Here is a 53,919-nt window from a genome sequence, read left to right on the forward strand (position 1 = left end):
TCTTTACGAGTAAAGAAAAGTGACATCTCACACGTTCTAAAACGGCCAACACCGTACAGCCGCGACAGCAGCTAGAAGCGCTAAAACACCGCCCACTCACGCTATTCTGCATCAGCAGCTAGAAGCATCAAAACCCCGCCCAGCAAGCGCCAAAACCCGCGTCAGCGGGCCACAAGCAATACACATCGCACACTTCCCCCAACCTACAATTCCTGCGCCAAGCTCAACAGACTTTGCGAACGAATCAGCGGAACGGGACACCAGCCGCCGCGTTCGCCGCGTTCGCCGCGTTCGCCGCGGGCGGCTGCGCCACGCAAGCCCCGCAAGCCGCGGACATGCCCGCAGCGCTGGCCCAGGGCACGGCGCAGCCGCTGGCGGTAACATCAGGGCGGCGGCTGAACGCAAGCTGGAGATGCTTGCTGCCGCCGCCACTCTCGATTTCTTGCGATCCCCGCCGGGCAACCGGCTTGAAGCGCTAGGAGGAAACCGCAAGGGACAGCACAGCATCCGAATCAACGATCAGTGGCGAGTGTGCTTTGCTTGGACGCCCGATGGCCCGGAGGCCGTCGAGATCGTGGACTATCACTGAAAGGAGATCACCATGGCCCGTTTCCAAAATGGTATGCGACCGGTCCATCCCGGCGAAATCCTCCGCGAGGAGTTTCTCGCCCCTCTGGACATGAGCGCCAATGCGCTTGCTGTGGCGCTGCATGTCACCGCGGCCCGCATCAACGACATCGTGCGCGAGCGACGGGGAATTACGCCAGACACCGCCATGCGGCTAGCACGCTACTTTGGCGGTGACGCAGAATCCTGGCTTAACCTGCAGCTGGCTTATGACCTGAAAATCGCTCAGCGCGAACACGGCAAGGAGATTGCCGCCCAGATCGCGCCACGCGATCTCGAAGCTGCTTGAACACACTCGCGCACCCTCGCTTTCGGTGGCCTTGCGCTGTCTTCAACCGAGATCAAACACCCGCCCCGGGCTAAGAATATTGTGCGGGTCCAGCGAGCGCTTGAGCAGCCGCATCAGCGCCAGTTCCTCGGGCGTGCGCGAGCAGTGCAGGTAGGGCTTCTTGTGAAAGCCGATGCCGTGCTCGGCGGAGACGCTGCCTTTGAATTCCTGCACCACGCCGTACATCAGGTCGGAGATCTCGTGCTCGGGGAAGTCCTGGTCGGTGGCGCCGGGCAGGTACACGCTGACGTGCAGGTTGCTGTCGCCCACATGGCCGAAGTTGACCGGCTCGGCATGCGGCCACACGGACAGCAAGCGGGCGCGCAGCGTTTCGGCGAATTCGCCGATGCGGCCGATCGGCAGGCTGACGTCGTAGGCCGCATTGGGCGACCACATCACCGGGAATTCGGCCACCGCGTCGCGCAGTTGCCAGAAGCTCTGCGCTTCCTTGTTGCTGGATGCGACCGCAGCATCCTGGATCAGGCCGGCTTCCATCGCGGATTCCAGCATGCCTTCGAAGACCGGCCCGTCCTGCGCGTCGTCGTTGCCTTGCAGGTCGAGCAGCACGTAGAAGGGATGGCCGGCGGGCAGCGGCGCGCGCACGCCGGGCACTCTTGTCGTCACTAGCCCGTAGAAGTCCGCCCACATGACCTCGAAGGCGGACAGCCGCCCCGAGAGCTTGCGCTGCGCATGGCGCAGCAGGCGCACCACATCGTCGTAGCTTGCGAGCGCGCACAGCGCTGTCTGCGTGGCGCAGGGCAGCGGCGCGAGCCGCAGCACGGCCCGGGTGATCACGCCCAGCGTGCCTTCGCTGCCGATGAAGAGCTGCCGCACGTCGTAGCCGGCATTGTTCTTCTGCATCTTGTTGAGCGACGACACCACCGTGCCGTCGGCCAGCACCGCTTCCAGCCCCAGCACCTGGTCGCGCATCATGCCGTAGCGGATTACGCGGTTGCCCCCTGCGTTGGTGGCGATATTGCCGCCGATCTGGCAACTGCCGCGTGCGCCCAGGTCCACCGCCAGCAGCCAGCCGGCTGCACGCGCGGCTTCCTGTGCCGCTTGCAGCGTGGTGCCGGCCATGACCGTCATGGTGCCGGCCTGCGCATCGATCTCTTCCACGCCGCGCATGCGTTCCAGCGACAGCACCACCTCGCCGCCCTCGGGCGTGGCCGCGCCGGCCAGGCCGGTCAGCCCGCCTTGCGGCACCACGGGTTGGCGCAGCCGGTGGCACAGCGCCAGCACGGCCGCGACCTCTTCCGTATTGCGCGGGCGCACCACCGCCAGCGGCGGCACGGTGCCGAGCGGCGCATACCAGTCCTTGCGGAAGCGGGTCTCGATGGCGTCGCCCGTTTGCAGGCCGGCCGCGTCCAGCAGCGCGGCAAGTTCCGTAAGCAGGGCGGAGGACGGGGTGGTTTGGGGAGCGGGGCTTGCCATGTGCGGTGCGTGTGAAGGAGAAGGGTGCTTATGCTATGGGAGGATGGGCGCGGGGATAAGGGCCAATCGGGCTGGTGACGATGGCACCATCGCCGCAATCGGGTCGCGCCCTTGCGGGCTCAGGCCGCCATGAACGCTGAGATCGCCTCGATCAGGAAGGCGCGATCGGCCGGGATATTGTGCGGGTTCCCGGCACGGTGCCCATAGTCCGAGGGAATCGGCCGCAGCGTGGCGGAACGGGCGCCGGTCAGCTTGCCGATTTCCGCGGCATTGTCCTGCGCCTGGAAGTAGGCATCGGTGCGACCTGGCATCAGCAGCACCTGCGCCTTGATCGCCGCCAGCGCGTGGTCCAGGTCGCCGCCGAAGGCGTCGCAGCGGCTGATATCGCCGTTCTGCCACGTCCACAGTTGCGCCAGCAGGTCGTTGGCGTCGCGGCGCGCGAAATTGACGTCCCAGGTCTTCGCCAGGAAATCCTCCAGCGAGGCAAAGCCCGATTGCCGCCACAATTCGTCGCGGTAGAACGCATGCGACAGCGCCCAGCCGGCGTACACGCGGCCCATGGCGCGATACCCCGCGCGCGGCGGCTCCGTGAAGCGGCCGTCCTTGAATGCCGGATCGGCAGTGAGCGCGGCCCTGACGCCTTCGAGGAAGACCTGGTTGAACGGGGAGCAACGCGCGCTGCCGCAGACCACGGCGATCCGCTCGACCATGTCCGCATGGCAGGCGCCCCAGTGGTAGGCCTGCATGCCGCCCATCGACCAGCCATACACCAGTGCGATCTTCTCGATGCCGAATACTTCCTGCAGCAGCCTGCGCTGCACCGACACCGCGTCGTGGTAGGTGACGGCGGGGTAGGCGCCCGGCGCGAACCGTGCCGCGGCATTCGACGGCGACGCCGACAGGCCGTTGCCGAACAGGTTGGGGATGATGACGAAGTAGCGTTCCGGGTCCAGCACGCCGCCCGGCGCGACCAGCCATTCGGTGTCGTAGTGTTGCGCGCTGAACGAGGTCGGGTAGACGATCACGTTGTCCTTGCGGGCGTTCAGCGTGCCGAAGGTCTTGTAGGCGAGCTGCATGCCGGGGAAGGCCTGGCCGGATTGCAGCGTCACGGTGCCTGCATCGAACAGCGCGTAGTCTTTGTCGACGGTCATGTCGGCAGCTCCAGGTGGGGATGGTGGCTATTGTGCCCGCTCTAGCATCGACACACTCAAGCGCCGCTCCAGGCCTCCCGGTTGATCCCCGCCACCGGCGCACGGCGCGGCGCCTGCGTGCGCGCCAGATGCTCCAGCGCGGGTTCGATCACTTCCGCCAGCTTGTGGAAGGCCGGCGCGATCTCGTCGTCCGGCACGCAGGCATACCCCAGCAGCAAGCCCTGGTTGGTCGCCCGCGCGGGGTCCGCGAAATAGCGCGACAGCGGCCGTGTCGACAAGCCCTGGGTGCGCGCCGCCATGCTGATGCCGAGGTCGTCGGCGCCCGGCGGCAGGTGGATCACCATGTGTAGTCCCGCCTCATGCGTGGAGGTGGGCCAGTCCGCGCCCAAGCGCGTGGCGATGGCCTCACGCAGCAGCCCCTGGCGCTGCGCGTAGCGTTGCCGCATGCGGCGGATATGCGTGGCGTAATGCCCTTCCTCGATAAAGTCGGCCAGCACCGCTTGCTGCACCAGTTGCCCCTCGCGGAACAGCTCCGACAGCCCTGTTGCGAAATGCGGCGCCAGCGGCTTGGGCAGCACCATGAATCCCATGCGCAGGCCGGGGAACAGCGTCTTGGAAAACGTGCCCATGTAGATCACGCGGTCGTGCTCGTCCAATCCTTGCAGCGAGGCGAGCGGCCGGCCTTCGAAGCGGAATTCGCTGTCGTAATCGTCCTCCACGATCCACGCGCCGCGCTGGCGCGCGTACTCCAGCAGCATGCGCCGGCGCGACAGGCTCATCACCATGCCGAGCGGATATTGGTGGGACGGCGTGGCAAAGATAAAGCGCGGCGGGTTCTGCAGCGTGGCCGCGTCCGGGGCCAGGCCCTCGCTATCCACCGGCACGGGAATGGTCTCGATGCCGGCGCTGTTGAGCAGGCTGCGCGTGCCCCAATAGCCCGGGTCTTCCATCCAGGCCTTGTCGCCGACGTCGCCCAGCAGCCGGGCGATCAGGTCGATGGCCTGGTGGATGCCGGTGGTCAGGATGATCTGCTCGGGCTCGCAGCGCACCGAACGCACCAGCCGCAGGTGTTCGGCCATCACGCGGCGCAGCGGCATATAACCACCGTTGTGCGCATACGTCAGTAGCTCGGGCTTGGGCGCACGCCAGTGCTTGTTCAGCAACCGTGCCCAGACAGCGTGCGGAAACAGCGAAACGTCGGGCACGCCCGAGACGAAGGCACCCCATTGGCGATCGGACGCACCGGAATGCGACACCAGATGCTGCCCGCGCCGCGAAAGCGTGAAGCGGTTTGGATTTTGCTGCGCTGCGAGCACTGGCATGGTGCCACTTTGCGCCCTGATGTTGTGCAATGCACTATGGTCGGGAAAACTCTGCGACACGAAGGTGCCACTTCCGCTTGCCGCAGTGACATAACCCTCTGCCAGCAACTGCTCAAATGCATAGAGCACGGTATTGCGGGAAACCCCTATCTCCTTCGCAAGCAGCCTCGACGCAGGCAGCTTGCTACCGGCAACCAAAGACCCAGCGAGGATTTCCTGGCGAATGATCTCGTAGAGCTGGCGGTTCATATGCGCGCCGTTTTTATCCGCCGCACCATCTGCGGGCCGCTCCAGACGCTGCAACAGCAGCTCCGACAAAATCGTCTCTTTCAAAGTGGCCCCGCGTGAAAAGAAAAATATGGATCTATGTATGGTACCAATGATCGGCTAAGTTTCGACACATCTTGTTTCGACCGTCGTTTTTCTCAACGACGTTTTGCCGATCAGGCCGATTCGATCCCCCCGGGCATGTTCCAACCGCACGCCCCGGACAGCCAGTGGAGCCACTTGATGCAACTAGTGCAACGTCCCACCGCTACCCCCGCACTTTCCACCGATGCCATATCCGCCGCCGTGCGCGCGCTCGAGCCGTACATGGTCCGTACGCTGTCGGCGTTCGTGGCGGCGCCCAGCCCCTCAGGGCAGGAACAGCCGGCCGTGGCCTTCATGGAGGGCGCGCTGCGCGAGCTCGGCCTGGAGCCGGAGCGCATCTACCTGCGCAGCGAGACGCTGAAGGACCTGCCGCTGTTCTCGCCGCCGTGCTGTCCGGATGGCGGCCGCTACAACCTGCTGGCCACGCATCGCCCGGCGAAGAAGGGCGGCCGCTCTGTGCTGTTCAATGGCCACCTGGACGTGGTCCCCGCCGGTCCGGAGTCGATGTGGCGCCAGTCGCCCTACGCACCGTTTGTCGAGGACGGCTGGCTGTTCGGCCGCGGCGCGGGCGACATGAAGGCCGGCATCATCTGCACGCTCGCCGCCTATAAGGCGCTGAAGGATCTCGGCGTGCAGCCCGCCGGCGCGGTCGGCTTCAACGCGGTGCTCGAAGAAGAGAACACCGGCAACGGCGCGCTGGCTACCGTGGCCGCGCTCGCCAGCGCGGTGGGCGCCGGCAAGCTGGCGTCCTTCGATACCGTGGTGATTCCCGAGCCGCTGGGCGAGAGCCTGATGAGCGCGCAGATGGGCGTGTTCTGGATGTTCGTTGAGCTCACCGGCCGCCCGGCGCACGCCGCCTATATGACCACCGGCGTGAACCCGGTGGAGGCCGGCATCGAGGTGATGGCCGACCTGCGCAAGCTCGAGGCCGAGTGGAACCTGCCGGAGAACCGCCCCGCCGTCTATCGCGACCACGCGCACCCGATCAACTTCAACCTCGGCCAGATCCAGGGCGGCGAATGGAATTCGTCGGTGCCCTGCACCTGCACGCTCGGCATTCGCATCGGCTTCTACCCGACCATGAGCGTGACCGATGCCAAGGCGCGGGTGGAAGCCTGCGTGCGCGGCACGCTGGAGCGACTGGCCAGCAACCTCACGCTCAATATCCGCTACGAAGGCTTCCACGCACCGGGCTGCGAGTTCGATCTCGATGTGCCCAGCATGCAGGCGCTTGGCGAGGCCCACCGCAAAGTCAACGGCGAAGAGGTACGGCGCCAGGCCACCACCGCCACCACCGATGCGCGGCACTTCCGCCTGATGCTGGAGACGCCGGTGACCTGCTACGGCCCCGAGGCCCGCAACATCCACGGCATCGACGAGTCGGTTTCCATCGAGAGCATGGTGCGGGTTGCCACCACGCTCGCACAGTTCATGCACGACTGGTGCGGCGTAGAGCCGGCCACCGCCTGAAGCCAACGCAGCAGATCGCCTTCCAATCGCCTTGCGTTCGTCTTCCGACTCCGCAGATCACGATCACCACCACAGGAAACTGACCGATGAAACACCTCACCCAACACCTGAAAAAGAGCTTTGGTAAAAGCCTGGTGTCGATGGCGCTGGCAACCGCCGGCCTGGCCCTGGCACCGGTACTCTTGCCCGCGGGCAGCGCCGTTGCGCAGACCGTTGGCGGCACCTTGTCCGGCATCGTGCAGCCCGAGCCGCCGATCCTGATCAGCGCGATGAACTCGCAGGCCCCCACGCAATACATCGCCGGCAAGATCTACCAGGGCCTGCTGACCTACGGTCCGGACCTCAAGCCGCGCCCGGAGTTGGCCAATTCGTGGAAGATCTCGCCGGACGGCCTGACCTACACGTTCGAGCTGCAGAACGGTGTGAAATGGCATGACGGCAAGCCCTTCACTTCCGCCGACGTGGTGTTCTCGATCGACAAGATGCTGCGCGAAGTGCATGTGCGCACGCGCGCGGTGCTCAACAAGTACATGGAATCGATCCGCGCCGTGAACGACAGCACGGTCGAGATCAAGCTCAAGGAAGCGTTCCCGCCGTTTATCTCGATGTTCGAGACCGGCACCATGCCGATGATGCCCAAGCACATCTATGAAGGCACGGACTTCCGCAACAACCCGGCCAACCAGAAGCCCGTCGGCACCGGCCCCTTCATGTTCAAGGAGTGGAAGAAGGGCGCCTACATCAAGCTCGCCAAGAATCCCAACTACTGGAAGAAGGGCAAGCCCTACCTGGATGAGCTGGTGTTCTACGTGATCCCGGATTCGGCCTCGCGCGCGGTGGCCTTCGAGAAGGGCGACGTGCAGGTGCTGCGTGGCGGCGACGTGGACAACGTGGACGTGAAGCGCCTGCGCGCGCTGCCCAATGTGGACTACACCACCAAGGGCTGGGAGCTGTTCTCGCCGATGTCGAACCTGCTGATGAACATGCGCAAGCCGCCGTTCAACAACGTCAAGGTGCGCGAGGCGGTGATGCATGCGCTCAACCGCAAGATGATCGTGGACAACATCTTCTTCGGCATGGGCAAGCCGGCGGTCAGCCCGTTCGCCTCCGCCACGCTGTTCTTCGACAAGAACACGCCGGTCTACGACTTCAACCTGAAGAAGGCGCGCGAGCTGATCAAGGAATCCGGCGTCAATGTGGGCCAGTACCCGGTCAAGATCCTGTCGTCGTCCTATGGCGCCAACTGGGACCGTCTTGACGAGTACATGAAGCAGATGCTGGAGCAGCTCGGCTTCAAGGTCAGCATCGAATCGGCCGATGCCGGTACGTGGTCGGCCCGCGTCAGCAACTGGGACTTCGACCTGACCGCCACCTACACCTACCAGTACGGCGATCCGGCGTTGGGCGTGGAGCGGCTCTACGTGACCAAGAACATCGTCAAGGGCACGCCGTTCGCCAACGTGCAGGGCTATAGCAATCCGCAGGCGGACGCGCTGTGGGCCAAGGCCAGCGTCACCATGGATCCGGTCGAGCGCCAGAAGCTCTACACCGAGGTGCAGAAGATCCTGATGACGGAAGTGGCCGCGGGCAACCTGTTCGAGCTGGAGTTCCCCACGCTGTACCGCAAGAACGTGAAGAACCTCGTGACCACCGCCATCGGCCTGAACGAGTCGTTCGACAACGTTTCCATCGAGAAGAACTGAGTACGGAAGTACTGAAGCAGCCAGTAAGTTCGCGCGCCAGGCCTTCCGCCCGGCGCGCGCGAGATGGTGCCGGCCACCTCCGTCGCCGCTGCGTTTCCCGTGTTTGCTGCGCGGGATACGCAACGATGGCGCGGCCGGCCCGGGCCCAGCGTTTGCCCGTGTGGAGCATGCCGTGAATTTTCTCTCTTTCCTGCTATCCCGACTGTGGAAGGCCCTCGTGGTCGTCCTCGGCGTGGTCATCATCAATTTTTTCCTGATCCGCATGGCGCCTGGCGACCCTGCCACCGTGCTGGCGGGTGAGGCCGGGGCCGGCGATGCCGCCTTCGTCGGCCAGTTGCGCCAGCAGTTCGGGCTCGATCAGCCGGTGCTCACGCAGCTTGGCATCTACCTCAAGGGCGTGGCCAAGCTCGACCTAGGCTACTCCTATCGCAATCACCTGCCGGTGCTCGACCTGATCCTGGACCGGTTGCCCGCCACCATCGTGCTGATGAGCGGCGCCTTTGTGTTCTCCCTCGTGCTTGGCGTGTTCCTGGGCGTGATCTCGGCGCGCACGCGCTACGAGAACAAGCGGCGCTGGATCGACAGCGCGGTGATGTCCGCGGCGCTGCTGCTGTATGCCACGCCGCTGTTCTGGCTGTCGCTGATGGCCATCATCCTGTTCTCGGTGGTGCTCGGCTGGTTGCCTGCCTTCGGCATGGAAACCATCGGCGCGGGCTATACCGGCATGGCGCGCGTGCAGGACGTGGCGCTGCACATGATCCTGCCCACCATCTCGCTCGGCTGCTTTTTCATGGCGGTGTATGTGCGCCTGACGCGTGCCTCGATGCTGGAGGTGATGGGCATGGACTTCGTCAAGACCGCGCGCGCCAAGGGGGTGCCCGCCGGCCGCGTGATCCGCGTGCACGTGCTGCGCAACGCGCTGCTGCCGGTCATCACCTTTGCCGGCATCCAGCTCGGCCAGATGGCAGGCGGCGCGGTGCTGACCGAAACCGTGTTCTCCTGGCCGGGCATCGGCCGGCTGATGTTCGATGCCCTGCTGCAGCGTGACTACCAGTTGCTGCTCGGCATCTTCTTTGTCACCTCGGCGCTGGTTGTGTTCTTCAACCTGGTGACCGATATCGTCTACCGCTTCATCGACCCCCGCATCTCGGTGGGCGGCAAGGGAGCCACGGCATGAAAGCCTTCGCACAACGTTATTGCCGCAACTACGGCGCCGTGATCGGCCTGGTCGTGCTGCTGCTGGTGGTGGCCGTGGCGCTGCTGGCGCCGGTGCTGTACGAAGAGTCGCCCTGGCTGATGGTGGGCGATCCGCTGGTGCGCCCGTTTGCCGAAGCGGCCTTTCCCTTTGGCACCGACATGCTCGGGCGCGACATCACCGCCGGCATGCTGTACGGCGCGCGCGTCTCGCTGCTGGTGGGCGTGATCTCCACTGGCGTGGCGCTGGTGTTCGGCATCCTGATCGGGTCGGTAGCCGGCTACTGCGGCGGGCGCATCGACGACGCGCTGATGCGCTTCACCGAGTTCTTCCAGACCATCCCGCAGCTGGCGATGGCGGTGGTGATCGTGGCGATCTTCAATCCCACCATCTACTCCATCGTGGCGGCCATCTCGGTGGTGTCCTGGCCGCCGGTGGCACGCCTGGTGCGTGGCGAGTTCCTCACGCTCAAGCAGCGCGAGTTCGTGCAGGCGGCGGTGGTGATCGGGCAAAAGCCGCTGCGCATCATCCTCACCCAGATCCTGCCCAACGCCATGTCGCCCATCATCGTGTCGGCGTCCTTCATGGTGGCCACCGCGATCCTGACGGAATCCGCGCTGTCCTTCCTGGGCCTGGGCGACCGCAACATGATGAGCTGGGGCTTCATGATCGGCGCGGCCCGTACCATGATCCGCGAAGCCTGGTGGATGAGTGTGTGGCCCGGCGTGGCCATCCTGCTGACGGTGCTGTCCATCAACCTGATCGGCGAAGGCCTGAACGACGCCATGAACCCGCAACTGCGCCGCCGTGGCGAGTAAGCACAAGTAAGCACGATCAAGCACAAGGAATACGCCACCATGCAAGCACAAGACAAGCTACCGCTGCTATCCGTGCGCGACCTCACCATTGCGTTGCCCACCGGTGGCGACCGCGCGCACGCGGTGAAGGATGTGAGCTACGACCTGCACGCCGGCGAGATCCTCTGCATCGTCGGCGAATCCGGCTCGGGCAAGTCGATGAGCGCCAACGCCATCATGGGCCTGCTGCCGCCGTACCTGAAGCCGCAGGGCGGCCAGATCCTGTTCCAGGGCAAGGACTTGCTCGCGCAGGATGAGCAGACCCTGCTGTCCATGCGCGGCAAGGCCATGGCCATGGTGTTCCAGGAGCCGTTGTCCGCGCTTAACCCGGTGATGACCGTGGGCGACCAGATCGCCGAGGTCATGCGCGTGCACGATGCCTACCCCGGCGAGGCGCGGACCAAGCGCGTGCTGGAGCTGCTGGAGTTCGTCGGCCTGCCCGATCCGGCCACGCTGATCGACAGCTATCCGTTCCGTCTGTCGGGCGGGCAGCGCCAGCGCGTGGTGATCGCCATGGCGCTGGCCCTGGAGCCGGCGCTGCTGATCGCCGACGAGCCCACCACGGCCCTGGACGTGACCACGCAGGCCCAGATCCTGGCGCTGATCAAGCGCATCCAGGCGGAGAAGGGCATGGGCGTGATGTTCGTCACGCACGATTTCGGCGTGGTGGCGGAAATCGCCGACCGCGTGGCAGTGATGGAGAAGGGCGTGCTGGTGGAGGTGGGCCCGGTGCAGCAAGTGCTCAACCATCCGCAGCATGCCTACACGCGCCGCCTGATCAGTGCCGTGCCGCATGGCCGCGCCAAGGCGCGCGACCTGGACGTGGCCCAGACCGTGCTGGAAGTGCGCGACCTGCGCAAGACATATTCCTCGGGCGGTGGGCTGTTCAGCAAGAAGCGCGTGGTCAATGCCGTGGACGGCGTGAGCTTCAGCGTTCGGCGCGGCCAGACGCTCGGCATCGTCGGTGAATCCGGCTCGGGCAAGTCCACCATCGGCAAATGCTTGCTGAAGCTGACCGGCATCGACGGCGGCGAGCTGCTGTTCGACGGCCAGGACATCGCGCGCCTTACGGAGCGGCAGTTCCGCCCCCTGCGCAGCGATGTGCAGATGATCTTCCAGGATCCGTTCGCCTCGCTGAACCCGCGCCATACGGTTGGCCGCATCATCACCGACGGCCCCGTCGCCAACGGCGTGCCGCTGGCAAAGGCCCAGGCGCGCGGGCGCGAGCTGCTGCAGCTGGTTGGCCTGGAGCCTTCCGCGTTCGATCGCTACCCCAACCAGTTCTCCGGCGGGCAGCGCCAGCGCATCGGCATTGCGCGCGCGCTGGCGCTGGATCCCAAGCTGCTGGTGGCCGACGAGTCCGTCTCCGCGCTGGATGTCTCGGTGCAGGCGCAGGTGTTGCAGCTGCTGGGCGACCTGCAGAAGCGGCTGAACATCGGCCTGATCTTTATCACCCACGACCTGCGCGTGGCCGCCCAGATCTGCCACCACGTGATCGTGATGCACAAGGGCCGCGTAGTGGAGTCCGGCCCGCCCGACCAGATCTTCGACGCGCCACAGCATGCGTACACGCAGCGCCTGATTGCCGCGATTCCCGGAAAAGAGTGGGATCCGACGCTGATTCGCGCCGCGGCTTGAACCCGGTGCGAGTACGCGCCAACCGTACAACCCCGACAGCACTACCGCTATTCAAGATGGAGCAACAGATGAAGAATGCCGAACTGGTTCGCCGCAAGGATGCCGCCACGCCCCGTGGCGTTGGCGTGATGTGCAACTTCTACGCCGAGCGTGCCGAGAACTCGGAGATCTGGGACGTGGAAGGCAAGCGCTATATCGACTTTGCCGCCGGCATCGCCGTGCTCAACACCGGCCACCGTCACCCGCGCCTGGTCGAAGCCATACAACGCCAGCTGGAGCGCTTCACGCACACCGCCTACCAGATCGTGCCGTACGCCAGCTATATCGAGCTGGCCGAGCGGATCAACCAGCGCGCGCCAGGCCGCTGCGCCAAGAAGACCGCTTTCTTCACCACGGGCGCCGAGGCGGTGGAGAACGCCATCAAGATCGCCCGCGCCGCTACCGGCCGCCCCGGTGTCATTGCCTTCTCCGGCGGCTTCCACGGCCGCACCATGATGGGCATGGCGCTGACCGGCAAGGTCGTGCCGTACAAGGTGGGCTTTGGCCCGTTCCCGGGCGAGGTCTTCCATGCGCCGTACCCGTGCGCGCTGCATGGCGTGTCGGTGGAGGATTCGCTCAAGGCGATGGAGCACCTGTTCAAGGCCGACGTGGATCCCAAGCGCGTGGCCGCCATCATCTTCGAGCCGGTGCAGGGCGAGGGTGGCTTCAATGTGGCGCCGCCGGACTTCGTCAAGGCGCTGCGCGCCATTTGCGACGAGCACGGCATCCTGCTGATCGCCGATGAAGTGCAGACCGGCTTCGGCCGCACCGGAAAGCTGTTCGCCATGGAGCACTACGACGTGGCGCCCGACCTCACCACCATGGCCAAGAGCCTGGCCGGCGGCATGCCGCTGTCGGCGGTGTGTGGCCGTGCCGAAGTGATGGACGCCCCCGCGCCCGGCGGCCTGGGCGGCACCTATGCCGGCAACCCGCTGGCGGTGGCCTGCGCGCTGGCGGTGCTGGACGTCCTGGAGGGAGAGCAACTGATCCCGCGCGGTGCGGCGCTCGGCCAGCGCCTGGTCGAGCGGCTGGAAGCCCTGAAGCCGCGCGTGCCGCAGATCGCCGAGATTCGCGGCCTGGGCGCGATGGTGGCGGTGGAGTTCTGCCGTGCCGATGGCGCGCCCGATGCGGAGTTCACGCGCGAGGTGCAGAACCGCGCGCTGGAGCAGGGCCTGCTGCTGCTGTCCTGCGGCGTGTACGGCAACGTGATCCGCTTCCTGTTCCCGCTGACGATTTCCGATGCGGTGATGAACGAAGGGCTGGATATCCTGGCCGACGTGCTCACGCGCTGAACCACGAGCAGATCTGCGAACCAATCTACGAACAAGCCACAGATAGATAGAGAGACCGAACGATCATGCAACTCAAGGACCCGAGCCTGCTGCGCTCGCAAGCGTTTATCGGCGGCCAGTGGCAGAACGCCGACAGCGGCGCCACCTTCCCCGTCACCAATCCCGCCGACGGCGCGCTGATCGGCACCGTGCCGCTGATGGGCGCGGCCGAGACCACCCGCGCCATCGAGGCGGCCCGCGTGGCGCAGGCCGCCTGGCGCCGCAAGACGGCCCGCGAGCGTGCCCAGGTACTGCGCGCCTGGTACGACCTGATGCTGGCAAACGCCGACGACCTGGCGTTGCTGATGACCACCGAGCAGGGCAAGCCGCTGGCCGAGGCCCGTGGCGAAGCCGTCTACGCCGCATCCTTCCTGGAATGGTTCGCCGAGGAAGCCAAGCGCGTTCACGGCGACGTGCTGGCCACGCCCGCGTCCGACAAGCGCCTGCTGGTGGTCAAGGAGCCGGTTGGCGTGTGCGCGGCCATCACGCCGTGGAACTTCCCGCTGGCCATGATCACCCGCAAGGCTGGCCCCGCGCTGGCGGCCGGTTGCGCCATGGTGCTCAAGCCCGCTGAAGACACGCCGCTGTCGGCGCTCGCGCTGGCACTGCTGGCCGAGCGCGCGGGCCTGCCCGCCGGCCTGCTGAGCGTGGTGACGGGCGACGCCGCCAGCTCGATCGAGATCGGCGGCGAGCTGACCGGCAGCCCGGTGGTGCGCAAGCTCAGCTTCACCGGCTCCACGGAAGTGGGCCGCATCCTGATGCGCCAGTCGGCGCCCACCATCAAGAAGCTGTCGCTGGAGCTCGGCGGCAACGCGCCCTTCATCGTGTTCGACGACGCGGACCTGGACGCCGCGGTGGAAGGCGCCATGGCGTCCAAGTACCGCAACGCCGGCCAGACCTGCGTCTGCGCCAACCGCCTCTACGTGCATGACAAGGTGTACGACGCCTTCGCCGGGAAGCTGGTCGCCGCGGTGCAGAAGCTCAAGGTCGGCCACGGCATCGAGCCCGGCGTGCTGCAAGGCCCGCTGATCAATGAAGACGCGGTCGCCAAGGTGGAGCAGCACATTGCCGACGCATTGGCCAAGGGCGCACGCGTACTCACGGGCGGCAAGCGCCACAGCCTGGGCGGCACGTTCTTCGAGCCCACCGTGCTGGCGGATGTCACGCCGGACATGGTGGTGGCGAAGCAGGAAACCTTCGGCCCGCTCGCGCCGCTGTTCCGCTTCACCAGCGACGAAGAAGTGGTCAACATGGCCAACGATACCGAGTTCGGCCTGGCCTCGTACTTTTTCAGCCGCGACATCGGACGCATCTGGCGCGTGGCCGAGGCGCTGGAGTACGGCATGGTGGGCATCAACACCGGCCTGATCTCCAACGAGGTGGCGCCGTTCGGCGGCGTCAAGCAATCCGGCCTGGGCCGCGAAGGCTCCTCCTACGGCATCGAGGAATACCTGGAGGTCAAGTACCTCTGCATGGGCGGCGTGGACCGCTAAGCCCCCGCCACAACGCAACGCGTTTTCAGGAGAGACCGCCATGAACAGACCCCAGGCCGTACCCACCGTGCAGGTCGACAACGACCGCGTGGTCATCACCGAGTGGCGCTTTGCGCCGGGCGCGCAGACCGGGCATCACCGCCACGGCTACGACTATGTGGTGGTGCCGATGACCACCGGCGCGCTGCGGCTGGAGACGCCGGAAGGCGAAGTCGTCAGCCAGCTCGTGGCGGGCCGCGCCTACTACCGCGGGGCGGGCGTTGAGCACAACGTGATCAACGCGCACGAAGGCGAATGCGTGTTCGTGGAGATCGAAATTAAGCAGACCGCTGCTCAGCCGCCCGCGCGAAATTCAACGCGGGCGTAGCTCCTCTCTCCCCAGCGGCCGGGAAACGTGAGCCTCACCTTCAAAAAAGCCATCATGCGCGCCTTCTTCTCGGATGACCAACTGCTGCACCAGCCCCGCCAGTTCATGCGTGCGGGCCGCCTGTGCGAACCCACCGATGTGCCCGCCCGGGCCCACGCGCTGCGACGCGCGCTGGCCGGGCGCGGCATCACCCTGGCCGAGCCGGCCGACTTTGGCCGCGCGCCGCTGGAGGCCGTGCACAGCCCGGCGTATCTCGATTTTCTCGGCTATGCGTACGAGCGCTGGATGGCGCTGGCGCGGCCCGGGTTCGAACCGGGCATCGAAGTGCTGCCCAATCTCTCGCCCTACTACAACGGCCGCGTGGACCAGCCCCGCCGCGTGCCGTGCCCGACGGATTCCATCATTGCGCAGGCCGGCTATTACCTCGGTGACCTGAGCGCGCCGCTCGGGCCGCAGAGCTGGCGCTCGATCCTGCGCTCCGCGCACAGCGCCGTGGCGGCCGCGCAGTACGTGTGCGAGCAGCAGGACCGGCAGGGCATCGCCTACTCGCTGTCGCGCCCGTCCGGCCACCATGCGCACAGCGACCGCGCGGTGGGCTTTTGCTACGTCAACAACTCAGCCATCGCCGCCGAGACCTTGCTCAAGCGCTTCAACAAGGTGGCGGTGCTCGACGTGGACGCGCACCATGGCGACGGCACGCAGCAGATCTTCTACCAGCGCTCCGACGTGATGACGATCTCCCTGCACGCCGACCCGAGCGCGTACTACCCCTTCTATACCGGTTATGCCTTTGAGCGCGGCTATGGCGCGGGCTACGGCTACAACCTGAACTTCCCGCTGCCGCATGGCACCGAGGACGCCGGCTTCCTCGGCGCGCTCGACAACGCGCTTGATGCCCTGCGCGACTATCGCCCGCAGGCACTGGTGCTGGCATTGGGCTTCGACACCTATATCCACGATCCCATCAGCGTGCTGCGCGTGGGGCTGGACGCCTATCGCGGCATCGGCGAGCGCGTCAATGCGCTGGGTGTGCCCACGGTGGTGGTGCAGGAAGGCGGCTATGAGGTCGAGGCAATCGGCCCGGCGCTCGATTCCTTCCTGTCGGGCCTCGTGCCTGCCATGGCCTGAGCCGCAGGCCGCAACCCTTGCGCTAACCGATTCCGCTCGAACAAGGAGAGCCGAGATGACGACACTGAAGATCAATGGCGAGCGCCTGTGGCAGTCGCTGATGGCGCTGGCCCGCATCGGCGCCACGCCGCGCGGCGGCAATGCGCGCCTGGCGCTCACCGCGCTCGACGGCCAGGGCCGCGACCTGGTCACGGGCTGGATGCGCGATGCCGGCCTCACCGTCACGGTCGACAAGGTCGGCAATATCTTCGGCCGCCGCGCGGGGCGCAACGAAAGCCTGCCTCCCGTCATGACCGGCAGCCATATCGATACCCAGCCGACCGGCGGCAAGTTCGACGGCTGCTTTGGCGTGCTGGCCGGGCTGGAAGTCATGCGCACCCTTGACGACCAAGGCGTGCAGACCGAGGCGCCGCTGGAACTGGCAATCTGGACCAACGAGGAAGGCACGCGCTTCGTGCCGGTGATGATGGGCTCGGGTGTGTTCGCCGGCATCTTCCCGCTGCAGACCGCGCTGGACGCTACCGACAACGACGGCAAGCGCGTGGACGATGAGCTGCGTGCCATCGGCTACGCCGGCAGCGCCGAAGTTGGCGGCCGCGAGATTGGCGCGTATTTCGAGGCGCATATCGAGCAAGGCCCGGTGCTGGAAGACGCCGACAACGTGATCGGCGTGGTGACTGGCTCGCTAGGGCTGCGCTGGTACGACGTGACCGTGACCGGCATGGAAGCCCATGCCGGCCCCACGCCGATGCCGCTGCGCCGCGATGCGCTGTACGGCGCGTCGTTCATCCTGCAGGAGGTGGTGCGCATCGCGCATGATTTCGCGCCGCACGGGCGCGGCACGGTGGGCGTGCTCGATGTCCATCCGGCCTCGCGCAATGTGATTCCCGGCACGGTGAAGTTCACGGTGGACCTGCGCCACCAGGATGCCGGCAAGCTGGCCGAGATGGACGCCCGCCTGCGCGCAGCCTGCGACGCACTCGCGCAAGGCAAGACCACCGGCAACCCGCTCGGCGTGCGGGTCGAAGACGTGCAGTATTTCCCGCCCACGCCATTTGCGCCGGAACTGGTGGGCCACGTGCGCCAGCAAGCGGCGGCGCTGGGCTACACGCACCAGGACATCGTCACCGGCGCCGGGCATGACGCTGTGTATATCGCCACGGTGGCGCCCACCGCGATGATCTTTGTCCCGTGCAAGGACGGCATCAGCCACAACGAAGTGGAAGATGCCAAGCCCGAGCACCTGGAAGCCGGCGCCAATGTGCTGCTTGGCGCGATGGTGGCACAGGCTGGTGGCGTGAGCGCATGATCCGCGGCGGCTCTGGAGCCGTCCCGGATCAGTCCAAACCAGTGCGCCGCACAAGCAGGATGCACCGCGGCCCGAAGCGGCGCTAACCATCGCGGTGCGCTAGCCAACCCAACACCACGGTAACGGCGGGGGCGGCCCCGTCGCGTCCGCGCGCACCCAGATTCCGTCCCGCACCGGATGGCACAGCACTTGCAATTCAAACGCATCGCCCGTCGCTCCCACCACGACGACTCACTTCCAAAAAGCAAGGAATCCCATGTCCTTCCGTTTGCTCCAACACCGCACCGGCGCCATCGCGCTGGCCACCATGCTGGCCACCGGCCTCATTGCCACCTCGCAGGCGTTTGCACAAGCCACGCACGATTGGCCCACCCAACCCGTGCGCATCGTCGTGCCGTTCCAGGCAGGCTCCGCGACCGATCTCATCACGCGCCAGCTCGGCATCGGCCTGGGCCGCGAATACGGCCAGACCTTCGTCGTGGAGAACCGGCCAGGTGCCGCGGCCATGATCGGCAGCGAGGCCGCCGCGCGCGCGCCTGGCGACGGCTACACCTTGCTGATGTCGGGTCCCGCCTCCATGGTGACCAATCGCTTCCTCTACAAGAAGCTCAGCTACGATCCGGACGCCTTCGAGAAGGTAGCGGTAGTGGCCATCACGCCCAATATCCTGCTGGCCAGCCCGGGCCTGCCCTTCAAGACGCTGCCGGAAATGATCGCTTACGCCAAGGCCAATCCGGGCAAGCTGACCTATGCCTCGTTTGGTGCGGGCACCACGTCGCATATGGCAGGCGAGATGCTCAAGGCCTTGGCGGGCATCGATATCGTCCATGTGCCGTACAAAGGCGCGGGTGAGGCGATTCCCGCGCTGCTATCCGGGCAGGTATCGATGTACTTCGACACCATCATGACGGGGTTGCCGTATGTGAAGGCGGGCAAGCTGCGCGCACTGGGTGTGTCCAACGCCAGGCGCTCGCCGATGGCGCCGGATATTCCCACGATTGCCGAGCAGGGTTATCCGGGCTTTGATATCGCGCCCTGGTATGGGATCGTCGCGCCGAAGGGAACACCGGCCGAGGTGGTTGCCAAGTTGAATGTCTCGATCAACAAGCTGCTCAAGGACCAAGGCTTTCGCGAGAAGCTCGCCGCAACCGGCGCGGAGCCGCGCGGTGGTTCGGTGGCCGAGTTCAACGCCATGGTAGGCGCGGAAATCCCGCGCACGGAGAAGCTGGTGAAGCAGTCGGGGATCAGCCTGCAGTAAGGCCACTGGCGCGAGGCTTAAAAAAACACCCGGCGGGCCGGGTGCCTCGGCTTGCCGACCAAGCCGGATCTGCGTTGTCGTGCGCCTCTCTCCCGCGCAGCGGGAGAGAGGCTGCTGCCTGATACCGGAAAACTAACCAAAGACTGCCCGCTACATCATGTGGCGCGAGAAGCGCCCGTGCTCGGCGCCGGCCATCAGGTCGGCGAACTGGTCGCCGCTCATGTGCACGAGTTGCTGGTGATCGCCGGCTTCGAAGAACACTTCGGGCTGGGCCAGCAGGGCGTCGTCGAGGTAGGTGTGCATGCCGTAGGCCATGGCTACCGGCGGGATGGCGCCCAGGTCGCAATCCTTGAAGACTTCGCGGATCTCGTCCTCGTGGGCCAGTACCAGCGTGCGCCCGCTTTGCGCGCAGATGGCCGCCAGGTTCAGGTGATGGCTGGACGGGATCACGGCGGCTACGTAGCCGATGTCATCCTCCAGCAACAGGGTCTTGGCCAAGCGATCTCCGGGAACGTGCGCTGCCTCCGCAGTGGCCATGCTGCTGAGGGTGTAGGGATGGCGGATGGTGTCGAAACGGCTGTTCCTGCTGTTGAGGCAATTTGCCAGGGTGGTAGCCAAGGCCATGATGCGTCTCCTTCGCTGTACGTTGCGCTCAGGGCCGCGGCGGCCCCTGCGCTTCCTACTATAGACGGTGCCCTTGGCGCCGGGGTGCCCCGCTTAGCGCATCATGCCTCGTCGTGCGCATCCGCGGGTGGCACCTGGCGCGGTTGCGGCCACAAGGCCTGCAGTTCGGTCTTGAGGAAGTTCAGCAGGTAGCGCGTGGCCATGGTCTGGTAGCGGTTGGGCATGGTCAGCATGTAGAGGCGGCTGCCGAACACGCTGATGTGGTAATCCGCCAGTACGGGCAGCAAGGTGCCCGCGTCGAGTTCCGCGCCGATGGCGTAGAGCGGGAAGATGCCCAGGCCAATGTCGCCTAGCACGCCGTCCTTCAGGAAGGCGAAATTCTCCGAGCTCAGCGTGGGCTCCAGCGCCACTTGCTCGCGCACGGCGTCTTTGCCGGTGCCGCGCGTGCCGAAGGCCTTGAGCTTCTGGCCGATGGGGGAGGCGCAGACGATGGCGTGGTCCTTGAGATCGGCCAGGTCGCGCAGCGGCGGTTGTGTGGCCAGGTAGCCGGGAGATCCGCACACCACCCATTCGACCACGCCGATCTCGGTTGCCACCACCGAGTCCGGTGGCGTGGAGATGATGCGCAGTGCCACCTCCACGTCTTCGGACACCAGGTTGTGGATGCGGTTGTCGAACACCACATCGAGGGTGATGTCGGGATAACGGTGCTTGAACTTCACCAGCAGCGGGGAGAGCATCGAGTGCCCCAGCCCGGTGGGCACCGACAAGCGCACGTGGCCTTGCAGGCTCTTGCCCATGCTGGTGATCAGCGCGTTGGCCGCCGCCACTTCACCGAGGATGTTGCGGCCGTGCTCGTACAGGCCGGCGCCGACGGGCGTGGGCTCGACATGCCGGGTGGTCCGGCGCAGCAACTGCACGCCCAGCGCTTCTTCCAGCGCCTTCAGGTGGTAGCTCACGTTGGCGCGGGTCATCTTGAGCTTGCGCGCGGCAGCCGAGAGGTTGCCAGCGTCGACGATGTCCACGAAAAGGCGTAAGGCGTTCAGGTCCATTTGGTGCCTTGGTTTTGTTCGGGTGAAAGCGTGCTGGCATTGACGGGCATGGCGAACAGTTTATCAAGCCGTTGCATGATCCATGCATGAGCACGCAATGCCGGCCGATCCGGGTGGCGGCACGCCATCTAAAGACTGGCAAGCCAAGATAAAGGAATAACGTCAAAGGCCAATTCGCAAAGGATCGCGCCGATGCATTCCCCTTATGTCGAGGCGATGATTTTCGTGAAAGGCGGCTTCGTCCAGTGCGGGGGTGGCGTGGATTGCCACTACAGTTCATCCTGCAGCGGCAATAGCCGCAGCAGGCTTTGGCCGACATGCTGGAGTACGCTCATGTACCGTGAGCTGGTTATCGGCGGTCATCGATTGTCCCAGGCGCGTGTCGGCGGTGTGGCCAAAGGCCTGGGACGGTGCGCGTGCGGCCGGATCGGGCCTGCTGGCGCAGGCTGTCATCAAGGCAGCAGCCACGGCCATGCCCGTCAGCATGCAAGAAGCGGCGGAACTCGCGCGGCACTATCGGCGTCTCAGGGATTTCCACCGGACTATGCGGCATGGTGTATTCCCCAATTTTGGCGTCGCCAGCTCTCTTTGGAATGGCGCGCTTTGCACGGTATTGCCGGCTCGGTCGGCAAGGAAAGGAAAAATCCACTCGGTCTTTTCCTGGGGCGCAATCCGGCTCCTATTGGAAAGACAGTGGGCACTTGAATCCGCAAGCGCGAATGCACCCTATCAAACGCGGTGCCTGAGCCGGTCCGCCGGGGCTTGCGTCGCGCTGGCTGATTGCCATTTCCTGCTTGTTGATGATTGGCCGGGCTTGAATGTCAGGCATCAAGAATAGGGCGCGCGTTGCGCAGTGGATGCCTGCCGGCTTGCGATAAAAAGTGGATATTGCTTAACTTCACGCCCGTGCGCTTATCCAGTTGGGGGCAAATTTGGGAAAGCCAGGCCTGTTCTGGCAGCCTTTCCTATCACATTGTCCATACATCTTTCCTGTCAGTACGGGGATTGCGGCTGCCATGCATGCGGGGCATCGTCCTTTCAAAAGCCTTTCGGGACGTCGCCATATTGCGTCATCGCGCTGTTGAGTGAGTGCGCCGCTATGACGCATGCCAATGAAGGGATCCAATGCCGTCGATGGCATGGCAGAGAAATCCGGCGTATAGGGTATTACCTGAAACCCGAATTGCGATCCGGAATGCGGACGCGTCGCGCACGAATCCGGCATCCAATCGCACCCGCATTGGGCGTGTCCACGGCGTTTTCAATTCTTGTAGAAATTTGGTCGGGTGTATCAACTTCTTACGTGATTGGATTTTCTTTAATCAAACGTGGTAGGCTATGCCAGCAAATCTTCCCTATCATTGAATTAACACCGCTCCAGGAGAATCAAAATGGCAACTTACAAGCAGCTGATTGCAGAGAAGGAAGCGCTCGAAGCAAAGCTGGCCGAGATGCGTGCCAGCGAAGTGGCGGGCGTTATTGCACAGATCCAGGGCCTGATGGCGGAATACGAACTGACGGCCGACGACATCGCCCCGAAGCGCCGCCGGGGCCGCCCGGCCGCCAGCGCGAATGGCGCCGCGGCCAAGCCCAAGGCCAGCCTGCCCCCGAAGTATCGCGATCCCAAGACCGGCGCCACCTGGACGGGCCGTGGCCGCGCACCGGCATGGCTGGGTAAGAACCGCGCACGCTTCCTGATCGCTGAAGCCTGATCGCGCTGCTGTCTTAGTGACGCAGTGGCGCCGGCCCCGCCGGCGCTAGCTTGTCCTCTGGTTTCCCCTTTGCGGGCACTGCGGCAAGCCATTGGCCTAGCCTTGCGCAAGGCCAATGGCGCTCATTACCCAATTCCCCCCGACCCGATATGAAAAAGCGCTGTTTTCAGCGTTGCTGCTTTGCGCGTCTTTTGCCGCGCAGGCGGATGAGAAGTTGCTGTCAAGGCAATACGGGGCTTGCATCGACCGTCCCGATGTCACTACCGCCGGCATGCACGACTGCATCGCCGTGGAGACGGCGCGGCAGGATAAATCCCTGAATACCGCTTATAAGAGCCTTCAACAGGCCCTGTCTCCCACCAGGAGAGCAAAGCTGCTCGACGCCCAGCGCGCATGGTTAAAGTTCCGGGAAGCCAATTGCGGTTTCCAGGCCGATCCCGATGGCGGCACGATCGCCGGTGTCAACGCGTCTGCCTGCTTCATGCAAATGACGGCGGACCGGGCTCGGGAGCTTAGCGATTTCGCCGCCGAAGCGGCAGGGCGCTAGCCAGCACCAGGTCAGCGGCACTCAAGAATGTGTCGTTTTGCGCATTTTTCCTGATTGTCAAAAAGAATTGTCCATTCTGTTCAAGGGCTGTGGGATTGTCAAAACCAGGTGACGGCGTACCATGTTGGCCACATCGTTGCTTGCTTTGACCGGAGAACCCCATGAGCCTGGACGCAGAATCCTTTTCGCTGCTGCGCGCGTCGGTGCAGCGTTTCATCGACGAACGCCTGAAGCCGGCGGAAGACACGCTCGAGGAAACCGACGACGTGCCGGCGGACATCGTTGCCGACATGAAGGAGATGGGCCTGTTCGGGATCTCCATCCCTGAGAACTACGGCGGCATCGGCCTGTCGATGGCGCAGGAATGCGACGTGGTGTACGACCTCGGCCACACTGCCTTTGCCTTCCGCTCGGTTTTCGGCACCAATGTCGGCATCGGCTCGCAGGGCATCCTGATGGATGGCACCGAGGCGCAAAAGCAGGAATATCTGCCGAAGATCGCCAGCGGCGAGCTGGTTATCTCGTTCGCGCTGACCGAGCCCAATGCCGGCTCCGATGCGGCTTCGCTGCAGACCAAGGCCGAGCTCGACGGCGACCACTACGTCATCAACGGCACCAAGCGCTTCATCACCAACGCGCCGCGCGCAGGCGCCTTCACGCTGATGGCGCGCACCGGCGGCGCCGGCGCGTCGGGCATCTCGTCGTTCATCGTGCCGGCCAACACCCCGGGAATTTCGCTTGGCAAGCCGGACAAGAAGATGGGCCAGCGCGGCACCAAGACCTGCGACGTGGTGCTGGAAAACGTGCGCGTGCCTGCCGCCAACATCATCGGCGGCGTGCCCGGCGTTGGCTTCAAGACCGCCATGAAGGTGCTCGACCGTGGCCGCCTGCATATCTCGGCGCTGGCTTGCGGCATGGCGCACCGCCTGATTTCCGATGCCGTGGCCTACGCCAAGGAACGCAAGCAGTTCGGCCAGCCGATTGGCGATTTCCAGCTGATCCAGGCCATGCTGGCCGATAGCCAGGCCGAGCTGTACGCCGGCTTGTCGATGGTGCGCGACTGCGCCCAGCGCTACGATGCCAAGACTCCGGGCAAGAGCGATCCGGAAGTCAGCATGCTGGCTTCGTGCACCAAGATGTTCTGCACCGAGATGGTGGGCCGCGTGGCCGACCGCGCCGTGCAGATCCATGGTGGCGCCGGTTATATCGCCGAGTACAAGGCAGAGCGTTTCTATCGCGACGTGCGCTTGCTGCGCCTGTACGAAGGCACCACGCAGATCCAGCAATTGATTATCGCCAAGCAATTGCTGCGCGACTGATCGGAGGGCGCGCATGCACGGCCGGCCGTGCCGGCGGCATCCGCGCATGGCCCGTGCCGCGCCTGTGCCGCGAATGCACTGCGCGCGCGGGCCAATTGATGCGCGCAACGCAATGTCCTGTTGTCTCAACGGAGGCTGCCCCGATGGCTTTTGCCGCTCTCAATCTTCCCGCCCACACCACGGATTTTCGATCCTCGCGTGCCCGCTTGCGCCTCGGTGCGGCGCCCTCGCAAGCGATTCCTGGCAACGACGACGCGGGTCCCGATAGCGCCGCCCCGTGCTATCCGATCATCGCAGCGCTGATGGCGTGCGCCGCGCGGCCCGCCTATACGCCGCTGGACTGCATCCGCCTGGCGCTCGACGCCGCCGTCGCGCTGGGCCGCGACGATCCGGTCTCCTCGGTCCAGCCCACTCGCCTGCAAAGCTTCGATGGCGCGCTGTATCGCACCGGCACGGGCGCATGGATCATTCTCTACAGCGATAGCCTGGCAGCGCCGGATGTGCGCTTCATGATTGCGTACCTGCTGGGCCGCCAGCTTCTGGGCGGCAGCGAGCTGGACTACGTGGAATGCACCAACGCTGAGTTGATGGCCATGCCGGACGATGACTCGGCCGGCGGGCTCGCCTATGCCTTTGCCAGCCGGCTGATGATGCCGCTCAATGCCTGCCGACTGGCCTTGCCCGGCGCGGTGGACCTCGACGTGCTGGACGCGCTGGCCGAGCGCCTCTGCCTGCCGGTGCATCATGTGGCGCGGCGCTGGCTGTCCTATACCTCGCGCAAGGCCGTGCTGACGCTCATGCGCGATGGCGTTGCGCTGGGCACGTGGGCGAGCGAGACGGCGTTCGGGCTGCAGGCGGATGACGTCGGTGGCGGCAAGGGGGCGCGCGCGGCGTCGCAGGCGCTGCTGCTTGGCGACGGTGTGAGCATCGAGCTGGCCGTGGGCCCCAGGCATGTGGCGGCCCGGGCAGGCGTGCACCAGCGCGCTGTCTTTCCCGTCTGACGCCCCATCTGACGCCCCGGCGCGTCAGCGATCGTGGTGCAGGTACTTGGCCTGCCGCGGCAGCCGGAAGCTGACCAGGAACACGATCGCCATCATCGCGGTCACGTACCAGTAGAAGCTGGATTCGTGGCCCAGCGATTTCAGGTCCAGCGCGACATATTCGGCGGAGCCGCCGAAGATCGCGTTGGCCACGGCATAGGCCAGCCCCACCCCCAGCGCCCGGATCTCGGTCGGGAACATCTCGGCCTTGACGATGCCGCTGATGGAGGTGTAGAGGCTCACGATGGCCAGCGCGAGGGAAATCAGCACGAAGGCGACAAAGGGGCTCTTCACGCTCCCGAGCGCCGTCAGGACCGGAACTGTGGTCAGCGCGCCAAGTGCACCGAACAGCAGCATATTGTTGCGCCGCCCGATGCGGTCCGACAGCGCGCCGAAAAACGGCTGCATGCACATGTAGAAGAACAGGCAGCAGGTCATCACGTAGCTGGCCGTCTTGATCGACATGCCGGCCGAGTTGACCAGGTACTTCTGCATATACGTGGTGAACGTATAAAAGATCAGCGAGCCGCCCGCGGTGTAGCCAAGCACGGTGAAGAAGGCCGCCTTGTGATTGCGGAACAGCTCCGTGAGCGTACCGGCCTCCTTGCTCGCCCGGGTGGCGGCGGAGGTCGTCTCATGCAGGGTCCGGCGCAGGAACAGCGCCACGACCGCCGTGATGGCGCCGATCACGAACGGGATGCGCCAGCCCCACGCCTTGAGCTCCGCCTCGTCGAGGAACTGCTGCAGCACCACCACCACGAGCACCGCCAGCAACTGGCCGCCGATCAGCGTGACATACTGGAACGACGAGAAAAATCCCCGCTGGCCCTTGAGTGCCACCTCGCTCATATAGGTGGCGGTGGTGCCGTATTCGCCGCCGACGGACAGCCCTTGCAGCAGCCGCGCGACCAGCAGCAGCGCCGGTGCCCAGGCGCCAATGCTGTTGTAGGAGGGCAGGCAGGCGATCATCAGCGAGCCGCAGCACATCATCGTTACTGAAATCAGCAGCGAGTTCTTGCGGCCATGCCGGTCGGCAATCCGCCCGAAGAGCCACCCACCTATCGGCCGCATCAGGAAGCCCGCGGCAAATACACCGGCGGTGTTCAGCAATTGCGCCGTGGGATCGGATTTGGGGAAGAAGGCCCCCGCGAAGTAGATGGCGCAGAACGCGTAGACGTAGAAGTCGAACCACTCGACGAGGTTGCCGGAAGACGCGGCCACGATCGCGTAGATGCGCTTGCGCTTTTCCTCGGTGCTCGGCGGTGCATCGAAAAGGGGGGCGGACAGGTCTGTCATGGTTTGTCTCTTCCTTTCGGCAAGTCGCCCACACGAAGAAAGCCGTGGTGCGAGATCGGCACGCAGAGTTCCAATGTAGTGCGATTGCGCCGTGATTGCGGCACAGGGTGACCTGTCTTGCACTACTTGGGGATGCGGGAGGGATAGGCTGGCGAGAAGGCGCGGCGCTTGTAGCCGCGGCGTGCCGGCCGAAAAAACGCGTCTGGCCGCATTGCGCGGCAGGGCTGGCGCCGTGGGTCGCGGCAGCGGCGAGGCGACTGGCCAGGACCGCTGCGTTTGACGTGAATAACGCCTATTGGTGTGTCTTGCTTTGTCTTGCTGTGTCTTGCTACGTTTTGCCTGCGTTACTGCGCGTCTTGCGGCCAGACTCCGTCCACATCCCTTAGCAGATGGCCTGCCAGGATGTAGTCCCCCAGCCGGGTCGCCTTGGCTTCGAGATCGAGCAGCTCATGGTCGGCCAGCGTGCCAAGATCGAACTGGCAATACAGATTGCGCTGCCTGAAGGTGGTCTTGGTCTTAGCCAGCCCTTCGATCAGGGCTTCGCGCGAATGGACAGCAATGCTTTCCTGTCCGCGGTATTGCACTTTGATGCCGCGTTTCTCTCCGAGCCGGCCGAGTTCGACGGCGTCCTGCCATCCGGTTTCATAGTCCAGCTCAAGCGCCAGCACATCTTTCGATGCGAGAAGCCGAAGCGCTTCTGCTTTGCTGCTAGCTCGCACTATTGACATCCACACCTCTTATATCGTCTTATACTGTACGAATATACAGTCAACGCGTCATTGCGGCAAGGGGTTGTCCCCAAGCCGTTTGGACTACTGCGCCAGCGGCGTCTTCCGCCGCCCTGCGTTGCCACTATTTTCCTCCAGTATTGCCCTTTAGGGGACGGTCACGGCTTCGTTTGCCGTACTGCCCGCCTTTATCGTCGCCCCGGCATCTTGCGCTGCCGTGACAGAGAAGTCCCCCGCGTAGACATGCACCACCCGAGCCGGGTCCAGGTGCTTGCGGATGGCCGCGTTGACCTGTTCGACGGTCGCCGCGGCGATAGCTTGCTCGTATTCCGTGACAAAGCGCATCGTGCGCCCCAGAAATAGCTGGCTGGCGAGCGTGCCGGCCAACGCGGAATCGCTGGTGCGGGCCAGTGTGCCTTGCTGCAGCAGGCCACTCCTGGCTTGTGCCAGCTCCTCCGGCGTGATGCCAGCGGCTGCCAGCCGCGACAGTTCTTCTTCCACGCCACGCTTGAGCTTGTCCAGGTTCTGCGGCGCATAGAGCGCTTGCATGCCGAAGCGCCCGTTGGTGTCGAGCGCGCCCACCTGAATGAAACTGCCGACACTGTAACTGATGCCGTCGCGTTGGCGCAGGCGATCCGCCAGCCGGCTCTTGAGCGCGCTCCCGCCGAACACGCGGTTGGCGATCACCAATGCCGGATATTCCGGTGCATCGCTGGTCAGCGCGACTGGTAGCGCGGCCAGGTAGATGGCATTGGCCTTGTCCGGCGTCTCGTGGGTCAGGTGGGCCGGTGCCAGCGGCACGAAGGGGCGTTCGATGCGGGCATAGGACACCTGGGCCTGCCAGTCGCCGAACAGCGTGGCCAGTTGCGCCTGTGCCGCCTGGCGGTCGAAGTCGCCAACCAGCGCCACCTGGCCGTGGCTCGCGCCATAGAAGCGCGTGTGGAAGGCGCGCAGGTCGGCCAGGCGCACTTGCCGCAGCGCCGCGATGCTCTCCTGCGGGGTGCCGACATAGCGCGGATCCCCCGATGGGTAGGGATTGCCGTGACGGCCAAGCACATTCGATGCGATCGCCTCGGGCTGGCCCAGGCCGCTCTCGATGCCGGCGATGGCGTTGGCCCGCAGGGTCTCGAACTCGGCGGCGGGCAGGCTGGGCTCGCGCAGGATGTCGCGCAGCAGCGCCAGCGTCTCGGCCAGCGTTTCGCGCCGCGCTTCAAAACGCACGGTGACCGCCTCGCCGTCGCCCTGGACCGACACCACCGCCTTGAGCTCGGACAGGCGGTCGGCGATCTGCTGCCGCTCCAGGCGGGCGGTGCCGCGCATCAGCATGGCGGCGGTGAGGCTGCCGACGGCGTCCTGGCCTTGCAGGCTGGTGACGTCGCCCATGCGCAGGATCAGCGTGCCGTTGACGGTCTGGCCGCGGCTGGGTTTGGGCAGCAGCGCGAACTGCATGCCGTTGGCCAGCTTGCCGCGCAGCGTGTGCGCCTCGATATTGTCCGGGCTAGGGTCGAACGCCGCCACTGCGGCCTTGGCCGGCTTGCCCTGGTAGGCGGCCACCAGCGCGGCGACGTCCGGCGCGGCGGGCATGGTGGCCCGGGCCAGCGTCTCGGCCGGCGCATCGCCGGGCATGTCGATGGGGATGAAGCGGCCGAGCGTGCGGTTGCTGGCGCGCAGGTAGTTTTGCGCGACCCGTTGCAGGTCGGCCAGCGTGACGCGCTCCGCCTGCTGGCGTGCCACCAGCAGCAGGCGCCAGTCACCCTTGGCGATGGCCTCGGACAAGGCGATGGCGTAGCCGGAAGGATTCTCCAGCAGGCGCTCATAGCTGTTGAGCAGGCGGGTGCGGGCGCGGTCCAGTTCCACCTGCGTCACCGGCCGGGCGGCGAAGCCCTCCACCTGCGCCACCAGCGCCTGGCGCGCGGCTTCGAGGTCCTGCGTCTTGCTCAGCCCGGCGGCGAACAGCACCGAGCCGGGATCCTTCATGCCCGCTACCGAGCCAAACTGCCAACTGGCCTTGCCGCTCTCGACCAGCGCCTTGTACAGGCGGCCGCCCGAGCCATCGGTGAGGATATCGGACAGCAGCTGCAGGGCCACCGTATCCGGATGCGCGCCCGGCGCGATGTGGTACTGCACCGCGACCAGTTGCGAGTCGCCGACGCGGCGCAGCGTCACCTCGCGCGCGCCCTCCTGCGGCGGCTCAACCGTGTACTGGGCCGGCAGCGCGCGCGTGGGCCGGGGGATCGCGCCGAAGTACTTGCCGATGCGTGCCAGCGTGGTGGCCACGTCGAACTTGCCGGCCACCACCAGCACCGCGTTGTCGGGCTGGTAATAGCGGCGGTAGAAGTCCTGCAGGTTGCCGATGGCAACGTTCTCCACGTCGCTGCGCGCGCCGATCGGCGCCTTGCCGTAGTTGTGCCAGCGGTAGGCGGCCGAGCGCATCTGCTGCATCAGCATGCTGCCGGGATTGTTCTCGGCGCGTTCCATCTCGTTGCGCACCACCGTCATCTCGCTGTCGAGCGCCTCGCGGGCGATAAAGCTGTTGACCATGCGGTCCGCTTCCATCTTCAGCGCCCAGTCCAGGTTCTCCTCGCTGGCGGTGAAGCTCTCGTAGTAGTTGGTGCGGTCGAAGGCCGTGGTGCCGTTGAACTGCATGCCGCGGCGCGTGAGCTCCTGCGCGATGGTGTTGCCGGGCTGCGCCGGCGTGCCCTTGAACAGCAGGTGCTCGAGCAAGTGCGCCATGCCGGTCTCGCCATAGTTCTCATGGCGGCTGCCGACCAGGTAGGTCATGTTGACCGTGGTGACGGGCTGCGCTGCGTCGGGCGCCAGCAGCACGCGCAGGCCGTTGGGAAGCCGGTACTCGGTAATGCCTTCCACGCTGGCGACTTCCGCCGGCGCCGCGGTGGGCAGCTTCGCGGCGGCAGGCGCGGGCGCGGCAGGCACGCCAGGCGCGGCGTTCGCGGATACGCTGAAAGCCAGGGCCAGCAGGAAGGAAAGACGCTTGATGATGGGACGCATGCGGAATTCGAAGAGTGAGTGGGCAGCCTCGCGGCGGAATCCGCGGAAATTCGCTGAAGATCTGCTCGAGATCCGCGGGAGCCTGCGGGGCGCGGCAAGGCGGTGGCATTGACGGCCCGGTGGCTGATTCTATCCGGTGCCAGCGAGCGTGGCGGCAAGCCTTGGCGTTTCCCGGACGATTCATGGTGAATTTGGGAAGTTTCCGCACGTCTTGCGCTCCACTCGGCGCTGAAAAAGGCGCCTCCGGGCCGCCGAGGCAAATGTCCGAATCCAGCTATTCCGGCCCGGCCAACGGAGTAGCATGCTGCCTATGAAACTCGATCCGGATACCTGCTACAAGGCCGTGGCCTCGCACGACCGCCGCTTCGACGGACGCTTCTTCGTGGGCGTGTCGTCCACCGGCGTCTACTGCCGGCCGATCTGCGCGGTGCGCACGCCCAAGCGCGAAAACTGCACCTTCTACGACACCGCGGCCGCGGCCGAGAAACAAGGCTTCCGGCCCTGCCTGCGCTGCCGGCCCGAGCTGGCGCCGGGCCACGGCCTGGCCGACCTGTCAGGGCGCCTGGCCCAGGCCGCGGCCACGCTGATCGACGAGGGTTTCATGGTGGATGCCGGCGTGGCCGGGCTGGCCGCGCGCATCGGCATTACCGAGCGCCACCTGCGCCGGCTGTTCGATGCGCAGTTCGGCGTCTCGGTACTGGAGTACGCGCAGACGCAACGATTGCTGCTGGCCAAGCGCCTCCTGACCGATACGGGGCTGACCGTAACCGACGTGGCGCACGCCGCCGGCTTTGGCAGCGTGCGGCGCTTCAACGACGTGCTCAAGACGCGCTACGGGCTGACGCCCATGGCCATGCGTAAGCGCGCCGCCGACAACGTGGCCGACGAGCTGGTGTTCGAGCTGGGTTACCGCCCGCCGATGGCCTGGACCGCGTTCCTGCAATTCCTGGGCGTGCGCGCGGTGGACGGCATCGAGCAGCTTGGCGATGGCACCTACGCGCGCACGCTGGCCATCGACAGCAGCGGCCGCACGCATCTCGGCTGGCTGCAGCTGGAGCATGTAGCGCGCCGCCATGTGATCAAGGTGACGTTGTCCGCTTCGCTGGCGCACGTGATTCCGCAAGCGCTGGGCCGCGTACGGCGGCTGTGCGACCTGGGTTGCCGGCCCGATGTGGTCGACCAGCACCTCGGGCCGCTGGCCGCCGAAGCACCCGGCATGCGCCTGCCCGGCGCGGTGGACGGCTTCGAGATCGCGGTGCGCGCGGTGGTGGGCCAGGTGATCTCGGTGAAGCACGCGCGCACGCTGCTGGCGCGGCTAGCCGAGCGCCACGGGTTGACACTGGCACAGCCCACGCCGACGCTGCGCTTTACGTTTCCCGGCGCGGCTGCGCTGGCTGGTGTGCCGCCCGAGGCCCTGCGCGAGATCGGCATCCCGCTGGGCAAGGGCCGGGCCATCCATGCCATCGCCAGCCGCGTGGCGGCGGGCGAACTCAAGCTGGAGCCCAACGCCGCGCCGGAAGACACCATGGCGCGGCTGCGCGAGATCGAAGGCGTTGGCGACTGGACCGCGCAATACGTGGCCATGCGCGCGCTCGGCTGGCCGGATGCCTTCCCCGGCACCGACTACGTCTTGCGCAAGGTGCTCGGCATCGCTACTGTGCGAGGCATGAACCAGCACGTCGCGCAGTGGGCACCATGGCGCGCTTACGCCGCCATCCACCTGTGGCGGCGCCACGAAGAACACAAGTCGGGCAAGTCGTACAAGTCGGAACGAGACGGCAAGACAAAGGACACACCATGATTGCATACCGCATCGTCGCCAGCCCGTTGGGCGAAGTGCTGTTGCGCGTCGACGGCGCGCGCTTGAGCGGGCTGTTCTTCTCCGGGCAGAAGTACTATCCGGCGGCGGCCATGCCGGACATGAGCGTGCCCGCCGCCGCCCGGCCCGTATTCGAGCAGGCCGCCGATGAGCTGGCCGACTACTTTGCCGAGCGCCTGCAGGCCTTCACCGTGCCCATGGTGCTGGGCGGCAGCCCCTTCCAGCATGCGGTCTGGCAGGCACTGTGCGAGATCCCGTTTGGCGAGACCACGTCGTATGGCGAACTGGGCGCCGGGCTGGGCCTGGGGCCGACCCATGCGCGCGCGATCGGCGGGGCGGTAGGGCGCAACCCCTTGTCGGTGATCGTGCCTTGCCATCGCGTGCTGGGCGCCAGCGGAGACCTCACAGGCTATGCCGGCGGCACCGACCGCAAGCGCGCGCTGCTGCGGCTGGAAGGCACCGCCGCGGCCATGGCGCTGCCCATCCTGCGTCAGTCAGCGTTAGCGTTTCAGTAAGCGGCATCGCGCCGCTGCGCTTGACCACTCGCGCCAGGCAGTCACGGGAGGTGATACCGATGGCACGTTTGTTCGTCGCGATCGAGGTTCCACAAGCGCTGGCAGCCGCGCTGCTGGCTCGCGTGCCGCGCGTGGCGGCCATCCGCGCGGCGACGCCGCATCAGGTCCATCTGACGCTGCACTTCCTCGGAGAGCAGGACGACGCCACGGCGGCATGCATCGAGCAGGCGCTTGGGGGTGTATCAGGCGCGGCCTTTGCGCTCACGGTGAAAGACGCTGGCTATTTTCGCGGGCGGCGGGCGAGTGTGCTGTGGGCGGGAGTGGCACCCAATGCGGCGCTGGACAGCCTGCAAGCGGATATGGCGCAGGTCCTTGCCGGATGCGAGAGCGCGCCGTTACCGGATGCGGGCTCGCAGCGGCATGCGCGTTTCCATCCGCACATCACGCTCGCGCGCTGCGGGCCTGCCGTGGCGGATACCGCGTTGCAGGCATGGCGCGCCTCGCAGGCGGAACTGGTGTGCGAGCCGTTCCCTGTCGAGCGCTTCATCCTGTATCAAAGCCACCTGCACGCCGGCGGCGCGCAGCATGTGTGCCGGCGTGCGTATGCGCTGGATCTGGCGGCAGCCTGATGCCGTCGGCAACTGCCTGCGTCAGGCCAGGTTGCCGAGGCCAAGCGCTAGTCCCAGCGCCAGCAACACCGAGCCAATAACCCGATCCAGCAATCGCTGGCGCCGCAGCATGGCGGCGCGCAGCGCGGGCGTGCTCAAGCAGCAGGCAATCAGGCCGAACCAGGCCAGGTGCGCCAGCGACATGAACAGGCCATAGCCGAACTGCACCGCCAGCGGCGTTTGCGCATTCACCACCTGCGTATAGGTGCTGACCACGAACAACGTGGTCTTGGGATTGAGCGCATTGGTGAGAAAGCCCATCTTGAGCGCGCCGAACGCTGTCAACGCGGGCGTGCCCGCATCCGCGGCGAGCGATGGCGCGTTCGTGCCCGGCGCGCGCTTGCGCAAGGTCTGGATGCCGATCCAGATCAGGTAAGCGGCGCCGAGCAGCTTCACCACCGTCAACAGCTTGTGCGCGTGCTCCATCAACAACGCCACGCCGAACATCGTATAGAAAACGTGCACTTGCACGCCAAGGGCGATGCCGAGCGCGCACAGCAGCCCGGCCTTGCGGCCATGCACGAAGCTGTTGCGCATCACCATGGCGAAGTCGGGGCCCGGGCTGATCACGGCCAGCACGGTGATGGTGGCGACGGCCAGCAGTTCGGTGAGAGGGTGCATATTGTGTGAGTATCCTTGACGGGATGGGGGCGGGGTCCCAAGCATTCTCCGAGTTGATGTGTGGCGCCACAACCGATTTATACTCGTGAAAATACGTGAGAAAAATTGACACATCGAGGCAAACATGCACTGGCTGGGCGGGATCCGTTTCTTCGAGGCCGCGGCACGGCACCAGAGTTTCATGCGGGCTGCGGACGAGCTGCACCTGACCCACGGCGCGGTCAGCCGCCAGATTCGCCAGCTGGAGGAGGCGCTCGGCGTGGCGCTGTTCGAGCGCCGCAACCGGGCCGTCTTCCTGACCGAGGCGGGGCACACCCTGCATGCCGCCGCCACCCAGTCGCTCGAAGTGCTGGGCGCAGCAGCGCAGCGTATCCGTGCGCATGCCCAGCCCAAGGCGCTGGTCCTGTCGTGCGAGCCCACCATCGCCATGCGCTGGCTGATTCCTCGCCTGCCGCGCTTTACCGAGACGCACCCGGAGGTGACGCTGCACCTGATGGCCGCTGGCGGGCCGGTGGACTTCGCGCGCAGCGGCGTGGATCTGGCGCTGCGCCGCAACGATTTTCATGTGGGGCCGGAATTGCATGCCCATGAAGTTGCCGAGGAATGGGTGGGCGTGGTCTGCCGCGTGGGGGCCAGCGTCGGGGCGTCGTCCCATCGGCTGCATACGCGCTCGCGCCCGGATGCCTGGCAGCGCTGGGCCAAGGCCGCTGGCGGCGCGCAGCGCTTTGGCGCCGATGCCTGGTACGAGCATTTCTACCTGACCATCCAGGCCGCCGCGGCCGGGCTTGGATGCGCGATCGCATCGCGCCTGATGGTGGCCGACGAGATCGCCGACGGCCGCATCGCCGCGCCGCGGGGCTTCGTGCGCGATGGATCTTGTTATCAATTGCTCTCGCCGGTGGCGTTCGAGCACGATGCGCGGCGTCGCGCGGTAAGGGACTGGCTGTGCCAGGAGGCGCAAGCATCGCTCGGCGCGGATCCCGCCCGGGTGGCTGCATCGCCACATCCAGAGGACGGGACCAAGGGCGCGGCAAAACGACGTGGGCGCAAAGACGGCAAATGAGGCGTAAACCCGCTCCGGCGGGCTACCCCACGGAAGTCTGGCTCAAGTTTTGCCACACTTCGCCGTTGTTCAAACAAGAGCTTGCGCAGCAGCAGGCGTCGCGCTTAACATGCGGCGCTAGCCGCTCGCCCCCCGCTTGCATCCGGGTACGCGGGCAGCCCGAATTCCCCCGTCGCAAGCCAGTCTGGCGCGACGCAGGCCTCTCTCAGACGTTTGCGTGATTTTCATGAGTCTCCAAGATTCCCCGGAACAATCCGAGCTTGACGCCGGCGCGTTGCCAGACGACCGCTATCGCCTTACCCATTCCTCGCAGATCGGCACCGTGCTGCGCGACCTCGCCTGGCAGAAGTGCATCCTGAACGTGCGTGCGCGTAGCGCCCACGAGATGGTCACGACCGTGCTGCATGTGGATCCGGCCAGCCGCACCTTTGTCTTCGACTGGTGTTCCACCGAGCCCGAGCGGCAGGCGCTGCTGGCGTCCAACGAGAATGCCTTCTCGGCGTCGCTGCGCGGGGTCCCCGTGAACTTCATGATCGGCACGCCCGAGGTCACGCAGTTCCAGGGTGGCCCGGCGTTTACCGCGCCGTTCCCGGAGAAGCTCTACCACTTCCAGCGCCGCCGTCATTTCCGCGCGCGCACGCTGGTCACCAAGGGCTATGTCTGCACCATCAAGATGAGCGACGGCACCGTGCTCAAGCTCGACATTGCAGATCTCTCGCTCTCGGGTGTCGGCTTGCGCTCCAAGACCGTGGATGCCACGCACCTGCCGGTGGGCACCACGATCTCCGGCGTGCATCTGGATTTTGGCGCGCTGGGCAAGCTGGACCTCAGCCTGCAAGTGGTGGGCCACTGGCTGGCCGGGCGCGATGACAACGCCATCCACCATTTCGGTTGCGCGTTCTCCAACCTCGACGGCCGCACGGAAAACTTCCTGCAGCGCCTGGTGTTTGCGCTGGAACTAGCCAGCCGCGGCTAAGCGCCAGTGCCGCCATGCGGCACCAGCCGGCCTCGCGGGCCGGCTTCTTTCCCGGCTTTGCCTTCTCTCGCGAGCCCGCAGACACCGCTGCCCTGGGCCGCTCAGGATGTAGATGAACGCCTCGCCTGGTGGCGGCGTCTCGGCGAACTCGCTCGTCTCAGTGGCTCAGGCGGCGATCAGCTTGCCGATGGCCGCCGCCGCTTCGCGCATCGGCGGCAGCAGGCGCGAGATCATCTCCGCTTCCGATACCTGCGCCGCGCGCACGCTGACGCTGATGCCCGCCATGACGCTGCCTGAAATGCCGCGCACCGGCACCGCGATGGCGCGCAGGCCGGGCTCCAGTTCCTCGTCGATCAGCACATAGTCCAGCTCGCGGGCATGCGCAAAGCTGGCCTCCAGCTCGGGCCGCGAGATCTTGGTCTGCAGCGTGCGCGGGCGCAGGTCGACGTGGTCGAAGAAGTCCTCCAGCGCGGGCTCGGCCAGGTGGGCCAGCAGCATGCGGCCGATCGACGTGCAATAAGCCGGCAGCCGGCTGCCCATCCCGAGCGAATAAGTGAGCACCCGCTGCACCTCCGAGCGCACCAGGTAAAGGATGTCGGTGTCGTCCAGGATGGCCAGCGCCGATGTCTGCTGGATGCGCGTGCTCAGCGCGTCGAGGATCGGCTGGGCAAGCGACACCAGCGATGTCGACGAGAAATACGCATGGCCCAGATGCAGCACGCGCGGGCGCAGCGCGAACTGTCCGCCTTGCTGGCTGACATAGCCGAGCTGCTCCAGCGTGTACAGGCAGCGCCGTACCGATGCGCGCGAGAGCTGGGTGCGCTGTGCCACCTGGGAGATGGTGAGCGGGCGCTTACGCTCGGAGAAGGCTTCGAGCACGCTCAAGCCGCGCGCCAGCGACAGCATGAAGTTCGGGTCGCCGGCAAAACTGTTGAGAAGGTCGGCCTGCGGACGGGCGACGCGGACAGTGGCGGCCGTTGCCTGGCCAGGGCTGCTGGGAATGGGGGCGTCCATGTGGGCGAGTGCGCGCGGGTTGTTCGATAATCGCGCATCTTAAACCGGCTGGGCTCCGCGGGCCAGCGCTTTTGTTGCGCCCGATCCCCGTTTTGGTGCATGGATCGGGTTAGCCGACAAAAAAAAACGTCGCCGTCTCAAGGGCACGGCGACTGGAAGGGTGTGTCATCAAGACGGGGATCTCGGCGACAGGTCCAGCATAGGACGTGGCGGTCAGACATTGAATACAACTTCCGAGGGGATTTATGCCTGGCATGTCGCAGCCGCCAGGCGCGCGCGGCGCCTGGCGCCCCCCGCTGCGGCGAGGCGGGTAAAATCGCGCCCTTGATGTCGCCGCCGTCCCGGTCCGCCCCCGCCAAGCATTGCGCGGCTGGCCCGGCCGGCGCCCGCAGCCCACCGCGCAGCCCCGAATTGAAGCCAGCCATGACCCATCAGCCCGAACTCTCCCCCGAAGCCGACGACCAGGACGCCGCCGGGGACAACGCAGAAAAGATCCAGGAGCCGCGCCTGTGGCGTGCCGACGGCTGGACCGCCCGCGTGATCAAGAACGAGGACGATGATGGCTGGGCCGTTGCCATGATCAAGGACGGCGAGCCCGAGCCCGCACTGGTCGGCCCCTGGACCATGGGCCGCGACAAGAAGAACCCCAAGCCGCTGGACACCAACGCCTTCTCGACGCTGGTCAAGACCGCCTCCGAAGTGCTGCGCCGGCACGAGCAGCAACTGCACGCCATGCTGCACAAGAGCGTGATCGTCGACACGGACACCGCGCGCATCAGCGTCACGCTCGACATCGTGCCCGACGAAGACAATCCCTACGCGGTGCTGAGCGCCACTGACGAGAACGGCGACGAACTGGCGCAGGTGCGCGTGTCGGCCGGCTTCAAGCTGAGCAAGGCCAGCGCCGCGGACTGGATCGAGAACGAATACCGCAAGCCGCGCTGAGCGGTTGAGCGTCCTGCCTTGGCAGCGCGGATGCTCCTTCGCCTCCATCCCGGTGCTGGATGCCGTCAAGCTGATCCGGCGCCCAGTGATTGAGCGGCACATCACCAATATCCATGCTCGCGAGGAGACGCATCGCCATTCGCTCATCTCGCGTGCGGCCACTGGCGCGATCTGCGGGCTTGGCGTTGCCGGCTATACGCTGGCGCTGCGCGCCATGGCCGACGCCCTGCGGCGCTAGTGCGACGCCAAGTCTGCCGGCCGCCTCAGGCCAGCAGCACCAGTGCGATGGCGATCGCCGCCGGCAAGCCCTGCACCCACAGGATCTTGCGGCTGGCCGTGCAGGCACCGAAGATCCCGGCCGCCAGCACGCAGCACAGGAAGAACAACTGCACCGGCACCGCGGCGGTGACCAGGCCCCACAGCAGGCCGGCCGCGAGGAAGCCGTTGTACAGCCCCTGGTTGGCCGCCAGCGCCTTGGTGGCGACGGCGAACTCCTGCGTCAGCCCGAAGGCCCGCATGCCCTTGGGCTTATCCCACAGGAACATCTCCAGCACCATGATGTACACATGTTCCAGCGCTACCAGCGCCACAGCTGCAAGGGACAACCATTTCATGGCGGGGATCTCGGAAAGGGGAAAAACAGGAAGGGGTTTGGGCGGTCTGCCGCTTTAGCGTTGCGGGGCTGGGGCGAGCCGCGCGATCAACGCGGCATGCCGCGGGTGCGAAGCCAGCAGGCTGTCGGCATTGGCCAGTTCGAACTCGCCGAACTCAAAGCCCGGCGCCACCGTGCAGCCCACCAGCGAGAAGCCATCCGGATCGCTGCGCTCGGCGGCGAACCAGCAGCCGGCCTTGACCACCGCCTGGAAGACCGCGTCGTCATCGGCGAGCGCGTTGCCCAGCCGGTGCGTGGTGAGGCTGCCGTCTTCCTCCAGCACATGCACGTTGAGCGCGCAGCCCGAGTAGAAGTGCCACACCTCGTCGGAGCGGATGCGGTGCCAGGCGGAGTAGGCGTTGTCGCACAGCAGGTAGTAGATCGCGGTGGAGGCGGCATGCGTGGCGAGATTGCCTGCACCTTCGCGCGACACACGCGCTGCGTCGCGATGGGTCTCGCGGTAGTAGCCGCCTTCCGGATGCGGCCGCAGCGCAAAGCGATGAATCAGCTGGTCCTTGCCTTGGTTCTGCGAGTCAGGTTGGGCGGGCATGCGCGGGGCTCCGGGATCGATAGCCGCCATCATGCCCGCTTGCCGGCGCAATAGGCAATTGGCAACAACGCGAAGCGAACCCGCAGGCTCAGCGCATCGCGCTATCCGCCCCCGGGCCGATCCACGCGCGCACGGCGCGCACCGCATCGTCGTCGCGCCGGTGCGCCGGGTAGACCAGGTAATAGCCGTCGCCCTCGATGACCGGGCCGCACGGCTGCACCAGCGCGCCGCTGCGCAATTCCTCCGCCACCAGCGTCAGACTCAGCAAGGCCACGCCCTGGCCGCCAAGCGCCGCGAGGATGGCGTGGGTCTCATCGGAGAAGGTGGGGCCGCTGGCCGCGTCGAGACGGTCCAGTCCGGCCTCCTGCTGCCACAGGGCCCAGGTTATGGGGTGGCGCGCAGTGCTGCGCCATTGGTGGTGCAGCAAGGTCTGGCGGCGCAGCCCTGCGGCGGACTTCACGCCTAGCAGCGGGCTGCAGACCGGTGCAAAGCGCTCGCGCCATAGCAGCTCGGCGTCCAGTCCGCGCCATTTGCCGCTGCCGTAGCGGATGGCGGCGTCGGCCTGGCCCGCGTGCAGGTCCACGGCATCCAGCGAGGCATGCACATGCAGGTCGAACTCCGGCGCCACGGCCCGCAGCCCCGGTGCGCGCGGCAGCAGCCAGCGCGCGGCGAAGGCCGGCGTGGCCGATACCGTGAGCGTCTTGCGCGATGGCGGCGCACGCAGCCTGGCCACGGCCTGCTCCAGCGCGTCGAAGCCGTTGCGCGTGCCCGGGTACAGCGCGGCGCCATGCGCGCTCAGCACCAGCCGGCGCGGCAAGCGCTCGAAGAGCGTCACGCCAAGCACTTGCTCCAGCAGCCGTAGCTGATGGCTCACCGCCGTCGGCGTGACCGACAGCTCCTGCGCCGCATGCTTGACGCTAAGGTGCCGCGCGGTGGCTTCGAAAGCGCGCAGCGCGGCAAGCGGCGGCAGGCGGCGGGGCGTGGTTTCGGATGAGGTATTGTCAGCCATGAGGCAGAGAAAGGATCGGTTGTGAGGATGCTATGGCGAGTCTACATTGCCATCACCCTCAACCGCATGGGCTGACCGATGAGAACGGCTCATGCATGACCAACCGAAATGGAACGACATGGCTCACCTCCTTCATATCGACGCCAGCGCCCGCCCGGGACGCTCCGGCACCGACGCCCACGGCTCGCACACGCGCCGTCTCTCGCACCGCTTCGTCAACCGCTGGCAAGCGGCGCGTCCTGCGGACACGGTGACTTACCGCGACGTGGGCCAGCACCCGCCCGCGCCCGTCGGCGCGGACTGGATTCGCAGTGCCTTTACGCCGTCCGCGCGGCGCGAGCCGTGGATGGATGCGGTGCTGGCCGAAAGCGATCGCCTGGTCGCGGAAATCGAGCGCGCCGACGTGCTGGTGATCGGCGTGCCGATGTACAACTTTGGCGTTCCGGCGCAACTCAAGGCGTATATCGACAATATCGTGCGCGTGGGCAAGACCTTCGGCTTTGATCGCGAACGCGCTGGCGAGCCTTACTGGCCGATGCTGGCGGGGCGCGGCAAGCAACTGGTGCTGCTGACCGCACGCGGCGACTACGGCTACGGCGACCGCCTGGCCCGGCTCGACCATGTCACCCCGGCGCTGCGCGCGGCGTTCGGCTACATCGGCATCGACGACGCGGTCGAGGTCGCCATCGAGTACGACGAGTTCGGTGGCGAGCGGCTGGCCGCCTCGATCGCGCAGGCCGAGGCGGAGGTGGATGCTTTTGTCGTCACGACGATGCGGCGGATGCGCGACGAGACGGAAGCATTGCAGCCCTGAAGCCCTGAAGCCAGGAAGGCCTTTCCGCGCGGCTCGCAATCATCCCGCGTCCTTGTGCATCCACGCCGCGTTTCGCGGCGTATCTGGTTTAACCGCGCGATTCACGTGTGGCCGGACCAGCGCAAGGCGCTGCTCCCCTGCAAGCCAGTCGCGATCCGCCGATCGCCCAGAAGGAGATTGCCATGACCCGCCATTTCTTCAAGCTGTTGATGACTTCGGCCGCACTTGCCGGCATTGCCGCCACGGCGGTTCCGGCGCAAGCCTCCGGTCCCAAGGACAGTGCCGTGTCCGCAGACCGCTACGGCTACGTCTTCCATGCGTCGCGTTTCGACGTCTATAGCGATGGCGCACGCCTGGACCCGGCCGCTGTTCCGGCGATGGGCGCCGATGCCAGCCGCCTGCGCAAGCCAGATCCGTTCTCGGACGGCGCGCAGAAGCTGGCCGGCATGGACCGTAGCGGCGTTTCCTCGGATCCGGCGCGCAAGGCCGATCCTTTCCAGGACGGTGCCCAGAAGCTGGCCGGCATGGACCGTAGCGGCCCTTCCGCGGATCCCGCGCGTAAGTTCGATACCTATCAGGACGGCGCCCACGCCTGACTATCGGAGCAATAGTGGAGCGATAGCCGGAGCGGATCGCCCCCGGCCCGGCCCGGCGGGCGCTTCGTTCAGGGTTTTTGAAGCTGGCATGCAAGTCAACGCACGGCAACCGCGCCGCCTTGGTGGCACACTACTGCCTATGCCCGTCGGCGCGAGCATCCTCGCTCGCGCCGATTACCTTGACGGGGCGAAAACGGCAATAGCGCGGGAGATCGGTGTGGGTGAATTGCAGTCCTTGCTGGAGAGCCACGGCGTGATGCTTGTGTTTCTCAATGTGCTGGCCGAGCAGGCCGGGCTGCCGGTGCCGGCCGTTCCCATGCTGTTCGTTGCCGGCGCGCTTGGCATGCGCGAGGGCGGCCCGGCGCTGGGGGCCGTGCTGGCGGCCGTTATCCTGGCCTGCCTGATTGCCGATACGGCCTGGTACTTCGCCGGCAAGCGGCTCGGGCAACCCATGCTGCGCACCATCTGCCGCGTTTCCATCTCGCCCGATAGCTGCATCCGCCAGACCCAGTCGCTGTACCTGCGCGTGGGCCCGCGCTCGCTGGTGTTCGCCAAGCTGCTGCCGGGCGCCGGCGCGTTGTCCACCGCCATGGCCGGCATGACGTCCACGCCGTTCGCGGTATTCCTGTTCTACGACGCCATCGGGGCGCTGGTGTGGGCCGGCGGCGCGCTGCTGGTTGGCGTGGTGTTCACCGATTTTGTCGAAGTCATCCTGAGCGCCTTCAGCACCTATGGCCCGGTGGCCGTCATGGTGGTGTTGGGCGCCTTCGCCGCCTTCGTCGCGTGGAAGTTCTGGCGGCGCGTGCGCCTGTTGCGCCGCACCCGCCGTGTGCCCCGCATGTCGGTGGGGGAACTGGAGGCGCGCCGGCTAGGCGATCGCTTCCCGCTGGTGCTCGATGTGCGCAGCGACGCGGTGGAGCGGATCCCCGGCGCGATGACCATCGACCTGAATGCGCCGCTGGAATTACTCTCCGAGCATCCGACCAGCATCGATATTGTTGTCTACTGCGCTTGCCCGCATGAGGTGTCGGCCGCGGTGCTGGCGGAGCGCCTGAAGGCTGCCGGCTACGCCAATACCTGGGCGCTGGCCGGCGGCTTCGACGAATGGAAGCGCCAGCACGGCGAGACGTTGCCGGCCGCTGCCACAGAGGACGTTACCGCAGCGGCGCTTGCGCCACACGCGGGCGGTCCTGGCGCGCTGCGCTAAACCTTGGCGCTATCCGGAGCCTGGCTCTTCTGCGCCAGCATGGCAGCCGGCGCAGGCATTGCGCGCCAGGCCCCGGGGGATCAGCAGCCGACCCAGTAGGCGTAGCCCACCAGCCGGTCGCCGAGGAAGTACAGGCGGTACTGGTCGCCGTCGCCATCCAGCGTGTAGAGCGTGGTGTAGGCGAGTTGTTCGAGCGGGTCGCCCTCGTCGCGGTCGGCCGGGCTGCGCACCTTGCCCGGCGCCTCGGCCATCTTCCAGTGCGGGTTCTTGCGCAGGGCCGCGTTGAGCTGCGTCAGCGTGGAGGCCGCGGTCACGTCCTGGCTTTCCAGCTTGAGCGTCAGCCCGGCGGGGATGCCGTGCAGGGCGCGGATCACGGCGTCGCCGCTGCGGCCTACTTCGATCAGCGCATCGGGGTAGTGGTAGTCCATCAGGTGCTCTTCGTCGAGCGCCGTGCCGCATTCATCCTGGTTGGGCGTGATGTCGGGCGGCTTGCCCCACGCTGCCCGCACGTCCGCCATGCTGGTCAGCCCGCGCAAGGCCACCAGCGGGCGGGCCAGCGGCGCGGGTGCGAAGCTGGGCCCGTCGTCCGGCGCGCTAGCGCCTTCGGCGCGCGCCGCCTGCGCATCCGATGCGGCAGCGGCGGGGGCGGCCGGAGCCGGTTCATTGCGTTCGCAGCCAGGCAGCGCTGCGAGCGCGGCGCAGGCGGCGAGGGCGGACAGGCAGCGGGACAGCGCGGGGCTGTCGGTGTCGTTTTGGCGGAGCATGTTGCAAGAATAGCCGCTAAGGCGGGGACTGCGTCAGGAGCGCAACCATACACCGAAGCGCGCCCGCTGAAAATGCCCGCGTGTGGCTTGCCGCACGTCCGGGCACGGCTGCGCCTCGTCTTAGTGCGCCGTGCCGGCGCGCTGGAAACCTGTCATGTCGGGATAGATCGCGCGGATCTTGCCCCATTCCAACGCGTTGAAGAACTGGCACTTGCCAGCGCCGAAGCGCTTGGCCACTTCCACGCAGAAGCGCACCGCCTCGGCAATGTCGATCTCGTGGTTGGCGCTGGTGGCGCTGCCCGAGACCACCGACTGCGCCGTCAGCGCCACGCCTACCACCGGGGCGGCGGTGGCCACATGCGGCTGCATGATGCTGTTGAAGTGGTACAGGCCGTTATGGTAGGGCGTGATGTCCTGCTGCGAGATCGGGAAGGTCACTGCCGGGCAGCCGGTGGTGGATTCCATCGTCGCCACCAGGTCCGGGCTCACGCGCAGGATATAGCCCTGCATGGCGGTGGGCGAGATGGCAAAGCCACGGTGCTTGATGATGCTGTTGCCCTTGGATGCATCCAGCGACAGGATCGCATCCATCTCCGGCAGCACCTGGTAGTCGTTCATGGTGTCGGACGATACCGGCATGCCCATGAAGGGCACCGGATCGTGCGGCTGCATCGATACGTTGGTGGACAAGTGCGTGGTCACGATGACGTCGCCGGCCAGGTGGTCGCCCTTGTGCTTCATCTGCGCCAGTTTGAGCGCCACGGCCAGGCTGCCGATCGGGCCATCCGCGTCGGACACCAGGCCTACCAGCTCCGGGCGCGCGCCGATGGCGCCGTTGCGGCCGATCACGCCCAGCGTGGGGGCTTTACCGCTGCTGCGCTTGCCTTGTGTGCCGGGGATGACGATGGTGATGAAGTCGGTCGTGTTCGCGGTGGGTTCCGGCGGGGCGTTATTGATGGTGACGACTTCCACCGTTACGCCGGAGGCGGCGTAGGCGTCGAACAGTTCGCGTACTACTGCGCCGTTGGCGTTGGGGGTGTCGAGGGCTTCGTGGATGACCAGCGTTTGCTGCAGGGCCATGGGGTTCTCCTTGGATGGGTTGGGTTGAAGCCAACTTCAAAGTCAACTTCAAAGGCCTAAGGTCAAAGGCTTAAAGTCAAAGGCAGTTTCACCACCCCTGCGGGGCGGCGACCTACTTTCTTGTCTTGCCAAGAAAGTAGGCAAAGAAGGCGCGCCATACGGCCTTGGCACACCTTCACGGCTCGCTTCGCATCGCGCTGGGGTGATTCCCGCCTGGGGGCGCGAATCACGGCCGAACCGGATCGATGCTTCAATTCTCCTGCCGGTTTGCTCCCCTCTCCCGCTTGCGGGAGAGGGGCTGGGGGAGAGGGCGGGCGACCGATATGCCGCCGTCATTCCAATCCGCATTGGCCTGCCGCACCTTCAAAACAGATGGCGCATGCCCAGCATCACGGTCGTCTGGTTATTGCGGCCGTCCAGCTTCTTGCCGCTGTCGCCGGTCCAGTTGGTCGTGCCGTTGCCGAACAGGCCGGACCAGTCGCCATGTACCCAGTCGTACGCCAGCGCCAGATACACGTCGGTGCGCTTGCTGAAGGCGTAGTCGGCCAAGCCGTAGGCGGTGGTGCGGTTGCCGCTGAAGGCGTCGGCGCGGGTGCGGTCGTGCATCACGCTGGCGGTCAGCGTCACGGCGGGGGTGACCGTGTAGTTGGCGCCCACGGTGAAGAAGTCGTCGCGTCGGCTGCTGCCGAACACCGAGTTGAAAGCGGCTCGGTTGGTGGCGGTGGCGGCGGTCGACATGCTGGTGATGGTGGCGGTATCGGTGCCGCCCTTGGACGAATCGAAGCCAGCGTCGCGGTCGCTGTAGATATAGTTGGCGAACAGGCTGGCGCGGCCCACCGAGGCTTTCAGCCCGGCCAGGTAGATGCGCGCGGCGCGGCTCATGCTGTCGCGGGTTTGCTGGAAGTCGCCCACGGCCACGAGCGGGCCCGAGGCGTATTTCACGCCCAGCGAGATCGATGACAGCGCGGAGCCCTTGCCGGCGGTCTCGCCCAGCGCGTACTCGGCAATCACCGCCACCGGGCCGTAGTTGCCGGTGTAGCTCACCGCGTTGTCGTAGCGCTGGCCGGTCAGGAAGACCATCCACGCATTGGACGGCGCGGCGCCCACGCCGAGCGGGTCCACGTGGTACAGCATGGTGTTGGCCGTGGTGTACTGCCGGCCCAGCGCCACTTCGCCATAGCGCTTGCTGCCGATCTTCACATAGGCCTGGCGGCCGAACAGCTGGCCCTGCTGGTCGAGCTTGCCGGTATCCGCCAGCAGGCCGTTTTCCAGCATGAAGCCCGCCGACAGGTCGCCGCCCAGGTCTTCGCTGCCCTTGAAGCCGAAGCGGCTGCCGGACAAGAAGCCTTCGCCGCCCTGTTGCAGGCCAACCTGCGCGTTGCCGTTAGGGTCCGAATGGGTCTGGTAGGTGAGCGCGGTGTCGAGCACGCCGTACAGCGTGACGCCGCTCTGCGCCATGGCGGCGGCGGGCAGGCTCAATGCGAGCGCGCCAAGCCAGTGCTTGTTGGTCATGGTGTTTCCTCCTCCAAGGGTAATAGGGGGCCTGCGCAGGGGTCTTTCGCCCTGCGTCGGGGGTATGGCGTGGGTGGTTTAGCGCCGCGAGGCGCCGGGGGTAGTGCCCGGAATCAAGCCCGGAATCAATCCCGGAGTCAGGCCCGGAAGTCTTGCCAGCCGTCCATGCCGGCCGGCCCGGAGATGCGCGACAAGGGGAAGGTCTCGCCCTCGCGCAGCGTCTCTACCTGCCCCTCGGCGGTGAAGTGCAGCGCGTGGCGCTCGCCCAGCACGGTGCCGTTGCTGCCATCGGAGAACAGCGCGGAGCCTTCCGGCAGCGCGAGGACCTGCTCCGGCGCGTTGATGTGCAGGAACTCGGCCAGGCGCTCTTCGCGGCTCTCGCCGTTATGGCCGGCAGGCTTGCCGCTGATGAAATGCGGGTTGATCTGGAACGGTACCAGGCGCAGCGCGCGCAACGAGGGCGGCTGCACGATGGGCATGTCGTTGGTGGTGCGGATGGTCGGGCAGGCCACGTTGCTGCCGGCGCTCCAGCCCACGTACGGCGTGCCTGCCTGCACCTTGGCGCGGATCGCGTCGACGAGATTGGCGTCGTACATGCGCTTGAGCAGCGCGAAGGTATTGCCGCCGCCTACCGCGATGGCGTCGGCCTCGTCCACTGCGCGGCACGGGTCGGCGCTGCGGTGGATGGATTCCAGCGCGTAGCCCAGGCGCTCGAACACCGGCTTGACCATGCCTTCATAGGTATCGAAGCTGAAGGTCACGCCGGCGAAGGGGATGAACAGGACCTTGCGCGGCTCGTACTTGAGCAGGGTATGGATCTGCGCGTCAGCGTGTTCGAGGTAGCCGAGGTTGTCCTTGCGGGAGCTGCTCATCAGCAGGATGCGTTGGTTCATGTCTGGGGTTCCGGTAGTGCAGTCGAATATCGAGGCTCAGGCGACGGCGGCGGCGATCAGCGCGGCCACGCGGTCGATTTCCTCATGCGTGTTGAAGTAGTGCAGCGAGACCCGCGCCATGGTGGACACGCCGTAGCGCGCCAGGATGGCATCGGCCATGAAGTTGCCGGCTTCGATGATGCACTGCTGCTGTTCCAGCGCGGCGACGATCTTTGCCGGATCCACGCCGCGCACATTGAAGGGCACGATGCCGATGCGCTCGGTGGCGTTGGCCGGCCCGTAGAGCTCGAAGCCGGCGATGGCGGACAGCTTCGCTACCGCGTAGGCGGTGAGATCCCGCACGCGGGCCTCGATGGCATCGATGCCGATGCGCTCGGCATAGCCGATGGCGCTGCCCAGCCCAAGGATGGCCGGCACGATCGGACAGCCCGCCTCGAAGCGGCGCGCGCCCGGCACCAGCGACAGCGCGCCGGTGGCGCGGTCATAGCTGCCGTTCCACCAGCCCACCAGGGCCGGCTCGATCGCCTCGATATGCGCGCGGCGCACATAGAGGAAGCCCGAGCCTTCGGTAGCGCGCAGCGCCTTGCGCCCGCAACCCGCCAGGAAATCGCAATCCAGCGCCTGCACGTCCGAGCGCAGCATGCCCACGCTTTGCGCGGCATTCACCAGCGACAGCACGCCGTGCGCGCGCGCCACCGCGCAGATGGCGGCGGCGGGCTGCACCGCGCCGGTGGAGTTGGGCAGGTGCGAGAACGTCAGCAGGCGCGTGCGCGGCGTCACGGCGGCGGCAAAGCTTTCGGGGGACAACAGGCCCTGTGCATCGGCCGCGACCATCTTCACCACGATGCCGTGGGTTTGCTCCAGGCGCTTCCACGGCAGCAGGTTGCTGAGCATTTCGGTGTCCGCCACCAGCACCTCGTCGCCCGCTTGCCAGGCGATGCCGCGCGCCACGATGGAGATGCTCTCGGTGGCGTTCTTGGTAAAGGCGATCTCGTCGGCGGCAGCGCCCAGCAGGCCGGCCAGTTGTGCGCGCACGGCTTCCACGCGGGCATAGGTGGCCTTGCGGAAGGCCGGCAGGTAGATGCCGACGTGGCCGGTATCGAGCAGGTAGGCGCGCACTTCGTCGAGCACGGCGTCCGGCGGCAGCGAGGCCGCCGCGGTATCGAGGTAGATGGTTGTGGCCGTCAGCGGGGTGTCGGCGCGGATTGCTTGGATATCCATGGAACTTCTCGGGGTGAGGCAGGAAAGAGGGTGCTTCGGTAGCGCTTACTTGCGCAGCTTGGTGACGGAGCCGAAGAAGCTGAACAGCGCATCGCCCGCGATCACGCCGCCGGCGAAGGCGCTCATCTCCGCGATATCGCGCTCGCCACGCAGGCGCAGCAGCACGAAACGGATCAGCAGCCCGGCGAGCACGGCCCAGCCGGCCAACGGCGAAGCGATCAGCATGCCGGTGGACAGCAGGATGCCGAGCTGGCGCTTGGAGCCGCCCAGCAACTGCAGCAGCGCGCCCGGAATGGCCCAGATCACCAGGTTGCGCGCGATCTCGGCGGACGAGCCGGCCTTGATCGACGCAGCATAGACGCGGTCCACCGGCGGCAGCAGGCCCTGCGAGAAGAAGGTGCCGTGGAACACCAGCACCACCACGGCCGCCACGGCAAAGCCGATCATCGCGGCGAAGAACTGTTGCTTGCGCCCGGCGAGCTCGGCCTCCATGTCGCAGCCTTCGCCACGCAGCAGGTAGCCGGTCTTGAGGTCGTAGCCCATGTCGGCAAAGGCCGGTCCGGTGGCAGCGGAGAAGCCCACCAGCACCGCCAGGGCCGTCGGCGGAAAGCCGATAAGGATACCGATGGTCAGCGTGATCAGCGCCACCGCAAAGGCCGGGAACCAGCCCGAGTGCATGGCGGCGATGCCCACGATCAGCTCATGCACATAGGCGGCAAACGCCGCGTACAGCACGAACGCCACCAGCATGCCCGGGGACATGTCGGAGACGTGGCCGGCCAGCACGGAGATCAGCAACGCGATGGCCAGGTAGACGAGGAAGCCACCTGAGAGAATGCGGCTGGCGCGCAACGCCGGGACTTCGATGGTGCGTGCGTCGGCGGCCGGGGCGTTGCGCGACTTGTGAATCTCGCGTGCCACCTGGAACAGTGCCACCAGCCCGGCGCCGATCATCAGGCCGTGCGGGATATACGCCTTGGCGATGTCGATGCCAAGCAGCGGCAGCGAATAGCCGCGCGTCAGCAGCCCCACGCCGAACATGGTCAGCGCCGCCAGGTTGCCGAGGAAGGCGGCGCCGAACGCCGACATCGGGATGCCCAGCCATGCCCCGCCCACGCCTACCGCGATGCCCAGGCCCAGAAAGGCCGCCTTGCGCCCGCCGCGGTCGCCCGCCCAGATCGCTTCAGCCGTGGCGATGCCCGCCGGCCAGGTCCCGGTGGCCGGGAAGATCTTGCTGCCGAACAGGAAATACAGCATGGCGCCATCGACGAACATGGCGATCACCGCGCCGATCAGCATGGGCGTGGCCAGCTCCGGCATGCCCATGGCGTAGGGCACGCCGAGCGGGATCATCAGCGAATTGGCGGCGCCGAAGGTGGCCGAGGAAATCGCCGTCTGCACCAGGTTCTGCCGCTCCAGCACGCGAAAGCGCCGCGTGATCTCCAGCGGGATGCGCGAGAACACGATGGCGATCAGCGCGCCGATGATGGACGTATTGGCCGAGATGCCGAGCGACACGATCAGCTGCATGCCGATCATCGCGCCGAAGACCGACAGCCCCACCGATACCAGCAGCAGGAAGGGTTCGGTGATGCGCGCTCGTGTGGCGGGCTTGGCCACCAGGGATGGGTTCATTGCTGCCGGGGCTTTCATGGTTCTACCTTTCATCATCTGTCCTGCCACTGTTCTCCGCACGTTATTTGTTAGCGGATGAAGCCGGCAACCTCCTCGATTGGCCCCTTGGCCCGGCGCATCGCGTCCAGCAGGCGGGGAACGGCCTGTATGTCCAGTCTTTGCAGCGGCCCGGCGATGCCCAGCGAGCCCACCACCGCGCGTCCGTCGCGCGACCACAGCGGCACCGCCAGCCCGGCCACCGTGGCGGCGGCTTCCTCGCGGGTATGCGCCCAGCCGTCGGCGCGGATGCGCGCGAGCTGCGCCTCCAGCGCGTCCACCGCCGCGTCCTGCCAGCCGCCCGCGTGGTACACATCGCGGCGCAAGGCCTCGTCCTGGAAGGCCAGGATGGCCTTGGCATGCGCACCCGCAAACAGCGGGAAGCGCTGGCCCACTTCGATGGAAAAGCGCAGTTGGTGCTGGCTCTGCGCAATGTCCGTGCACAAGCCCTCAAAGCCCTCGCGCCACGACAGGAAGACGGTCTCGCCGCTCTGCGCGGCCAGCGCTTGCAGCGCGGGCTGCACGATTTCGCTCGGCGAGAAGGTCTTGCGCGTGGCCTCCCCCATCTCCAGCCAGCGCAGGCCCAGGCCATAGCGGCCGGCCGCGTCCTGCACCAGGAAGCCGTTGGCGGCGAAGGTGGCGAGCACGCGGTGCACCACGGCATGGTGAATGCCGGCGTGCTTGGCGAGTTCGCGCACGCCCCAGCTCGGCTGGCGCACGGTGAAATGCGTCAGCAGGCCGAGGGCGCCGTTGAGGGTCTTGAGCATGGAATCGTCGGGGCTTGGCGTTTTGTGTCTCTATATAAGAGACACTGTCTCTGTATTGGTAAAATGCTAGGCCTCGCCATGGCATCCAACAATCAGGGTAAACACCGAACGCTGCGGCGCAACGGCGCACGCGTGCCCGCTTCGCCACGCCGTGGCGCCGCCTATACTTGGGCGGGAATGTGCAAAGGGAGGGCCCGCATGCCAGTCCAAGAGCAGCCTTCGGATGACGAGCTGGCCCGCATTGCGCGCCGGCGCCGGCAACTCGGGATCGCCAGGCGCGTGCGCGATGGCGACAGCCACTGGGCGCTGGCGCTATCCGGCGGCGGGATCCGCAGCGCTACCTTCTGCCTGGGCGTGATGCAGGCGCTGGCCAAGGCGCCCACGCCGCCGGTGGCCGGTCCCGCGCTGCACGAGGTTGCCAAAGAGGCGCCGCCGGACACTGTGCAGGAAGGCGATGGACCGGATGCCATCACTCCCGCCCCTGCGCCAGCCACGACATCCCTGCTCGGCCAGTTCGATTACCTCTCCACCGTCAGCGGCGGCGGCTACATCGGCGCCTTCTTCTGCAGCCTGTTCGTGCCGGGCCGGCTGAAGCCCGGCACCACGCCGCCGGAGGCCGCGGCGCTCGCCTACCGCACGCTGCAGCATGAGCCGCCGGGGCGCATCCACTCCTCGGCGTCCTACGCTGCCGACCCGGGGCGCGCCGCGGTGGCGTGGCTGCGCGAGAACGGCCGCTACCTGACCCCGACCGGCGCCGGCGATTCGCTCTATGCGGCTTCGCTGGTGGTGCGCAACTGGTTTGCCATGCAATACGTGATTGGCAGCGCGCTGCTGTTGCTGCTGGCGGTGCTGGCGCTGCTGCGCCATCTCGCCATCGGTACCTGGCTCGACCTGGGCCGGCATGAGATGGACCTGCTGCACGATGCTCGCCAGGTGTTCAACGAGGGCGGCCTGGCGATCTGGTGGAGCGAACTGCTGTGGCTGCCGCTGGCGGCGCTGCTGCTGTTTGCCGTACCGCCGGGCTTGGCCTACTGGCTGGTCTATCCGCGCGGCGATGACAAGCCGGTCTTGCGCTTCGACAGCCTCGCCACGCGCCTGGCCGCGCTGGCCGGCGTGGCGATGCTGGTCCTGGCCGCGGCCCTGCACCACTTGGGGCCGGGGCTGGTGTTGTCCTGCCTGCTGCTGGCGATGGCGGTGCTGACGCTATTGGGCGTGGCTTGCTGCTTTGCCTTGTGCCGGGTGCCGCCCGCCACCGTGCAGGATTACCGGGTGCGCGCCACGCGCATGCTGAGCCAGGCCATCGGCGTCGCGCTGTGGCTCGCAGCCCTGGGCGTGGCGGACACCGCGGCGCGCACCTTCTATCTCTACACGCAGGCCTCGCACCTGCCATGGAGCACGCTGGTGCCGGCGGGCACGCTGGGCGCCCTGGTCTGGCTGATCCGCTATGGCGCTGGGCTGGTCGATGGCAAGGGCGGCAATGGTGGCAATGGCAATGGCAAGGGCGGTACGTGGCGCTCGCGCCTGCCGCTGTCGCTGCTGGCGGGCATTGCCGCCGCTGTGGTGGCGCTGCTGGTCTTCGTGCTGTGGTCGTGGCTGGTGCTGTGGGTGCGCTGGAACGGCGGCGAGCCGCTCGACTGGTTCACGTTCGGCAATGCCTACACCACGCCGGCGCTGTGCACGCTGATCGTGCTGGCGCTCGGGCTTACGCTGATTGCCGGGCGTTTCGCCGGCTTCCTGAATCTGTCGACGCTGCAGCCGTTCTACTCGGCCCGCCTCACCCGCGCTTACCTCGGCGGCTCCAACGGCAAGCGCTTCATGCCCGGCAGCGGCACGGGGCCGGCGCAGCAGCATGCCAGCCAGCGCGCCAGGCTCAGCGTGGCCGAGCCCGCGCAGGGCGACGCGCTCAGCCTGAACACCTACTTCGATCCCGCCATGCTGGCGCCGCTGCACCTCATCAACGTCACGCTCAACCTCACCGTGGATCCCGCCGAGCAACTGGTGCAGCGTGACCGCAAGGGCAAGCCGCTGTGCGTGGCACCCGGCCCGTTCATGCTGCCCGCGACGGCCACGCGCACCGTGCCCGAGGACTCCTTCGTGCGCTTCACTGTGGACGGGCAGCTCTATTTTCCGGAGACGCACAAGGCGGGCGGCAGCGAGCTCTCGCAATCGCGCACGCTGGGCGACTGGATCGCGACCTCGGGCGCGGCGGTCTCCACCGGGCTGGGGCGCTCCACCACGTTGGGCACGTCGCTCTTGCTGGGGTTGGCCAACCTGCGGCTGGGCACGTGGTGGCCGTCGTATCCGCTGGACGCCGGCAGCGCCCCGCGTGCCGGCGGCGCCGACCGCAACCGCGTGCAGGCGGATCTTGCCGGGTCGCCCTGGCTGGGCGGATTCATCACGCTCTTGCGCACGCAGTATTACCTGGCCTGCGAACTGAGCGCGCGCTTTCACGGCACGCGGCGTGGCTGGCAATACCTATCGGACGGCGGGCATTTCGAGAACACCGCGGTGTACGAGCTGCTGCGGCCCGAGCGCGGGGTGGGGCTGATCGTGCTGTGCGATTGCGGGGCGGACCCGGACTACCGGTTCGGCGACCTCGCCAACCTGATCCGGCTGGCCCGCATCGACATGGGGCTGGAGATCGTGGTCGATGCCGCGGCCGCCGGCGATGCGGTGCTCGGCAGCGTGTTCGGCACGCAGGAGGATTTCCTGCCGGCGGCTCGCCAGAGCGAGAACCCGTCGGCGGGCAACAAGTGCGCGATGCTGCTGAACGTGTTCCGCGCTGACGAACCCGCCGCCATGCGTCGCCCCGTATCGCGCATCGTGCTGCTCAAGCCTTGCCAGATTGCCCCGGCACCGGTCGACGTGCAGCAATACGGCGCCGGCCATCCGGACTTTCCGCAGGAGCCCACCATCGAGCAGTTCTTCAATGAAGCGCAGTGGGAGAGCTACCGCGAACTGGGGTTCGCCATCGGCCAGCTTGTGTTCGGCGGCGGCGCCAGCGGCGATGCCGTGGCGCGGGCCTTGTGGGCGCGCTAGCGGCACTAGCGCCCGAAGCCCACCACCTCTTCCAGCCGGCGGCTGGCCTCGCGCAGGGCTTCGAGCATGCGCGGGACCGATTCCTCATTCAGGCGTTGCTGCGGGCCGGCGATGGCCAGCGAGCCGACCACCTCGGTCTGGTCGCGCGACCAGAGCGGAAGGGCCAGCCCCGCC

At 66.5% G+C, this 53,919-nt stretch carries 47 protein-coding genes and 2 pseudogenes; 29 read left to right on the plus strand and 20 right to left on the minus strand.

All coding sequences use genetic code 11. The features are described from left to right. Nucleotides 1-379: 379 nt before the first annotated feature. Nucleotides 380-589 (plus strand): annotated as a pseudogene (locus tag ACYP5B_RS09560) (type II toxin-antitoxin system RelE/ParE family toxin); the annotation flags it as partial. 12 nt (nucleotides 590-601) lie between these two features. Continuing rightward, complete coding sequence (locus ACYP5B_RS09565) at nucleotides 602-916, plus strand: HigA family addiction module antitoxin (RefSeq protein WP_400098440.1); 315 nt, start codon at nucleotides 602-604, stop codon at nucleotides 914-916. 42 nt (nucleotides 917-958) lie between these two features. Here ACYP5B_RS09565 and ACYP5B_RS09570 read toward each other — a convergent pair whose 3' ends face one another. The 3 genes from ACYP5B_RS09570 to pdxR all read right to left on the minus strand — a co-directional run bounded on the left by ACYP5B_RS09570 (nucleotide 959) and on the right by pdxR (nucleotide 5,195). Further along, nucleotides 959-2,389, minus strand: a complete 1,431-nt coding sequence (locus tag ACYP5B_RS09570; protein WP_459569422.1) for an FAD-binding oxidoreductase — start codon at nucleotides 2,387-2,389, stop codon at nucleotides 959-961. Nucleotides 2,390-2,508: 119 nt separating this feature from the next. Beyond that, nucleotides 2,509-3,540, minus strand: a complete 1,032-nt coding sequence (locus tag ACYP5B_RS09575; protein ID WP_400098444.1) for an alpha/beta fold hydrolase — start codon at nucleotides 3,538-3,540, stop codon at nucleotides 2,509-2,511. Nucleotides 3,541-3,596: 56 nt separating this feature from the next. After that, a complete protein-coding gene (pdxR, locus tag ACYP5B_RS09580; protein ID WP_459569423.1) occupies nucleotides 3,597-5,195 on the minus strand; it encodes a MocR-like pyridoxine biosynthesis transcription factor PdxR in 1,599 nt (532 codons plus the stop codon). Nucleotides 5,196-5,372: 177 nt separating this feature from the next. Between pdxR and ACYP5B_RS09585 the strand changes: the two genes are divergently transcribed. The 11 genes from ACYP5B_RS09585 (at nucleotide 5,373) to ACYP5B_RS09635 (ending at nucleotide 19,022) form a co-directional block, all read left to right on the plus strand. Next, nucleotides 5,373-6,704 carry an ArgE/DapE family deacylase gene (locus ACYP5B_RS09585; protein WP_459569424.1) on the plus strand — a complete coding sequence of 444 codons (1,332 nt, stop codon included), beginning with the start codon at nucleotides 5,373-5,375 and terminating at the stop codon, nucleotides 6,702-6,704. A gap of 86 nt (nucleotides 6,705-6,790) precedes the next feature. Then, nucleotides 6,791-8,407, plus strand: coding sequence for an ABC transporter substrate-binding protein (locus ACYP5B_RS09590; RefSeq protein WP_459569425.1), 1,617 nt, complete (start codon nucleotides 6,791-6,793; stop codon nucleotides 8,405-8,407). 172 nt (nucleotides 8,408-8,579) lie between these two features. Then, a complete protein-coding gene (locus ACYP5B_RS09595; protein ID WP_459569426.1) occupies nucleotides 8,580-9,584 on the plus strand; it encodes an ABC transporter permease in 1,005 nt (334 codons plus the stop codon). After that, nucleotides 9,581-10,420 (plus strand): ABC transporter permease, encoded by an 840-nt coding sequence (locus tag ACYP5B_RS09600; RefSeq protein WP_035859582.1) that lies wholly within the window; start codon nucleotides 9,581-9,583, stop codon nucleotides 10,418-10,420. Before ACYP5B_RS09595 ends, ACYP5B_RS09600 begins: the two co-directional genes overlap by 4 nt. Before the next feature lie 39 nt (nucleotides 10,421-10,459). Further along, a complete protein-coding gene (locus tag ACYP5B_RS09605) occupies nucleotides 10,460-12,097 on the plus strand; it encodes an ABC transporter ATP-binding protein (RefSeq protein WP_318237796.1) in 1,638 nt (545 codons plus the stop codon). Between the two features lie 68 nt (nucleotides 12,098-12,165). Next, nucleotides 12,166-13,428, plus strand: coding sequence for a 4-aminobutyrate--2-oxoglutarate transaminase (locus tag ACYP5B_RS09610; protein WP_459569427.1), 1,263 nt, complete (start codon nucleotides 12,166-12,168; stop codon nucleotides 13,426-13,428). A gap of 65 nt (nucleotides 13,429-13,493) precedes the next feature. Further along, nucleotides 13,494-14,960 (plus strand): NAD-dependent succinate-semialdehyde dehydrogenase, encoded by a 1,467-nt coding sequence (locus ACYP5B_RS09615; protein WP_459569428.1) that lies wholly within the window; start codon nucleotides 13,494-13,496, stop codon nucleotides 14,958-14,960. Nucleotides 14,961-15,000: 40 nt separating this feature from the next. After that, the gene (locus tag ACYP5B_RS09620; RefSeq protein WP_459569429.1) at nucleotides 15,001-15,327 is read left to right on the plus strand and encodes a cupin domain-containing protein; all 327 of its coding nucleotides are present in this window, start codon (nucleotides 15,001-15,003) and stop codon (nucleotides 15,325-15,327) included. A gap of 54 nt (nucleotides 15,328-15,381) precedes the next feature. Next, entirely contained in the window at nucleotides 15,382-16,455 is a 1,074-nt protein-coding gene (locus ACYP5B_RS09625; protein WP_459569494.1) for a histone deacetylase family protein, read from the plus strand. Nucleotides 16,456-16,510: 55 nt separating this feature from the next. Then, nucleotides 16,511-17,764 (plus strand): Zn-dependent hydrolase, encoded by a 1,254-nt coding sequence (locus tag ACYP5B_RS09630; protein WP_400098459.1) that lies wholly within the window; start codon nucleotides 16,511-16,513, stop codon nucleotides 17,762-17,764. A 256-nt stretch (nucleotides 17,765-18,020) separates the two neighbouring features. Continuing rightward, a complete protein-coding gene (locus tag ACYP5B_RS09635) occupies nucleotides 18,021-19,022 on the plus strand; it encodes a Bug family tripartite tricarboxylate transporter substrate binding protein (RefSeq protein WP_400098461.1) in 1,002 nt (333 codons plus the stop codon). A gap of 150 nt (nucleotides 19,023-19,172) precedes the next feature. On the opposite strand, the gene ACYP5B_RS09640 is transcribed toward ACYP5B_RS09635, so the two are convergent. Then, complete coding sequence (locus tag ACYP5B_RS09640; protein WP_318237031.1) at nucleotides 19,173-19,646, minus strand: aminoacyl-tRNA deacylase; 474 nt, start codon at nucleotides 19,644-19,646, stop codon at nucleotides 19,173-19,175. Between the two features lie 101 nt (nucleotides 19,647-19,747). Continuing rightward, on the minus strand, nucleotides 19,748-20,698 hold the full coding sequence (locus ACYP5B_RS09645) for a LysR family transcriptional regulator (protein WP_459569430.1): 951 nt from the start codon (nucleotides 20,696-20,698) through the stop codon (nucleotides 19,748-19,750). Nucleotides 20,699-21,038: 340 nt separating this feature from the next. Between ACYP5B_RS09645 and ACYP5B_RS09650 the strand changes: the two genes are divergently transcribed. The 5 genes from ACYP5B_RS09650 to ACYP5B_RS09670 all read left to right on the plus strand — a co-directional run bounded on the left by ACYP5B_RS09650 (nucleotide 21,039) and on the right by ACYP5B_RS09670 (nucleotide 25,277). Beyond that, nucleotides 21,039-21,536: a hypothetical protein gene (locus ACYP5B_RS09650; RefSeq protein ID WP_459569431.1), complete on the plus strand. Its 498-nt coding sequence runs from the start codon at nucleotides 21,039-21,041 to the stop codon at nucleotides 21,534-21,536. Nucleotides 21,537-22,089: 553 nt separating this feature from the next. Then, nucleotides 22,090-22,410: an H-NS histone family protein gene (locus ACYP5B_RS09655; RefSeq protein WP_006159731.1), complete on the plus strand. Its 321-nt coding sequence runs from the start codon at nucleotides 22,090-22,092 to the stop codon at nucleotides 22,408-22,410. 115 nt (nucleotides 22,411-22,525) lie between these two features. Further along, complete coding sequence (locus ACYP5B_RS09660; RefSeq protein ID WP_459569432.1) at nucleotides 22,526-22,957, plus strand: lysozyme inhibitor LprI family protein; 432 nt, start codon at nucleotides 22,526-22,528, stop codon at nucleotides 22,955-22,957. Nucleotides 22,958-23,118: 161 nt separating this feature from the next. Further along, a complete protein-coding gene (locus tag ACYP5B_RS09665; RefSeq protein WP_400098469.1) occupies nucleotides 23,119-24,276 on the plus strand; it encodes an acyl-CoA dehydrogenase family protein in 1,158 nt (385 codons plus the stop codon). Between the two features lie 143 nt (nucleotides 24,277-24,419). Further along, the gene (locus ACYP5B_RS09670; RefSeq protein WP_459569433.1) at nucleotides 24,420-25,277 is read left to right on the plus strand and encodes a M78 family metallopeptidase domain-containing protein; all 858 of its coding nucleotides are present in this window, start codon (nucleotides 24,420-24,422) and stop codon (nucleotides 25,275-25,277) included. 24 nt (nucleotides 25,278-25,301) lie between these two features. On the opposite strand, the gene ACYP5B_RS09675 is transcribed toward ACYP5B_RS09670, so the two are convergent. The 3 genes from ACYP5B_RS09675 to ACYP5B_RS09685 form a co-directional block, all read right to left on the minus strand. Further along, the gene (locus ACYP5B_RS09675; RefSeq protein ID WP_459569434.1) at nucleotides 25,302-26,612 is read right to left on the minus strand and encodes an MFS family transporter; all 1,311 of its coding nucleotides are present in this window, start codon (nucleotides 26,610-26,612) and stop codon (nucleotides 25,302-25,304) included. 344 nt (nucleotides 26,613-26,956) lie between these two features. Beyond that, on the minus strand, nucleotides 26,957-27,340 hold the full coding sequence (locus ACYP5B_RS09680; RefSeq protein ID WP_318237038.1) for a PHA-granule associated protein 4: 384 nt from the start codon (nucleotides 27,338-27,340) through the stop codon (nucleotides 26,957-26,959). 147 nt (nucleotides 27,341-27,487) lie between these two features. Further along, entirely contained in the window at nucleotides 27,488-30,349 is a 2,862-nt protein-coding gene (locus ACYP5B_RS09685) for a M16 family metallopeptidase (protein ID WP_400098475.1), read from the minus strand. 310 nt (nucleotides 30,350-30,659) lie between these two features. Here ACYP5B_RS09685 and ACYP5B_RS09690 point away from each other — a divergent pair, with 310 nt between their 5' ends. From ACYP5B_RS09690 to thpR, 3 genes are read left to right on the plus strand one after another with little or no spacing between them, the layout of a single operon-like run. Then, a complete protein-coding gene (locus ACYP5B_RS09690; RefSeq protein ID WP_459569496.1) occupies nucleotides 30,660-32,150 on the plus strand; it encodes an AlkA N-terminal domain-containing protein in 1,491 nt (496 codons plus the stop codon). Further along, complete coding sequence (locus ACYP5B_RS09695) at nucleotides 32,147-32,683, plus strand: methylated-DNA--[protein]-cysteine S-methyltransferase (RefSeq protein ID WP_459569435.1); 537 nt, start codon at nucleotides 32,147-32,149, stop codon at nucleotides 32,681-32,683. Before ACYP5B_RS09690 ends, ACYP5B_RS09695 begins: the two co-directional genes overlap by 4 nt. A 59-nt stretch (nucleotides 32,684-32,742) precedes the next feature. Beyond that, the gene (gene thpR, locus ACYP5B_RS09700; RefSeq protein WP_400098479.1) at nucleotides 32,743-33,312 is read left to right on the plus strand and encodes an RNA 2',3'-cyclic phosphodiesterase; all 570 of its coding nucleotides are present in this window, start codon (nucleotides 32,743-32,745) and stop codon (nucleotides 33,310-33,312) included. A 21-nt stretch (nucleotides 33,313-33,333) separates the two neighbouring features. On the opposite strand, the gene ACYP5B_RS09705 is transcribed toward thpR, so the two are convergent. Beyond that, nucleotides 33,334-33,972: a LysE family translocator gene (locus tag ACYP5B_RS09705; protein WP_400098481.1), complete on the minus strand. Its 639-nt coding sequence runs from the start codon at nucleotides 33,970-33,972 to the stop codon at nucleotides 33,334-33,336. A 124-nt stretch (nucleotides 33,973-34,096) separates the two neighbouring features. On the opposite strand from ACYP5B_RS09705, the gene ACYP5B_RS09710 reads away from it, so the two are divergent. Together ACYP5B_RS09710 and ACYP5B_RS09715 are read left to right on the plus strand one after the other, a co-directional pair. Next, on the plus strand, nucleotides 34,097-35,035 hold the full coding sequence (locus ACYP5B_RS09710) for a LysR family transcriptional regulator (protein WP_459569436.1): 939 nt from the start codon (nucleotides 34,097-34,099) through the stop codon (nucleotides 35,033-35,035). Between the two features lie 226 nt (nucleotides 35,036-35,261). Further along, nucleotides 35,262-36,011 (plus strand): flagellar brake protein, encoded by a 750-nt coding sequence (locus tag ACYP5B_RS09715; RefSeq protein ID WP_400098485.1) that lies wholly within the window; start codon nucleotides 35,262-35,264, stop codon nucleotides 36,009-36,011. 165 nt (nucleotides 36,012-36,176) lie between these two features. On the opposite strand, the gene ACYP5B_RS09720 is transcribed toward ACYP5B_RS09715, so the two are convergent. Further along, the gene (locus ACYP5B_RS09720) at nucleotides 36,177-37,025 is read right to left on the minus strand and encodes an IclR family transcriptional regulator domain-containing protein (protein WP_400098487.1); all 849 of its coding nucleotides are present in this window, start codon (nucleotides 37,023-37,025) and stop codon (nucleotides 36,177-36,179) included. A gap of 423 nt (nucleotides 37,026-37,448) precedes the next feature. Between ACYP5B_RS09720 and ACYP5B_RS09725 the strand changes: the two genes are divergently transcribed. Continuing rightward, nucleotides 37,449-37,970, plus strand: a complete 522-nt coding sequence (locus tag ACYP5B_RS09725) for a hypothetical protein (protein WP_318237046.1) — start codon at nucleotides 37,449-37,451, stop codon at nucleotides 37,968-37,970. Nucleotides 37,971-37,998: 28 nt separating this feature from the next. Then, nucleotides 37,999-38,208, plus strand: a pseudogene (locus tag ACYP5B_RS09730) (type II 3-dehydroquinate dehydratase); the annotation flags it as partial. 25 nt (nucleotides 38,209-38,233) lie between these two features. On the opposite strand, the gene ACYP5B_RS09735 reads toward ACYP5B_RS09730, so the two are convergent. From ACYP5B_RS09735 to ACYP5B_RS09745, 3 genes are all read right to left on the minus strand, one after another. Then, nucleotides 38,234-38,584: a DUF1304 domain-containing protein gene (locus ACYP5B_RS09735; RefSeq protein WP_318237047.1), complete on the minus strand. Its 351-nt coding sequence runs from the start codon at nucleotides 38,582-38,584 to the stop codon at nucleotides 38,234-38,236. Between the two features lie 54 nt (nucleotides 38,585-38,638). Further along, nucleotides 38,639-39,172 carry a cupin domain-containing protein gene (locus tag ACYP5B_RS09740; protein ID WP_459569437.1) on the minus strand — a complete coding sequence of 178 codons (534 nt, stop codon included), beginning with the start codon at nucleotides 39,170-39,172 and terminating at the stop codon, nucleotides 38,639-38,641. 88 nt (nucleotides 39,173-39,260) lie between these two features. Further along, entirely contained in the window at nucleotides 39,261-40,181 is a 921-nt protein-coding gene (locus tag ACYP5B_RS09745) for a LysR substrate-binding domain-containing protein (protein ID WP_459569438.1), read from the minus strand. 91 nt (nucleotides 40,182-40,272) lie between these two features. Between ACYP5B_RS09745 and ACYP5B_RS09750 the strand changes: the two genes are divergently transcribed. From ACYP5B_RS09750 to ACYP5B_RS09760, 3 genes are all read left to right on the plus strand, one after another. Continuing rightward, nucleotides 40,273-40,995 (plus strand): FMN-dependent NADH-azoreductase, encoded by a 723-nt coding sequence (locus ACYP5B_RS09750; protein WP_459569439.1) that lies wholly within the window; start codon nucleotides 40,273-40,275, stop codon nucleotides 40,993-40,995. Nucleotides 40,996-41,177: 182 nt separating this feature from the next. Then, entirely contained in the window at nucleotides 41,178-41,591 is a 414-nt protein-coding gene (locus ACYP5B_RS09755; protein ID WP_459569440.1) for a copper resistance protein CopQ, read from the plus strand. 217 nt (nucleotides 41,592-41,808) lie between these two features. Next, nucleotides 41,809-42,798 carry a VTT domain-containing protein gene (locus ACYP5B_RS09760; RefSeq protein WP_400093733.1) on the plus strand — a complete coding sequence of 330 codons (990 nt, stop codon included), beginning with the start codon at nucleotides 41,809-41,811 and terminating at the stop codon, nucleotides 42,796-42,798. Between the two features lie 80 nt (nucleotides 42,799-42,878). Here the strand turns inward: ACYP5B_RS09760 and ACYP5B_RS09765 are convergent, their stop codons facing one another. The 7 genes from ACYP5B_RS09765 to ACYP5B_RS09795 all read right to left on the minus strand — a co-directional run bounded on the left by ACYP5B_RS09765 (nucleotide 42,879) and on the right by ACYP5B_RS09795 (nucleotide 50,706). Next, a complete protein-coding gene (locus ACYP5B_RS09765; RefSeq protein ID WP_400093735.1) occupies nucleotides 42,879-43,562 on the minus strand; it encodes a hypothetical protein in 684 nt (227 codons plus the stop codon). Between the two features lie 120 nt (nucleotides 43,563-43,682). Next, nucleotides 43,683-44,642 (minus strand): DUF1177 domain-containing protein, encoded by a 960-nt coding sequence (locus ACYP5B_RS09770; RefSeq protein ID WP_459569441.1) that lies wholly within the window; start codon nucleotides 44,640-44,642, stop codon nucleotides 43,683-43,685. Nucleotides 44,643-45,005: 363 nt separating this feature from the next. After that, nucleotides 45,006-46,154 (minus strand): porin, encoded by a 1,149-nt coding sequence (locus ACYP5B_RS09775; protein ID WP_459569442.1) that lies wholly within the window; start codon nucleotides 46,152-46,154, stop codon nucleotides 45,006-45,008. A gap of 137 nt (nucleotides 46,155-46,291) precedes the next feature. Further along, a complete protein-coding gene (pepE, locus tag ACYP5B_RS09780) occupies nucleotides 46,292-47,047 on the minus strand; it encodes a dipeptidase PepE (protein WP_459569443.1) in 756 nt (251 codons plus the stop codon). Between the two features lie 36 nt (nucleotides 47,048-47,083). Further along, the gene (locus ACYP5B_RS09785) at nucleotides 47,084-48,268 is read right to left on the minus strand and encodes an aminotransferase class V-fold PLP-dependent enzyme (RefSeq protein ID WP_400093742.1); all 1,185 of its coding nucleotides are present in this window, start codon (nucleotides 48,266-48,268) and stop codon (nucleotides 47,084-47,086) included. A gap of 45 nt (nucleotides 48,269-48,313) precedes the next feature. Then, nucleotides 48,314-49,921, minus strand: coding sequence for an OPT/YSL family transporter (locus tag ACYP5B_RS09790; RefSeq protein WP_459569444.1), 1,608 nt, complete (start codon nucleotides 49,919-49,921; stop codon nucleotides 48,314-48,316). Between the two features lie 50 nt (nucleotides 49,922-49,971). Beyond that, a complete protein-coding gene (locus ACYP5B_RS09795) occupies nucleotides 49,972-50,706 on the minus strand; it encodes an IclR family transcriptional regulator (protein ID WP_318237207.1) in 735 nt (244 codons plus the stop codon). A 198-nt stretch (nucleotides 50,707-50,904) separates the two neighbouring features. Between ACYP5B_RS09795 and ACYP5B_RS09800 the strand changes: the two genes are divergently transcribed. Beyond that, on the plus strand, nucleotides 50,905-53,745 hold the full coding sequence (locus tag ACYP5B_RS09800) for a hypothetical protein (RefSeq protein ID WP_459569445.1): 2,841 nt from the start codon (nucleotides 50,905-50,907) through the stop codon (nucleotides 53,743-53,745). Nucleotides 53,746-53,919 lie beyond the last annotated feature (174 nt).

The organism is Cupriavidus sp. 8B, from assembly GCF_054589115.1.

Excerpts from the sequence above, each read along its gene's own strand:
- ACYP5B_RS09755 (WP_459569440.1), top strand. The coding sequence starts at position 41,178 with ATGACCCGCCATTTCTTCAAGCTGTTGATGACTTCGGCCGCACTTGCC.
- ACYP5B_RS09585 (WP_459569424.1), top strand. The coding sequence starts at position 5,373 with ATGCAACTAGTGCAACGTCCCACCGCTACCCCCGCACTTTCCACCGAT.
- ACYP5B_RS09735 (WP_318237047.1), bottom strand. The coding sequence starts at position 38,584 with ATGAAATGGTTGTCCCTTGCAGCTGTGGCGCTGGTAGCGCTGGAACAT.
- ACYP5B_RS09800 (WP_459569445.1), top strand. The coding sequence starts at position 50,905 with ATGCCAGTCCAAGAGCAGCCTTCGGATGACGAGCTGGCCCGCATTGCG.
- ACYP5B_RS09790 (WP_459569444.1), bottom strand. The coding sequence starts at position 49,921 with ATGAAAGCCCCGGCAGCAATGAACCCATCCCTGGTGGCCAAGCCCGCC.
- ACYP5B_RS09635 (WP_400098461.1), top strand. The coding sequence starts at position 18,021 with ATGTCCTTCCGTTTGCTCCAACACCGCACCGGCGCCATCGCGCTGGCC.
- ACYP5B_RS09645 (WP_459569430.1), bottom strand. The coding sequence starts at position 20,698 with ATGGACCTGAACGCCTTACGCCTTTTCGTGGACATCGTCGACGCTGGC.
- ACYP5B_RS09625 (WP_459569494.1), top strand. The coding sequence starts at position 15,382 with ATGCGCGCCTTCTTCTCGGATGACCAACTGCTGCACCAGCCCCGCCAG.
- ACYP5B_RS09660 (WP_459569432.1), top strand. The coding sequence starts at position 22,526 with ATGGCGCTCATTACCCAATTCCCCCCGACCCGATATGAAAAAGCGCTG.
- ACYP5B_RS09765 (WP_400093735.1), bottom strand. The coding sequence starts at position 43,562 with ATGCTCCGCCAAAACGACACCGACAGCCCCGCGCTGTCCCGCTGCCTG.
- ACYP5B_RS09610 (WP_459569427.1), top strand. The coding sequence starts at position 12,166 with ATGAAGAATGCCGAACTGGTTCGCCGCAAGGATGCCGCCACGCCCCGT.
- ACYP5B_RS09745 (WP_459569438.1), bottom strand. The coding sequence starts at position 40,181 with ATGGCTGACAATACCTCATCCGAAACCACGCCCCGCCGCCTGCCGCCG.
- ACYP5B_RS09685 (WP_400098475.1), bottom strand. The coding sequence starts at position 30,349 with ATGCGTCCCATCATCAAGCGTCTTTCCTTCCTGCTGGCCCTGGCTTTC.
- ACYP5B_RS09720 (WP_400098487.1), bottom strand. The coding sequence starts at position 37,025 with ATGGACGCCCCCATTCCCAGCAGCCCTGGCCAGGCAACGGCCGCCACT.
- thpR (WP_400098479.1), top strand. The coding sequence starts at position 32,743 with ATGGCACGTTTGTTCGTCGCGATCGAGGTTCCACAAGCGCTGGCAGCC.
- ACYP5B_RS09770 (WP_459569441.1), bottom strand. The coding sequence starts at position 44,642 with ATGGCCCTGCAGCAAACGCTGGTCATCCACGAAGCCCTCGACACCCCC.
- ACYP5B_RS09605 (WP_318237796.1), top strand. The coding sequence starts at position 10,460 with ATGCAAGCACAAGACAAGCTACCGCTGCTATCCGTGCGCGACCTCACC.
- ACYP5B_RS09600 (WP_035859582.1), top strand. The coding sequence starts at position 9,581 with ATGAAAGCCTTCGCACAACGTTATTGCCGCAACTACGGCGCCGTGATC.
- ACYP5B_RS09620 (WP_459569429.1), top strand. The coding sequence starts at position 15,001 with ATGAACAGACCCCAGGCCGTACCCACCGTGCAGGTCGACAACGACCGC.
- pepE (WP_459569443.1), bottom strand. The coding sequence starts at position 47,047 with ATGAACCAACGCATCCTGCTGATGAGCAGCTCCCGCAAGGACAACCTC.
- ACYP5B_RS09785 (WP_400093742.1), bottom strand. The coding sequence starts at position 48,268 with ATGGATATCCAAGCAATCCGCGCCGACACCCCGCTGACGGCCACAACC.
- ACYP5B_RS09795 (WP_318237207.1), bottom strand. The coding sequence starts at position 50,706 with ATGCTCAAGACCCTCAACGGCGCCCTCGGCCTGCTGACGCATTTCACC.
- ACYP5B_RS09675 (WP_459569434.1), bottom strand. The coding sequence starts at position 26,612 with ATGACAGACCTGTCCGCCCCCCTTTTCGATGCACCGCCGAGCACCGAG.
- ACYP5B_RS09670 (WP_459569433.1), top strand. The coding sequence starts at position 24,420 with ATGGCTTTTGCCGCTCTCAATCTTCCCGCCCACACCACGGATTTTCGA.
- ACYP5B_RS09655 (WP_006159731.1), top strand. The coding sequence starts at position 22,090 with ATGGCAACTTACAAGCAGCTGATTGCAGAGAAGGAAGCGCTCGAAGCA.
- ACYP5B_RS09630 (WP_400098459.1), top strand. The coding sequence starts at position 16,511 with ATGACGACACTGAAGATCAATGGCGAGCGCCTGTGGCAGTCGCTGATG.
- ACYP5B_RS09665 (WP_400098469.1), top strand. The coding sequence starts at position 23,119 with ATGAGCCTGGACGCAGAATCCTTTTCGCTGCTGCGCGCGTCGGTGCAG.
- ACYP5B_RS09715 (WP_400098485.1), top strand. The coding sequence starts at position 35,262 with ATGAGTCTCCAAGATTCCCCGGAACAATCCGAGCTTGACGCCGGCGCG.
- ACYP5B_RS09695 (WP_459569435.1), top strand. The coding sequence starts at position 32,147 with ATGATTGCATACCGCATCGTCGCCAGCCCGTTGGGCGAAGTGCTGTTG.
- ACYP5B_RS09570 (WP_459569422.1), bottom strand. The coding sequence starts at position 2,389 with ATGGCAAGCCCCGCTCCCCAAACCACCCCGTCCTCCGCCCTGCTTACG.
- ACYP5B_RS09705 (WP_400098481.1), bottom strand. The coding sequence starts at position 33,972 with ATGCACCCTCTCACCGAACTGCTGGCCGTCGCCACCATCACCGTGCTG.
- ACYP5B_RS09680 (WP_318237038.1), bottom strand. The coding sequence starts at position 27,340 with ATGTCAATAGTGCGAGCTAGCAGCAAAGCAGAAGCGCTTCGGCTTCTC.
- ACYP5B_RS09575 (WP_400098444.1), bottom strand. The coding sequence starts at position 3,540 with ATGACCGTCGACAAAGACTACGCGCTGTTCGATGCAGGCACCGTGACG.
- ACYP5B_RS09775 (WP_459569442.1), bottom strand. The coding sequence starts at position 46,154 with ATGACCAACAAGCACTGGCTTGGCGCGCTCGCATTGAGCCTGCCCGCC.
- ACYP5B_RS09590 (WP_459569425.1), top strand. The coding sequence starts at position 6,791 with ATGAAACACCTCACCCAACACCTGAAAAAGAGCTTTGGTAAAAGCCTG.
- ACYP5B_RS09740 (WP_459569437.1), bottom strand. The coding sequence starts at position 39,172 with ATGCCCGCCCAACCTGACTCGCAGAACCAAGGCAAGGACCAGCTGATT.
- ACYP5B_RS09710 (WP_459569436.1), top strand. The coding sequence starts at position 34,097 with ATGCACTGGCTGGGCGGGATCCGTTTCTTCGAGGCCGCGGCACGGCAC.
- ACYP5B_RS09750 (WP_459569439.1), top strand. The coding sequence starts at position 40,273 with ATGCATGACCAACCGAAATGGAACGACATGGCTCACCTCCTTCATATC.
- ACYP5B_RS09640 (WP_318237031.1), bottom strand. The coding sequence starts at position 19,646 with ATGGCCTTGGCTACCACCCTGGCAAATTGCCTCAACAGCAGGAACAGC.
- ACYP5B_RS09690 (WP_459569496.1), top strand. The coding sequence starts at position 30,660 with ATGAAACTCGATCCGGATACCTGCTACAAGGCCGTGGCCTCGCACGAC.
- ACYP5B_RS09615 (WP_459569428.1), top strand. The coding sequence starts at position 13,494 with ATGCAACTCAAGGACCCGAGCCTGCTGCGCTCGCAAGCGTTTATCGGC.
- ACYP5B_RS09725 (WP_318237046.1), top strand. The coding sequence starts at position 37,449 with ATGACCCATCAGCCCGAACTCTCCCCCGAAGCCGACGACCAGGACGCC.
- ACYP5B_RS09565 (WP_400098440.1), top strand. The coding sequence starts at position 602 with ATGGCCCGTTTCCAAAATGGTATGCGACCGGTCCATCCCGGCGAAATC.